Annotated in this window: 45 protein-coding genes (1 of these 45 running past the window's edge); 22 read left to right on the plus strand and 23 right to left on the minus strand. The window is 36.8% G+C overall.

Annotated elements, in window-relative coordinates; all coding sequences use genetic code 11:
• The coding region (locus Q4496_RS07210) for a type II secretion system protein N (RefSeq protein ID WP_303610144.1) at nt 1–545 on the minus strand (545 nt) is incomplete at its 3' end.
• 425 nt (nt 546–970) lie between these two features.
• On the opposite strand from Q4496_RS07210, the gene hslR reads away from it, so the two are divergent.
• From hslR to pckA, 3 genes are all read left to right on the plus strand, one after another.
• On the plus strand, nt 971–1375 hold the full coding sequence (gene hslR, locus Q4496_RS07215; RefSeq protein ID WP_215972962.1) for a ribosome-associated heat shock protein Hsp15: 405 nt from the start codon (nt 971–973) through the stop codon (nt 1373–1375).
• Between the two features lie 20 nt (nt 1376–1395).
• The gene (hslO, locus tag Q4496_RS07220; RefSeq protein ID WP_215973064.1) at nt 1396–2277 is read left to right on the plus strand and encodes an Hsp33 family molecular chaperone HslO; all 882 of its coding nucleotides are present in this window, start codon (nt 1396–1398) and stop codon (nt 2275–2277) included.
• 340 nt (nt 2278–2617) lie between these two features.
• Nucleotides 2618–4228, plus strand: a complete 1611-nt coding sequence (pckA, locus tag Q4496_RS07225) for a phosphoenolpyruvate carboxykinase (ATP) (protein ID WP_215972963.1) — start codon at nt 2618–2620, stop codon at nt 4226–4228.
• 99 nt (nt 4229–4327) lie between these two features.
• Here pckA and Q4496_RS07230 read toward each other — a convergent pair whose 3' ends face one another.
• Together Q4496_RS07230 and Q4496_RS07235 are read right to left on the minus strand one after the other, a co-directional pair.
• Nucleotides 4328–5731 carry a sensor histidine kinase KdpD gene (locus Q4496_RS07230; protein WP_215972964.1) on the minus strand — a complete coding sequence of 468 codons (1404 nt, stop codon included), beginning with the start codon at nt 5729–5731 and terminating at the stop codon, nt 4328–4330.
• Between the two features lie 36 nt (nt 5732–5767).
• A complete protein-coding gene (locus Q4496_RS07235; protein WP_215972965.1) occupies nt 5768–6442 on the minus strand; it encodes a response regulator transcription factor in 675 nt (224 codons plus the stop codon).
• Between the two features lie 198 nt (nt 6443–6640).
• Here Q4496_RS07235 and Q4496_RS07240 point away from each other — a divergent pair, with 198 nt between their 5' ends.
• Together Q4496_RS07240 and Q4496_RS07245 are read left to right on the plus strand one after the other, a co-directional pair.
• Nucleotides 6641–7006, plus strand: a complete 366-nt coding sequence (locus Q4496_RS07240) for a diacylglycerol kinase (protein ID WP_215972966.1) — start codon at nt 6641–6643, stop codon at nt 7004–7006.
• Nucleotides 7007–7106: 100 nt separating this feature from the next.
• Nucleotides 7107–8762: a phosphoethanolamine transferase gene (locus Q4496_RS07245; RefSeq protein ID WP_303610145.1), complete on the plus strand. Its 1656-nt coding sequence runs from the start codon at nt 7107–7109 to the stop codon at nt 8760–8762.
• A 459-nt stretch (nt 8763–9221) separates the two neighbouring features.
• On the opposite strand, the gene Q4496_RS07250 is transcribed toward Q4496_RS07245, so the two are convergent.
• Nucleotides 9222–9854, minus strand: a complete 633-nt coding sequence (locus Q4496_RS07250; protein WP_215972967.1) for a glutathione S-transferase family protein — start codon at nt 9852–9854, stop codon at nt 9222–9224.
• 233 nt (nt 9855–10087) lie between these two features.
• On the opposite strand from Q4496_RS07250, the gene Q4496_RS07255 reads away from it, so the two are divergent.
• The 3 genes from Q4496_RS07255 to Q4496_RS07265 all read left to right on the plus strand — a co-directional run bounded on the left by Q4496_RS07255 (nt 10088) and on the right by Q4496_RS07265 (nt 15687).
• Nucleotides 10088–13006 carry a TonB-dependent receptor gene (locus Q4496_RS07255; RefSeq protein WP_215972968.1) on the plus strand — a complete coding sequence of 973 codons (2919 nt, stop codon included), beginning with the start codon at nt 10088–10090 and terminating at the stop codon, nt 13004–13006.
• Between the two features lie 90 nt (nt 13007–13096).
• Nucleotides 13097–14095 carry a class I SAM-dependent methyltransferase gene (locus Q4496_RS07260; protein WP_303601941.1) on the plus strand — a complete coding sequence of 333 codons (999 nt, stop codon included), beginning with the start codon at nt 13097–13099 and terminating at the stop codon, nt 14093–14095.
• Entirely contained in the window at nt 14092–15687 is a 1596-nt protein-coding gene (locus Q4496_RS07265; RefSeq protein ID WP_215972970.1) for an ABC transporter substrate-binding protein, read from the plus strand. Before Q4496_RS07260 ends, Q4496_RS07265 begins: the two co-directional genes overlap by 4 nt.
• 464 nt (nt 15688–16151) lie before the next feature.
• On the opposite strand, the gene Q4496_RS07270 is transcribed toward Q4496_RS07265, so the two are convergent.
• The 4 genes from Q4496_RS07270 to Q4496_RS07285 are packed head-to-tail and all read right to left on the minus strand — an operon-like array spanning nt 16152 to nt 19943.
• The gene (locus Q4496_RS07270; RefSeq protein WP_215972971.1) at nt 16152–17141 is read right to left on the minus strand and encodes an ABC transporter ATP-binding protein; all 990 of its coding nucleotides are present in this window, start codon (nt 17139–17141) and stop codon (nt 16152–16154) included.
• Nucleotides 17138–18139: an ABC transporter ATP-binding protein gene (locus tag Q4496_RS07275; protein ID WP_303601944.1), complete on the minus strand. Its 1002-nt coding sequence runs from the start codon at nt 18137–18139 to the stop codon at nt 17138–17140. Before Q4496_RS07275 ends, Q4496_RS07270 begins: the two co-directional genes overlap by 4 nt.
• Nucleotides 18136–19005, minus strand: a complete 870-nt coding sequence (locus Q4496_RS07280) for an ABC transporter permease (RefSeq protein ID WP_252727470.1) — start codon at nt 19003–19005, stop codon at nt 18136–18138. Before Q4496_RS07280 ends, Q4496_RS07275 begins: the two co-directional genes overlap by 4 nt.
• On the minus strand, nt 19002–19943 hold the full coding sequence (locus Q4496_RS07285; protein ID WP_215972973.1) for an ABC transporter permease: 942 nt from the start codon (nt 19941–19943) through the stop codon (nt 19002–19004). The genes Q4496_RS07280 and Q4496_RS07285 overlap by 4 nt, the downstream gene beginning before the upstream one ends.
• Before the next feature lie 205 nt (nt 19944–20148).
• Between Q4496_RS07285 and Q4496_RS07290 the strand changes: the two genes are divergently transcribed.
• Nucleotides 20149–20931 (plus strand): class II glutamine amidotransferase, encoded by a 783-nt coding sequence (locus Q4496_RS07290; RefSeq protein ID WP_215972974.1) that lies wholly within the window; start codon nt 20149–20151, stop codon nt 20929–20931.
• A gap of 35 nt (nt 20932–20966) precedes the next feature.
• Nucleotides 20967–23666, plus strand: a complete 2700-nt coding sequence (locus Q4496_RS07295; protein ID WP_215972975.1) for a LuxR C-terminal-related transcriptional regulator — start codon at nt 20967–20969, stop codon at nt 23664–23666.
• Nucleotides 23667–23747: 81 nt separating this feature from the next.
• On the opposite strand, the gene Q4496_RS07300 is transcribed toward Q4496_RS07295, so the two are convergent.
• On the minus strand, nt 23748–24875 hold the full coding sequence (locus tag Q4496_RS07300; protein ID WP_303610146.1) for a PQQ-dependent sugar dehydrogenase: 1128 nt from the start codon (nt 24873–24875) through the stop codon (nt 23748–23750).
• A 288-nt stretch (nt 24876–25163) separates the two neighbouring features.
• On the minus strand, nt 25164–27143 hold the full coding sequence (locus Q4496_RS07305) for a methyl-accepting chemotaxis protein (protein ID WP_303610147.1): 1980 nt from the start codon (nt 27141–27143) through the stop codon (nt 25164–25166).
• Nucleotides 27144–27644: 501 nt separating this feature from the next.
• Here Q4496_RS07305 and ubiE point away from each other — a divergent pair.
• The 3 genes from ubiE to ubiB are packed head-to-tail and all read left to right on the plus strand — an operon-like array spanning nt 27645 to nt 30715.
• On the plus strand, nt 27645–28436 hold the full coding sequence (ubiE, locus tag Q4496_RS07310) for a bifunctional demethylmenaquinone methyltransferase/2-methoxy-6-polyprenyl-1,4-benzoquinol methylase UbiE (protein WP_215972978.1): 792 nt from the start codon (nt 27645–27647) through the stop codon (nt 28434–28436).
• 36 nt (nt 28437–28472) lie between these two features.
• Nucleotides 28473–29081 carry an SCP2 domain-containing protein gene (locus tag Q4496_RS07315; RefSeq protein WP_215972979.1) on the plus strand — a complete coding sequence of 203 codons (609 nt, stop codon included), beginning with the start codon at nt 28473–28475 and terminating at the stop codon, nt 29079–29081.
• Nucleotides 29078–30715: a ubiquinone biosynthesis regulatory protein kinase UbiB gene (ubiB, locus tag Q4496_RS07320; RefSeq protein WP_303610148.1), complete on the plus strand. Its 1638-nt coding sequence runs from the start codon at nt 29078–29080 to the stop codon at nt 30713–30715. The genes Q4496_RS07315 and ubiB overlap by 4 nt, the downstream gene beginning before the upstream one ends.
• A 13-nt stretch (nt 30716–30728) precedes the next feature.
• Here the strand turns inward: ubiB and rep are convergent, their stop codons facing one another.
• A complete protein-coding gene (gene rep / locus Q4496_RS07325) occupies nt 30729–32747 on the minus strand; it encodes a DNA helicase Rep (protein WP_215972981.1) in 2019 nt (672 codons plus the stop codon).
• A gap of 175 nt (nt 32748–32922) precedes the next feature.
• Between rep and Q4496_RS07330 the strand changes: the two genes are divergently transcribed.
• Together Q4496_RS07330 and Q4496_RS07335 are read left to right on the plus strand one after the other, a co-directional pair.
• On the plus strand, nt 32923–33177 hold the full coding sequence (locus Q4496_RS07330) for an accessory factor UbiK family protein (protein WP_215972982.1): 255 nt from the start codon (nt 32923–32925) through the stop codon (nt 33175–33177).
• Between the two features lie 168 nt (nt 33178–33345).
• Nucleotides 33346–34407 (plus strand): alpha/beta fold hydrolase, encoded by a 1062-nt coding sequence (locus Q4496_RS07335; protein WP_303610149.1) that lies wholly within the window; start codon nt 33346–33348, stop codon nt 34405–34407.
• Nucleotides 34408–34661: 254 nt separating this feature from the next.
• Here the strand turns inward: Q4496_RS07335 and Q4496_RS07340 are convergent, their stop codons facing one another.
• On the minus strand, nt 34662–35621 hold the full coding sequence (locus Q4496_RS07340; RefSeq protein ID WP_303610150.1) for a cation diffusion facilitator family transporter: 960 nt from the start codon (nt 35619–35621) through the stop codon (nt 34662–34664).
• A gap of 78 nt (nt 35622–35699) precedes the next feature.
• On the opposite strand from Q4496_RS07340, the gene trmL reads away from it, so the two are divergent.
• The gene (trmL, locus tag Q4496_RS07345) at nt 35700–36164 is read left to right on the plus strand and encodes a tRNA (uridine(34)/cytosine(34)/5-carboxymethylaminomethyluridine(34)-2'-O)-methyltransferase TrmL (protein WP_215972985.1); all 465 of its coding nucleotides are present in this window, start codon (nt 35700–35702) and stop codon (nt 36162–36164) included.
• A 224-nt stretch (nt 36165–36388) separates the two neighbouring features.
• On the opposite strand, the gene gpsA is transcribed toward trmL, so the two are convergent.
• The 4 genes from gpsA to Q4496_RS07365 all read right to left on the minus strand — a co-directional run bounded on the left by gpsA (nt 36389) and on the right by Q4496_RS07365 (nt 38830).
• The gene (gpsA, locus tag Q4496_RS07350) at nt 36389–37393 is read right to left on the minus strand and encodes an NAD(P)H-dependent glycerol-3-phosphate dehydrogenase (protein ID WP_215972986.1); all 1005 of its coding nucleotides are present in this window, start codon (nt 37391–37393) and stop codon (nt 36389–36391) included.
• Nucleotides 37394–37452: 59 nt separating this feature from the next.
• Nucleotides 37453–37956 carry a protein-export chaperone SecB gene (gene secB / locus Q4496_RS07355; protein WP_215972987.1) on the minus strand — a complete coding sequence of 168 codons (504 nt, stop codon included), beginning with the start codon at nt 37954–37956 and terminating at the stop codon, nt 37453–37455.
• A 64-nt stretch (nt 37957–38020) separates the two neighbouring features.
• Entirely contained in the window at nt 38021–38296 is a 276-nt protein-coding gene (gene grxC, locus Q4496_RS07360; protein WP_215972988.1) for a glutaredoxin 3, read from the minus strand.
• 105 nt (nt 38297–38401) lie between these two features.
• Complete coding sequence (locus tag Q4496_RS07365; RefSeq protein WP_215972989.1) at nt 38402–38830, minus strand: rhodanese-like domain-containing protein; 429 nt, start codon at nt 38828–38830, stop codon at nt 38402–38404.
• A gap of 266 nt (nt 38831–39096) precedes the next feature.
• Here Q4496_RS07365 and gpmM point away from each other — a divergent pair, with 266 nt between their 5' ends.
• The 3 genes from gpmM to Q4496_RS07380 all read left to right on the plus strand — a co-directional run bounded on the left by gpmM (nt 39097) and on the right by Q4496_RS07380 (nt 42844).
• The gene (gpmM, locus tag Q4496_RS07370) at nt 39097–40668 is read left to right on the plus strand and encodes a 2,3-bisphosphoglycerate-independent phosphoglycerate mutase (RefSeq protein WP_303610151.1); all 1572 of its coding nucleotides are present in this window, start codon (nt 39097–39099) and stop codon (nt 40666–40668) included.
• Between the two features lie 172 nt (nt 40669–40840).
• A complete protein-coding gene (locus Q4496_RS07375; RefSeq protein WP_303601952.1) occupies nt 40841–41962 on the plus strand; it encodes a murein hydrolase activator EnvC in 1122 nt (373 codons plus the stop codon).
• A 198-nt stretch (nt 41963–42160) separates the two neighbouring features.
• Nucleotides 42161–42844, plus strand: coding sequence for a divergent polysaccharide deacetylase family protein (locus Q4496_RS07380; protein WP_303495406.1), 684 nt, complete (start codon nt 42161–42163; stop codon nt 42842–42844).
• A gap of 16 nt (nt 42845–42860) precedes the next feature.
• Here the strand turns inward: Q4496_RS07380 and Q4496_RS07385 are convergent, their stop codons facing one another.
• Nucleotides 42861–43628 (minus strand): serine protease, encoded by a 768-nt coding sequence (locus Q4496_RS07385; RefSeq protein ID WP_303601953.1) that lies wholly within the window; start codon nt 43626–43628, stop codon nt 42861–42863.
• A gap of 455 nt (nt 43629–44083) precedes the next feature.
• On the opposite strand from Q4496_RS07385, the gene Q4496_RS07390 reads away from it, so the two are divergent.
• Nucleotides 44084–44908, plus strand: coding sequence for a PEP-CTERM/exosortase system-associated acyltransferase (locus Q4496_RS07390; RefSeq protein ID WP_215972993.1), 825 nt, complete (start codon nt 44084–44086; stop codon nt 44906–44908).
• A 90-nt stretch (nt 44909–44998) separates the two neighbouring features.
• Here the strand turns inward: Q4496_RS07390 and prsT (Q4496_RS07395) are convergent, their stop codons facing one another.
• The 3 genes from prsT (Q4496_RS07395) to Q4496_RS07405 form a co-directional block, all read right to left on the minus strand.
• The gene (prsT, locus tag Q4496_RS07395) at nt 44999–47746 is read right to left on the minus strand and encodes an XrtA/PEP-CTERM system TPR-repeat protein PrsT (RefSeq protein ID WP_303610152.1); all 2748 of its coding nucleotides are present in this window, start codon (nt 47744–47746) and stop codon (nt 44999–45001) included.
• Nucleotides 47747–47898: 152 nt separating this feature from the next.
• Complete coding sequence (locus tag Q4496_RS07400; protein WP_303610192.1) at nt 47899–49320, minus strand: phosphomannomutase CpsG; 1422 nt, start codon at nt 49318–49320, stop codon at nt 47899–47901.
• The gene (locus Q4496_RS07405; protein ID WP_303610153.1) at nt 49317–50750 is read right to left on the minus strand and encodes a mannose-1-phosphate guanylyltransferase/mannose-6-phosphate isomerase; all 1434 of its coding nucleotides are present in this window, start codon (nt 50748–50750) and stop codon (nt 49317–49319) included. The genes Q4496_RS07400 and Q4496_RS07405 overlap by 4 nt, the downstream gene beginning before the upstream one ends.
• A 216-nt stretch (nt 50751–50966) precedes the next feature.
• Here Q4496_RS07405 and Q4496_RS07410 point away from each other — a divergent pair, with 216 nt between their 5' ends.
• The gene (locus tag Q4496_RS07410) at nt 50967–51857 is read left to right on the plus strand and encodes a ThiF family adenylyltransferase (protein ID WP_303610154.1); all 891 of its coding nucleotides are present in this window, start codon (nt 50967–50969) and stop codon (nt 51855–51857) included.
• A 150-nt stretch (nt 51858–52007) separates the two neighbouring features.
• On the opposite strand, the gene Q4496_RS07415 is transcribed toward Q4496_RS07410, so the two are convergent.
• Nucleotides 52008–52883, minus strand: coding sequence for a PEP-CTERM sorting domain-containing protein (locus tag Q4496_RS07415; RefSeq protein ID WP_303610155.1), 876 nt, complete (start codon nt 52881–52883; stop codon nt 52008–52010).
• A gap of 203 nt (nt 52884–53086) precedes the next feature.
• A complete protein-coding gene (gene prsT, locus Q4496_RS07420) occupies nt 53087–55750 on the minus strand; it encodes an XrtA/PEP-CTERM system TPR-repeat protein PrsT (protein ID WP_303610156.1) in 2664 nt (887 codons plus the stop codon).
• 438 nt (nt 55751–56188) lie between these two features.
• Between prsT (Q4496_RS07420) and xrt the strand changes: the two genes are divergently transcribed.
• Nucleotides 56189–57547, plus strand: a complete 1359-nt coding sequence (gene xrt, locus Q4496_RS07425) for an exosortase (RefSeq protein WP_303610157.1) — start codon at nt 56189–56191, stop codon at nt 57545–57547.
• Nucleotides 57548–57637: 90 nt separating this feature from the next.
• On the opposite strand, the gene wecB is transcribed toward xrt, so the two are convergent.
• Nucleotides 57638–57671: the 3' portion of a non-hydrolyzing UDP-N-acetylglucosamine 2-epimerase gene (wecB, locus tag Q4496_RS07430; protein WP_303610158.1), read on the minus strand. The gene runs 2240 nt beyond the window's last position; 34 of the gene's 2274 nt are visible here — the last part of the coding sequence; the start codon falls outside the window, past its right edge; its stop codon occupies nt 57638–57640.

Below are 57671 nucleotides of genomic sequence, written 5' to 3' on the forward strand. Positions count from 1 at the left end.
GGTTGATTATAGTCTGCACCATCAAGCATCAAGGTTTCTAAACGCCCCGACTGTTTAATAATAACCCGGTCGATTAATACTTTTTCAAGTGTAGCTCGGGTGCCTTCAATAATGTCATCAATACCATAAGTTGCTTGTTTTTTCTTATGCTCAATAACCGCAGCCGCAATCGCCATATCATCACTAGCGACTAACCCTGATAACGTTAACTGTAAACGGGTTTCAGGTGCTGAAGCTATTTCTTCTATCGTTTCTGTTTTGGCTGCTTGATTATATTCACCAAACAAATGTAACGATTGTAGCTGTGATAAATCAACCTGACCACCTTGTAATTGGCTTTGTGCTTGTCGTTGAGCTGCCGTTAGGTTGCCCGCATTTTTATTACCAATGTTTTGTCCCGCCGTTGGCATGACCAGCCACGTGATCTTGGCCAAGATAAAAGCGATATAAATTAATAACAACACACTTATTGCTTGTGCAATAGTTCGTTGTGGTAATTTTGCTAACGCAGTCGAGAGTGATGTAAAATTATTAGTTAAAGTCATTGATATTTTAAACTTCTTTTTTACTTCATCATTTAAAGTGATTTATCACTTTAAATGTAAAATATGTGCAATTACAATATAAGGCTACCGATAATACTTGACCATTAGCCCACCAACAAGCGATGACCGTCGTTTTTAACTAATATTTACAAAAAAACACAAAAGAGTGCGCAGTTTATACTGGAATATGCTATTTTTCTGCTAAATAAATCTCTAAAATTAAATACATGCATTTTATAGTAACAACATCAATAAAACAGTCTCTATATGGCAACAACGCTTAAAGTTAGTTCAATATTATCGTGATTAACAAAAGTTAATATAGATCTCTGAATACTTATCATTGATAACTCTGCCAAAGCCCATATTATAATCAAAAGCTAATAGTTATTTAAGCACTGTTAACGTGATGGATTTTTAATTATATGACAATCATAAAGAACGCTGAACTTACCTCAGCTAGATTAGATAAATGGCTCTGGGCTGCACGTTTCTACAAAACTCGTGCTATAGCAAAGCAAATGATAGATGGCGGCAAAGTCTTTTATAATGGGCAACGAGCCAAATCAAGTAAAGCTGTTGCTATTGGTGATTTTATCAAGGTGCGACAAGGTTTCGACGAAAAAGAAGTAGAAGTCATTGCGTTAGCCGATAAACGCCGAGACGCAACTTTTGCTCAAACCTTATTTAACGAAACGGCAAAAAGTATTGAGATAAGAGAGAAGAATAGCTTAGCTCGCAAACAAGGCATTTTACTCAGCCCTGCAAGTGATACTAAACCCGATAAGAAACAACGCCGAAAATTACGAGAATTCAAAGAAAGGATATAATCGCTATGTCTACAACCGACATCAGTAAAACCGACGTACTAAACCGCTACTTATTTAACGATAGACATGTACGTGGCGAATTAGTGCAATTAAGTCAAAGTTATCAATCTATTATTAATAACCATAACTACCCTCTTGGTGTACGTTTATTATTAGGTGAATTGCTTGCTGCTACTTGCTTGCTTACAGCTACCTTAAAATTTGAAGGAGAAATCACCGTTCAATTACAAGGAGATGGTCCGGTAGGTTACATGTCTGTTAATGGTGATAATAATCAAAAATTACGTGGTATTGCTAAAGTTGTAGAAGTAGAAACTGCTAATAAAGCACATTCCCTAAAAGAGCTTATGGGTAAAGGTAATATGATCATTACTGTTAAGCCTGAGAAAGGTGAAGCCTATCAAGGCGTAGTCGCGCTAGATCAGCCGACTCTTGCCCAATGCTTTTCCCAATATTTTGAAATATCAGCACAAATTCCAACACAAGTATGGTTATTTAGTGATGATGAGAAGCAGCAAGTTGCTGGTAGTTTAGTTCAATTATTGCCTGACGGTGATGGCAGTAATGAAAATAAAGCCCAACAACAAGATGATTTTCAGCATTTAGCACAATTAACAAATACCATCAAAGCCGATGAAATTTTTTCGCTCGAAGCTGAAGCACTACTTTACCGCTTATATCACCAAGAAAAAGTTAGTTTGTTTGAGCCTCAAGCAGTGAGTTATCAATGCGGTTGTTCAAATGAAAAATGTCTTAGCGCTATTGCGCAAATAGAAGGCGATGAAATTGAAAAAATACTGGCTGAACAAGGAAAGATTTCAATGACCTGTGACTATTGTTTGACTACATATGACTTTTTTAATGAACAATTAAAAAGTTTCATTTCGAAAGATAGCCATTAGTTACTAACTTTCAATTGTAACGCTAATTTTCTTTATCGATGCCATTTTGGTTAATTATTACTTAAATGGTGTCGTTCTTCACCCTTCTACAGCCCTTATCAGTATTAATGTTGTAAACTTACAAACAATATTAGCACCGCTAATTTAACCATTCATGTCGCTTATACTGAAAACTTTCATCTTAGGTTATTTTTTACTTTCGTTTTGAGTATTTATCAAATAGAATGTCGGATTATTAGCTAGATGAAAACTTTTATACCCTATTACACAGTAATAAATACTAACCAGATCGAACTAAACCACAACTTAAAATTCGTCATACCTTAGGAGTAAAGTCGCTATGACCGCCCAAAAAAACTCAATTGATTTGTCGCAATACGGCATTAGTAATGTTGCAGAAATTGTTTACAATCCATCTTATGAGTTGCTTTTTAGTGAAGAAACCAAAGCAGGCCTCGAAGGCTTTGATAAAGGCGTAGTCACAGAGCTTGGCGCTGTCAATGTTGATACAGGTATTTTTACTGGTCGTTCACCTAAAGATAAGTACATTGTTCGTGATGATGTAACGCGAGATACTGTTTGGTGGTCTGATCAAGGTAAAAATGACAACAAAGCTATGAGCCAAGAAACATGGTCTGAGCTTAAAAGTTTAGTTACTACTCAGCTTTCTGGCAAACGCTTATTTGTTGTTGACACTTATTGTGGCGCAAACGATAACACTCGTTTAAAAGTACGTTTTATCACAGAAGTAGCTTGGCAAGCACACTTTGTAAAAAATATGTTTATTCGCCCAAGTGACGAAGAACTTAAAAGCTATGAACCTGATTTTGTTGTAATGAATGGTGCTAAAGCCACTAACCCTAATTGGGAAGCACAAGGTTTAAACTCTGAAAATTTTGTGGCCTTCAATTTGACTGAAAAAGTACAGTTAATTGGCGGTACATGGTACGGCGGCGAAATGAAAAAAGGTATGTTCTCAATGATGAACTATTACCTTCCATTGCAAGGTATTGCCTCAATGCACTGTAGTGCTAATGTTGGTAAAGATGGTGATACGGCAATTTTCTTTGGCTTATCAGGTACAGGAAAAACAACACTTTCAACAGATCCTAAGCGCCAATTAATTGGTGATGATGAACATGGCTGGGATGATAATGGTGTGTTTAACTTTGAAGGTGGCTGTTATGCGAAAACAATCAATCTAAGTAAAGAAAATGAACCTGATATTTATAATGCTATTCGTCGTGATGCGTTATTAGAAAATGTAACTGTTAATGACGAAGGTAAGATTGATTTTGATGATAACTCAAAAACTGAGAACACTCGTGTATCTTACCCAATTCATCACATTGATAACATTGTAAAACCGGTATCACGTGCTGGTCACGCTAAGAAAGTAATTTTCTTAACAGCTGATGCTTTCGGTGTATTACCACCAGTAGCTAAATTAACACCAGAGCAAACTGAATATTACTTCTTGTCTGGTTTTACTGCTAAGTTAGCAGGTACAGAACGAGGTATTACTGAGCCAACACCTACTTTCTCTAGCTGTTTTGGCGCAGCTTTTTTAAGTTTACATCCTACACAATATGCTGAAGTATTACATAAACGTATGGAAGCTGTTGGCGCAGAAGCTTATCTAGTCAATACCGGCTGGAACGGCACAGGTAAACGTATTTCAATTAAAGCGACTCGTGCGATTATTGACGCTATTTTAGACGGTTCAATTGATGAAGCTGAAACAACAGTAATACCAATGTTCAACTTAGAAGTACCTAACGTTGTTGCAGGTGTAGAAGGTGATATTCTTGATCCAAGAAATACTTATCACGATACTGCTGAATGGCAAAACAAAGCAACTGACTTAGCAGAACGTTTTGTAAATAACTTCAATAAATTTACTGATACAGATAATGGCAAAGCGCTTGTTGCTGCAGGACCTCAACTGTAATAACAGTATAAAGTGATAAAATAAAAAGTCGCTAACAAGTCATTGTTAGCGACTTTTTTTACAAAAATATTCAGCTAAATATTCTTATAACTGACTAAGTTAATAATCAAAAACCACACCAAAAGTAATTAAATCTGCGCCTTTTAATTCAACTGATATTTTTATATTAGCTCGTTCAGCTAAAGTTTTAACAATAGCTAAACCTAAGCCAAAATGGGTTTCAGATGTTCTGGCATTATCTTTTTGCCACAGCGGTTCGAACATATTATTTATATCTGCTGCCGTTAATTGCTGCAGTGGTATGTTAGATATGGTTAGTTTTGGCTTGTCATTAATAATATTCAGTTCAATTGTTACTATACTTGCTTCTGGGCTGTAATGGATCGCATTGTTAATAAGATTTGTTAGTATTGCTTCTAAGGAAAACACATCATTCGTAATAACAATGTTATTGGTAAGCTTGGTGCTAATTCTTTGTTCAAAATTAGGTATTGTTATTGCTAGCCTTTCTAAAATACAGAACACTTTATCTGATAAATCTATATCAACCATGGTTAAGTTAAATTGCTCAGTACTCACTTTATTTAATAGCAATAATGACTCTACAATATTTTTCATACGTGTAGATATAGATAAAACATCATCTTTATAGTTTTCGATAACCTCTTCATTTTCTGGATATTTAATTGCTATTTCACTCACACTCATTAATTCAGTAATAGGTGTTTTTAACTCATGTGCAATATCAGAAGTTAATCGTTTTTCATTTTTAAGTAATGCCCTGTTTTCAATTAAAAATTGATTTAATTCATCAATAATTGTTTTAATTTCACTCGGAGGATGATCAATGAAAAATTTTTCTGATTCATTATTAATGTCAATTTCTCTGATCTGTTTATTAAGTAAGGTGATTGGCTCTACCCCCTTAGAAACAATTTTATTCACTAAATAGCGAACAAAAAATGCAGTACCGATAGCAGTAATTAAAAAAACAATATCAATTAATATTAAAATTTGTTCAAGCGTTGCACTTGACCGAGCAAAAACTAGGTATATAGGAGACTGAATATCTGTGGCGTCATTGTCATTCGTCGGTATAAATTTAAATAAAAAAACACGCCCACTTTCACCATTGGGTAAATCAGCTTGCGTAATCATATGTCCGCCAAGTGACAATGCTACGCGATTAAAGTCAAATTCAGGTGTTTGATTTAATGTCGGTGAATATTTTAATATTTTATCATTTGACCAAATTTGAAAATATTCAGCATGTTCTGTGCGGCTAAACTCCGTCATCACATCAATTAGCATGGTTAATTGTAATGAATTTTCTTTATAACTAATTAAATTAACGAGACTCTTACCTTTCTGTTCTAAAGCATCATCAAATTGTTTATCTACATACGTATCGACACTAATGTCTAAAAATAAGAGAACAATAAATAAAATAAAGGTAATAAGTGTGGTTAGTTGCTTAACTAAAGACTGCTTTATTGACTTCATGTTGAACCTTACAGTTTATTGTTAATAATGTATTGCTCAAGCATTAGTAGCAACATAGCCAAATCCACGTTTATTTTTTACAGGGAATACAGCTGAAAACTTTTTCAATTTTTTACGAATAGATGAGATATGAGCTTCTAATGAGTTTTTATTAATGGCATCGTATTTACCAACAATATACTCCCCCATCTTTTCAGCGCTCACTACTTTCTCTTTATTAATAAATAAACATTCTGTAATTTTATATTCTGTTGGGGTTAAGTCTATCGCTTTACCTGAAAAGCTAAGCACTTTTGCTTGTAAATCGACAACAAAATCATTAATAGTGATTGTGTTTGATGTTCTTAATAACTCACCTCGCCTTGTTAACGCGATAATTCGAGCATGCAACTCATCAAATGAAAAAGGCTTAGTCATATAATCATCGGCACCGGTAAACAAACCATCAATGCGATCTGACAGTTGATCTTTAGCAGAAAGAATAAGTACCTTACTTTGTTTTTTATGCTTTCTTAGCGATTTTAATATTGATAAGCCATCAACACTGGGTAACATTAAATCTAAAATAATAATGTCATAATCATCTGATAATGCCATCGCCAAAGCATCGGCTCCGTCACCTGCTTCATCAACAGCAAATCCTAAGGCAACTAAGCCTATACGCAAACTACGCCTTAATTTATCAGAATCTTCAACAAGTAAAATATTCATATTAATCATCAATAGCATTTTTCTTTAATTTATCACGCTAAACTTAAGATTGGCTGAATTTTATAAAAACCGCGAATAAAAGAGACCTTTTATAATATAAACATCGGTATATTCAGTAAATCTTAAGCTCCCCTTCAGGTGCACTTAAGTTCACTTTGCTAAATTAATGATGAAAGATTATTTATTATTGAGTTAACAATGACAATACAAAAACATAAAGGTGCTAAACGCATTTTTCTAGCCTTAATTAATTCATTACAAGGCTTTAAATGGTTAATAAAAAATGAAACAGCTTTCCAACAAGAGTTAATTATAATCCTTGTATTATCAAGTGCTAGCTGCTTTCTCAATATCAGCTTATTACTGCATTTATTACTAATTGTGTCACTGCTGTTTGTTTTATTAGTTGAAGTTATTAACACCGCAGTAGAAGCCACGATTGATCGCATCGGGTTAGAGCATCATTCATTATCTGGTTTAGCAAAAGACTTAGGATCTCTTGCTGTATTGATTAGTTTAGCAATCGCTATTGCTACCTGGGGAGTAGTTTTATGGGAGCTATAATTTATCCGTAAACAAGAAAATTCAGCAAAAATTCAGTTTACGCTCAGTTTTAATTAAGGTTGAAAAGGCACACTATTATTTTTACTAAAGAGATAAGATTGTGCAAAAAATATTTTCTAAAACGCTATCATTAAATTCAGCAACAATATTGTTAAGCCTTTATTTTTCGCTTGTTTTTAACTTTCCGTTTTTACAAAAAACGTATTATGATTTAATTAAGTTAGATAGCTTTGATTTTGCCTACTTTATATCTCTCCCCTTATTTTTAAGCACTATTTTTGTTCTGCTATTTAGCCTATTGCCGAGAAGGTATGTTTATAAAACAGCGATGACTGTTCTGATCATATTATCAGCCGTATTCTGCTATGCAATGAGTAGTTATGGCATTATTTTTGACTACGGTATGGTTGAAAACATGGCTGAAACATCTACGTCTGAGGCTTTTACCTACCTTAATTTATCAGCTATTTTTTATATAGCATTATTAACAATTACGCCTTTAGTGATATTAAGAAAAATTAATTATCGGTCAAATTCGCTGGGCTTAAGCGTAAAACACCGTTTAAAGCTAATTGTTTCTGCCCTAATCATCTTTATCATTATTTTTTTTAGTCTGTATTCTAGTTACGCATCTGTTAACCGAAATAATAGAGATTTAGCAAAATATATTGTGCCAATACCAACATTAATTGCGAGCTATAAATACATTAAACGAAACCATTTCGCTGAGCCAATAGTATTTAAAGAGTTAGATTCTCATCCTAAAATGCAAACATCACTTAAAGCAGATAAAAATGTCGTGGTAATGATTGTAGGAGAAACAGCAAGAGCAAAAAACTTCTCGTTAAATGGTTATGCTAAACTAACCAACGAATATACAGAGAAGTTTAATATACAGTCTTTTAAGCAAATGTATTCCTGTGGTACAGCAACGGCCGTTTCTGTTCCTTGTATGTTTTCATTATTAAACAAAGACCAGTTTAATAAGCAATCAGCGTCTTCACAACAAAATCTATTAGATATTGCGCAATTAGCAGGTGTCGATGTGTTGTGGGTTGATAATAATGAAGGTTGTAAAGGTGTCTGTAAGCGAGTAAAAACTATTAATATTGACAAAAATAAAAGTAATTCATTATGCGATGGTGACTATTGTTTTGATGAAATATTATTAACGCAATTAGATAATAAACTAACCACGTTAAGCGCTCAAACCACATTAATTGTTCTGCATTTAATGGGTTCACATGGGCCAACATATTATCGTCGTTACCCACAAGAATTTGCTACTTTTCTACCTGACTGTCAGCAAAGTGATATACAAAACTGTACATCAGAGCAACTAGTAAACACTTACGATAATACAATACATTATTCAGATTATGTGATTTCTGAAGTAATAAATAAATTAGCTAAATTTACCAAAAACAATACTCAGACGATAAATGCAAAAATGATTTATGTATCCGACCATGGGGAATCATTAGGTGAAAATGGTCTCTATTTGCATGGTTTTCCATACGCCATTGCGCCTATCGAACAAACCCATATCCCGCTATTATTTTGGTCAAATAACACTCAGGAATACTTCCAAAATAATTGCTTAGAACAGAGTACGCAAACGATATATAATCATGACAATATATTTCATTCCATGCTTGGTGTATTAAATGTAGCGTCATCAACATATCAACCAAAGCTTGATGTTTTTAAACCATGTCGAGATAACACCAACATAATGCGTATCGCTCAAAATTAAATGAACAAAAATCGATAAGCAGTTTAGCCAACGTCGAGCTGATATATAGTAGTAATTTAGATGCCGAAAATGAAGAACCTATAATAACATTAGTTTCTTATTATTATTCTACAAACTATGCCAGCCAAACATATCCCGCGACAGGTTTAGAATATATAGATGGATTAAGCTTTAAGATGGGTTTAGATTTAACGTTGTTTTCTGGTGCGCTTAAATTTCAGCTCCCGTTAAATGATTCAACTATAGGAACATGAGATCTTACCGGTAGCTCAATAGAACAAAAATATAATGTAGATTTCAACTTTACAGAGTTAAACTCGACTAAATCATCAAGCAAACTCTAGCGTGAATTTTACAAACAACAATTCTTATTCTAGTAATTGACAATCAATATATTGTTATAAAAAATCACTAATTCTCGTTAGAACTAAGAATTAGTGATAAGGCTAAGTCTATTATTTAGTCTAGAGATATACCGGTTGGTAAGCTCATACCACGTTGAACAGCAGGACGTGAGCCAACATGCTGGTACCATCTTAAGAGATTTGGATAATCTTCAATATTAAGCGTTGTCCATTCGCTAACGCTAATCCAAGGATAAGCAGCCATATCGGCAATCGAATACTCTCCGGCTAAATATTCATTATCTGCGAGGCGATCATCTAATAGACGATAAACACGTGCGGTAAAATTGGCATGGTAGTCTAATGCTTGAGGTAACTTTTCTACGGCTAAATCAGACCAATAATGTGCAGACGCACTATGTGGCCCTAATCCAGTTAATGCCACCATTAGCCACGACAGTGTTTCGCCACGCTCTTTACTGTCGACAGGAAGAAATTGTTTACCCGCTTCAGCAAATTGTATTAGAATTGCGCCTGATTCAAATAAAAGACGTTGCTCTTCACGCTCTTGCCAAACAACAATTGGCACTTTTCCAAATGGATTCAGATCAGTAATTTCAGTAGCAAATTGTTCTTTTGCTCTGATATTAACAGGGTGAACATCAAAATTAAGACCCAATTCTTCAAAAAGAATTGATATCCGTCGCGAATTGGGCGTTGCCCACATATATAGTTTAATATTATTCATTTGTATAGTATGACTTAATGATATAACAAACAGCACTACCCGAAAGAGTGGATATCAATAAACTACCCCTTTGGGTGGTATAGCGGTTGTTGCTAAGGAGTATCTTAATTTGAGTAAAATAAACTGTTCAACGTATCGACTTTGAATAGTTTAAAGCAAGGCCATCAAACAATAACAATAATTATAAAAAGATCACTATAACAAAAATATATTTAAGGCGAGGTAATTACCCCATGTTCAAATTTAGAATGAAAAACTCATTATCATCTGCGATCACCGCAGCTTTAGCTTTATCATCTTTAGCCCCCGTTTATGCATCTGCACAGTCTACAGCACCTTTACAAGAAGAGGTACCTGCGCAATCAGACATCGAGACTGAAGAAATTGAAAAAATATCTGTTACTGGTTCACGTATCCGTAGTGGTCGACAAGCGGCCTCAATTCCAGTTGATGTCGTTTCGTCAGAACAAATAAAATTATCAGGCTTTCAAAACGTTGAAGAAATTCTAAATAACATGCCACAATTTGTGCCATCTGGTACAGCCTCAACAAACTCTACAGCAAATCCAACAGCCACAGGTGCTGCAACCCTAGATTTACGCGGACTAGGCTCTACTCGTAGCCTAGTATTAGTTAATGGTCGACGATACACTTTTTTCGATTCTAGCCAAACAACCGATATTAATACTATTCCAGCTTCACTAATTGAACGTGTAGAAGTGGTTACCGGTGGCGCGTCAGCGGTTTATGGCTCAGATGCGGTAGCTGGTGTTGTTAACTTTATAATGAAGGATGATTTCGAAGGTGTTGAATTACGTACTCAATTCAACCAAACCGCGGAAGGTGATGGCAATACTAAAGACTTTACCCTAACTATGGGTGGCAATTTTGCTGATGGAAGAGGTAATGCTGTTATTGCCTTAAATTATTTAGATCGCGATGCAATTTATACAACAGATCGTGATTTTTCTTCTTCTGTTTTAACTGATGGTACTGATGCCAACGGCAATAGAGTTTTAGTACCTGGTGGTAGTAGCTTTGTACCAAATGGTCGTTTTACCGGACTACCAAGTTCAGCTGAAGGTATTGCTGCTATTCCTGGCTTAGATAGCGCACTCGCAGCAGCAGGGCTTACCGGTATCGGTGGTGACGGATTCATTCCAGATGCAGATGGTAATGTTCGCCCTTTTTCTCGCCCTGATGATCTATATAACTACACCTTAGATAATTTTCTACGTATACCGCAAGAGCGACACAGCTTAACGCTGTTCGCTGATTATGAGATCAATGATGATTCTAAGTTATATATTGAAGGTGCTTATACTCACAACGAAACCTCTACAGGTTTTGCCCCTTCTTTTATCAGCACATCATTACCTATTGACGTTACCAACCCTTATATCAGCTCAGAATTAAGTGATGTATTACAACTTGTAGATGCTAATGAAGCAGGTGTTGCTCAAAATGATGGTTTAGTTAATCTTGGTGTTAATCGTCGTTTAGTTGAAACTGGCGCTCGCCGTAATAACGATAGCCGTCACTCATTCAGAGCATTAATTGGTGTAGAAGGCGTTATCGATGATTACAACTATGATCTGTATTATTCTTATGCCCGCTCTGACAATACACAAACTCAAATAGGTAATGTATCTAGTTCTGCTTTTGCTGCTGGAATTTTATCCGTTGATGGTGCTGCACCGATAGTGAACCCATTTGGTCCGAATATTTCAGCTGAAGGAGTAGATTATATCAGTATTGATACTATCAATACTGAAGTCACTGAACTCAACGTGTTTGGTGCCAGTATCAGTGGCGATTTATTAGAAGTACCTCATGGCTTTCTATCGGCTTCATTCGGCGTAGAATGGCGCTCAAATAAAGTTGTCTTTGCTGTTGATCAGGCTTTACTTACAGGTGATGTTGCCGGATTTAATGCCGTACAACCAACCGCTGGAGAAATTGAAGTTTGGGAAGTATTTGGTGAAGTCTTTATGCCTATATTAGCAGACGTAGCAGGCATTAAGTCTTTAGATGCTACCGCAGCATACCGTTATTCAGAGTATGATCTTGAACAAACAGATGGCGTAAGTACTTTTCTTGTTGGCTTAGATTGGATGGTGAATGATTCTCTTGCCTTCGGTGCTCAATTCCAAAAAGCAATTCGTGCTCCTAGTCTTGGAGAAGCATTTGGGGGTCAACAGCTGTTCCCAGTTGCCGCAACAGATCCTTGTGCCCTGCCTAGTGCTGCAACGGATGCAACTATTCGCAGCCTTTGTGAAGCAACAGGTGTACCTGCCAGTCTTGTTGGCAGCGCAAACCTTCAGCCAAACAACGAAATACCAGGTGTTTTTGGTGGTAACCCCAACTTAAGCGAAGAAGAATCAGATACTATTACTGTTAGTGCAATTATTACACCTACCAGCATACCTAACCTACGTGTTTTAGTAGATTATTTCGATATTGAAGTTGATAACGCAATTGGCGCGTTTGGTGGTTCAGTAAATAACATACTCGATATTTGTTATAGCCAAGTACAAGATATCAATAGTACTGCATGTCAGGCTGTTAGTCGTAATTCTACTAGCGGAGTTATTGATACTCTTAATCCAGTTACTGCAACCAATGTTAACGTTGGCGGTTTAGCAACATCTGGGGTTGATTTCCAAGTAGACTATAAAGTTGAATTGGATGCTAGCGAGATTAATATTTTATTTAATGCAACCTTACTTAATGACTATGACCTAACCCCTATTGCCGATTTAAATACAGTGAATGACTGTGCTGGCGCATTTGGCACAACCTGTGGCGAGCCTAAATCAGAACTGAAAATGAACACTTCAGTTACATGGACAGATGGTGATTTAACTCTTGGTTTGAGACATCGTTGGTCTGAGGATACTACCCTTGACCAAGTACAATTTGGCGCTGATCCATCAACGTCTGCGGTTCCTGAACTTTCAGGCTACAGCTATCTTGATATTTCTGTTAACTATAATCTTAGTGATAACTCAACTATATGGGGTGGTGTAAATAACGTGTTAGATAAAAACCCTCCGCTATTAGGTTCACGTCAAAGTAGAGCAAATACTAGACCTGATACCTATAATGCAACAGGTGCTGAATTATTTATAGGTGGATCTTACCGATTCTAAGTTAAGGTAGAAGAAAGGAAGGTTTATTAGCCTTACTGGCATTAAACCTTCCTTCCTATAAACATACACCATACTTTAATAGGTAACTTAATGGACAATCAGAATGATAGTCTTTGGGAATGGAGTGTTTTCTGGCACTCTAACCAGTTGCATTCTTGCATGCCAGTTAACAATGAATCTGACGCATTAGCACCGATATGGCGCAATTTTTTTAGTGAGTTACCCTCAGGCGCCAAGATTTTAGATTTAGGAACAGGAAATGGAAGTTTAGCTGTACAAGCCGTTGCAGTTTCCCATAAAAAGCATCCTCCTTTTTCAATTCATGGGGTAGATCTCGCAGATATAGCACCTGCTAAGTATGTTGCCAATGCCAAAGAACAGTTATCAGATGTAATTTTTCACCCCCGAACTCCTATGGAAAAATTACCTTTTGAAGCCGATACATTCGATGCTATTGGCAGTCAATTCGCTATCGAATATTCCACAATTAATGAGAGTTTACGGGAAGCGTGTCGTGTATTAAAACCTGGAGGACGATTACGATTTTTGTTACATGCGAATGACGGCATTTTAAAAGAGCGTTGTCGTCAGCAATATGAACAAGCCCAGGTAATTTTAGCTAGCGAATTATTTTCAATCACGACTCAATTACTTATAGCACTAAATGAAGCTGAAACTTGCAATACACCACAAGCCATACAAACAGCAGAAAATTTAATATTATCCGTTAAGCAGGTATTTGATGAATTAGAAAAACGCTTTGCTGGAATCGAAGAACGAAGTCTTATCGATAACTTGTTTGCTGCTGTTCGCAACCTTCTAGGATTACGCAAGTCTTACGAAATTCAAGTTATCATAAAAATGAATGAAGATATAAAACTATTATTATTAGCACAATCAAAGCGCCTGCAATCCATGCAAAACGCAGCTTTAGATGACACCACGGTGACTGAAATGGCTGAACAATTGCACCAGCTTAACATTGATAACGTGTCATTAGAATTAGCTACAACAAATACAGGAAACCGTAGCATCGGCTATTGGTTATCCGGAGAAAAGCCCCAGCGAGTGGGTGAGGAAATATTATGAAAAGACGTGAATTTTTAGTAGCTGCTGCTGCGTCGGCTACGGGTATTATGCTCTCTGGTTGTACGCCGCCAGACAGATCAAACGTGTTACGAGCAGTTATGCACGCCGATTTACAATCTTTAGATCCTATTGTGACAACCATTGGTATTGTACAGCGACACGCATTAATGGTTTATGATTTTTTATTCGGTCGTGACACCAATGGCGTTCCACAACCTCAAATGGTTGGGCACTGGAATGTAAGTGAAGACCAACTCAATTGGGAATTCACCTTACGTAATGGACTGTTATTTCACGATGGCAGCCCAGTAACAACAACAGATGTTATTGCTTCACTGAAACGCTGGGGACAACGCGATGTTTACGGCCGACAAATATTTGCTGTAACAGAGCAGCTAGAAGCCATTGATGCGCAAAAATTTGTTTGGAAACTTAATCAGCCATACAGCTTATTATTGCATGCATTATCTAAAACTGGTGGACCGGTTGCTGCCATCATGCCTGCAAGTATTGCAGCAACAGATCCATCAACGTCTATTCAAAGTAGTATCGGCTCAGGTCCTTATGTTTTTGACACCGCAGCCTGGGTTCCAGGTGCAAAAGTTGTTTACCGAAAAAACCAGCATTATATACCACGTAATGAAACCCCAAATGGTACCTCAGGTGGCAAACATGTTTATATAGATACAGTAGAATGGCTGAATATTCGAGACCCTCAGTCTGCAGTCTTAGCCCTTGCTAACGGTGAGATAGACTTTTTTGAAAACCCATCACCTGAATTTTTACCGCTTTTGCGTGATTCAGGTGTTGTTATTCAACGTGCTGATCCACTTGGATTTCAAGGCATGTTACGCATGAATCATTTACACCCTCCATTTGATGATCCACGCGCGCGTCAGGCCTTGTTATACCTAATCGATCAAGATCGCTACTTGCAAGCCATGTTTGGTGATCCTGAAGTCACCAATAACTGTAGCGCATTTTTTGTTTGTGGCTCGCCACATGAAAGCTTAGCAGGTGTACCTAAAGGTCTTGGTAAAAACCGTGAAAAAGCAAAAGCATTAATGGCTGCCTCAGGTTATGATGGCCGTCCAGTCGTCATTTTACACCCCACAGATATTCAGTTTATGAATCTTGCTACCTTAGTGCTTGCTGACGACTTAAGATCAATTGGTGTTAATGTTGACTTACAAGCAATGGATTTTGGTGCTATGGGGTCACGACGTATCAATCGCTCTAGTCCACAAAATGGCGGTTGGGATCTTGGCTTAACTTATTGGCCAGGCGGTAACATTACTGACCCTATTGGTAATGTACCTATGCATGCAAACTGTGAAGATGCTTGGCCTGGCTGGCCATGCGATGCTAAACATCAAGCTTTAATTGAGCAGTACCCTTATGCGCCTAATGAACTTGAACGTAAGAAATTAGCTGACAAAATCCAAACCAGCGCTTATGAATTAGTACCTTATGTGCCAATTGGACAATGGTTTGCTCCCGTTGCTTATAGCCCACGTATAACGGGGATGCTTGAAGTGCCTGGCAGCACTGTTTTTTGGAATATTAAGAAAAAACCTTACCAACCAGCTTAGTTCACCCAGACTCAGTTTAAAGTGTTTTTAATCAGTTGAAATAAAACTATTTCAACTGATTATACTAACTTACCTGAACTCGGTTTAAGATATTTTTAATCCATTGAAATAATTACTAATAAAATTTAATTTATACTCTAGCTTGATAGTTTTTCTTTCTTCAAGGCAAATTTCGCGTTAATAGCTAGTCTATTGAAAGTAAATTTAACGATGAAGCAAGTAAAAGTAGCTGTTAGAGAAGAATATATTAAGCGAGCTCAGGTTAACTTGATAATTGCTCTACTTTGGCAATAACAAATAGCTAAATTTCACCTCAATCACGAGTCTCTGACCAATAAATTAAGGATGAAATCAGCAAAAGCAATCACTAGATAAGCATATGCCCCATCAGACATGCTTTGTGCTTACTCGGTTAGCTAACAAGTATGACTTAACCGATATTCTAGGCTAAGTCATCCTCTTTTCTAAGCTTCTTCTTTCGCGAAATGACAAGCTGTTTTGTGCCCTGGGCCTTGTACTTCTAAGGCTGGCTCTTCACTTGTACAAATAGGTTGAGCGATTGGACAACGAGTACGGAAACGACAACCTGAAGGCGGGTTTGTTGGACTCGGAATATCACCTTTCAAGACAATACGATTATTGATAGCATCTGGGTCACTATTTGGTACTGCGGATAACAATGCTTTGGTATAAGGGTGCTTAGGCGAATTAAAAATACTCTTTTTATCAGCAATCTCAACAACTTTCCCTAAATACATTACAGCAACATGTGTCGATATATGCTCAACAACAGCTAAATCATGGGCAATAAAAAGATATGCAATCCCGAGCTCTTTTTGCAAGTCCACTAGTAGGTTAATCACTTGAGCTTGTACTGAAACATCAAGCGCTGATACTGGTTCATCAAGAATAATCAACTTAGGGTTTGTTGCCAACGCACGAGCAATCCCAATACGTTGTCGTTGACCGCCTGAAAATTCATGCGGAAATCGATCGACCTGATCCGCACGTAAACCAACACGTTCAAATAAGTCTTGTACTCTATTCTTCAATTCGTCGCCGCTTTTTAAACCATAATTCCCAATAGGCTCTGCAACCGTTTGGCCAACAGTACGACGTGGGTTTAATGATGCAAACGGGTCTTGAAACACTACTTGCAAATGCTTCCTTAATGGGCGTAATACCTGTTCAGAAACATGTGAAATATCCTGCCCGGCTAATTCAATTGTACCTTTTGTTGGTTCAACTAGACGCAAAATAGAGCGTCCTACGGTTGATTTACCACAACCACTTTCCCCAACAAGCCCCAAAGTTTCACCTTCAGCAATACTAAAACTAACGCCATCAACTGAACGTACAACACTCGCTTTTTGACCAAGCATTCGGTCAATAATACCTGTGCCACCAATCTCATAATGTTTAACCAGATCTTTGACAACTAATATATCGCTCATCGTGGTACTCCAACTTTTTCGCTATGCCAGCACGAAGCCAAATGGCCCGTGTTACCAACAGGTTGTAATTCAGGTGCATCTGTTCGGCATTTATCTGTCGCCAATGAACAACGCGGAGCAAAAGCGCAACCTATGATTGGCTCAAGTAATGAAGGAACTGTTCCTGGTATTTCTGTTAGCCGAGCCTGAGAGTTTGTGTCACCTAATCGTGGCATTGCACCAAGCAAACCTAAGGTATAAGGGTGCTTAGGGGTTCGCAATAAATCACGCACAGGTGCTTCTTCAATTTTTCTTCCGGCATAAACCACAATAACGCGATCAGCCATTTCAGCAACAACCCCCAAATCATGCGTGATTAAAAGAATTGCGGTACCTAAACGGTTTTTTAAATCTCGCATTAAATCTAAAATCTGCGCTTGTATTGTTACATCAAGCGCTGTAGTGGGTTCATCCGCGATAAGTATTGAAGGAGTGCAAGCTAACGCCATTGCGATCATTACACGCTGACACATTCCTCCTGACAGTTCATAAGGATATTGATCTAAGCGCTTTTCAGGTTCGGTAAGCTGTACAAATTGCAACATTTCCAACGCACGGGCACGAGCAGCCTTTTTGTCAAGATGCTGATGTAGCTGCACCGCCTCACAAATTTGCTCAGCTATTGTCAGTACAGGGTTAAGACTAGTCATTGGCTCCTGAAATATCATCGCGATTTCATTACCGCGAATTTTTTGCATTTCACTCTCAGTCATACTGAGAATCTCTCTATCGTTGAACTTAATAGAGCCACTATCAATTTTACCCGGCGGATTAGGAATCAAACGCATCAATGCCAACGCACCAACGCTTTTTCCTGAGCCAGATTCACCAACAATCGCCAAGGTTTCACCTTCATTTAAGGAATATGAAAAGTTTTGCACTGCTGGAACATTACCTCGCTCGGTACGAAAAGTAACCGAGAGGTCTTCTACTGTGAGTAAAGGATTTAATTTTTTCATGTGCGACTCACAAAACGAGGGTCAAAGATATCACGTAAGCCATCACCTAGTAGATTTACACCCAGTACAGTAAACGATAACGCTATACCTGGGAACATTACAATGTGCGGCGCGATTGAGAATACGGTGCGACCTTCCGCAATAATATTACCCCAACTCGGTGTTGATGGCGGTGTGCCAGCACCAATAAAGCTCAATATAGCTTCAGTCAATACCGCTGAGGCAAATATATAGGTCGCCTGCACAAGTAAAGGGGCCAAGGTATTAGGCAGTATATGTCGCCATAAAATCAGAATAAAAGGTGTTCCTGCTGTAATAGCCGCCTCAACATAAGGTCGTTCTTTCAATTGCAATACAACACTACGAACTAACCTAGCAACCCTAGGAACTTCCGCAATTGAAATAGCAATAATGACATTTTTCAAACTGGCGCCAGTCAAAGAGATTAATGCCACAGCAAGTAAAATAGAAGGGATTGCCATTAAGCCATCCATTACTCGCATAAGTATCTGGTCAACCCAGCTGACAAAACCACTCAGAATACCAATGAGTAAACCGAAGAAAATACCGATAACGACAACACCAAGCCCTACAGCAAGAGAGATACGTGCTCCGTAAATTGTTCGGCTATATACATCACGGCCAACTAAATCACCACCGAACCAAAATTCAGTACCCGGGACTTCCAGTCGATTAAAAGGCGCAATCGTTTGTGGGTCAATAGTACCTAACCATGGGGCGGCAATAGCAGCGAAAACTGCAATGGCCAACATAGCACCACCAATAATAATATTAGGATATCGCTTCCAAATTCGCATAAGACCGGTGGGCGAAGATGGGGTCTGTGTTATTGCTGAAATACTCAATATTTAATCCTCGGATCAAATAAACTATAACTGAGATCTATAAGTAAATTAACCACAACATAGGTTGCAGAAAATACCAATATAACTCCCTGTATCACGGGATAATCTCGACGAAGAATGGCATCAACCGTTAAACGACCTAGCCCTGGTATATTGAATACAGTTTCTGTCACAACAACACCACTAATCAACAGAGCAAAGCTAATGCCTATAACGGTAACAATAGGAATCGCAGCATTCTTTAATGCATGTCGAATCAACACTCTACGTACCGAAAGACCTTTCGCTCTAGCAGCTCGAATATAATCTTGATTTAGTATTTCAAGCATTGTAGTACGTGTAATTCGGGCAATAAGCGCAGCGTTAATTATACCGAGTGATAACGCAGGTAAAATAAGATGTTCCAAGAAAGGGCCAATACCATAAGCAATGGGTACATAGCCTTGAACGGGCAATAGCTTCAAGTCAACCGAAACGACAGCGATTAGGATATAAGATAAGACAAAGACTGGTATTGAAAAACCAAGTACCGCGAAACTCATCGCCATACGGTCAATCAAGCCACCTGCACGCCACGCAGCAATAACACCAAGAGGTACAGCAATTGTTACCGCAATAAATAACGAAGCGATTGTCAACGCTATTGTTGGCTCTAGTCTTTGAACTATTAATTCCATCACCGGCCGTTGAGAGAAAATAGAGATACCGAGATCCCCTTGAAACACACCACCGATCCATTGACTAAAGCGAACCAGAAAAGGCTGATCCAGACCAAGTGTGCTACGTAAGCGATTAATATCTTCTATAGAAGCTTGTTCCCCTGCTAGTACGGCAGCTGGGTCACCGGGCGTTAAATAAAGCAGTGAAAATACGATAATGGCGACAACTGCCATGACCGGAATTGTTGCTAATATTCGCCTAATTGCAAGCGCTAGCATTTACAGACTCCTAGGCGCAGAACGTTTGTTTTAAAGTAATTTAACATGCGACTCTCGAACAGTAATTTTCAGCTATTATGTCCTTATACTCGATAACTGTACAACTACCCCTTAGGGTGGTTTGCTGTGATACCCTAAAGACTATCCTTTTAATAGGCGCTATGCAGACTTACATCGCGCACCAATAATAGGATAAACAAAACTAATGTGTCGTTGGTTGGCTTATATCGGAGAACCCAGACTTATAGAACAATTTCTATATGATGGTCCACATTCCCTGTGTGAACAGGCTCTACATTCACATAAAGCAAAACTCGGTGTACATGGCGATGGTGGAGGCTTAGGCTGGTATGGTAAACCAAGCGCTCCTGGCTTGTATCGAGATGCTGGCCCTGCATGGGCTGATACGAATTTGCGGGAATTAACCCGTGTCATTGAAAGTGATGTTTTTTTTGCACATGTGCGCGCTTCAACTGGCGCAGGTAACTTATTGGTAAATTGCCATCCATTTCGCGCTGGTCGATTGTTATTTATGCACAATGGCCAAATAGGTGGCTTTCATCTTTTACGGCGACAGCTGTTATCAATGCTATCAGATAAGAGTTTTGACTGTATTGAAGGTGGTACCGATAGTGAATTGTTATTTCAACTCATGATCACTTTTGGCCTTAGAGAAGACCCAGATAACGCGATTAGAAAAACCATTAGCGTGGTCGATGAATTACGACAGAAAGAAAACATTCAAGAAGCTTTTCGCGCAACATTTGCAATAACCGATGGAAAAACTTTACGGGTCGTAAGGTGGGCTTCAGATACATACGCACCGTCTTTATATATAAACCAGACACAAAGCGGTACACTCGTCGTATCAGAGCCATTAGATGAAGATATTTCAAAATGGGTATCCGTATTGCCGAACACTTTAGTACGCCTTGAGTTACAAAACAATAATGAAGTTAAGGTACATAGCGAGTTGTTTTTAATATAACATGATAAATAGTTTACAAAAAAGTTGTCATTGGTATGAAAACTAAATTTATTACCCCTATTAGCCGTTCAAAAATGATGAATCGGCATAAGCTATTAAAATCAAGCAAAAATAAACGAGAACCAAAACTGACATTAGTTGCTGCGCCCGCCGGTTTTGGTAAAACGACATTGCTAACTCAATCACGAGAAAGTTTACTGTCTGATGGTTATTTAGTTCCTTGGATATCTCTCGGTGCCGACGATTGCAGTGTTTCTAATTTGCTAAGAAATATTGTCGAAGCTATTCAATATGCAATCCCAACCTTTGGTGCTCGAACAGCACGAATTATTAGTGCTTGCGCTCGCCTTGATGTCACTCGTACACTGAGCGATTTGGTTGAAGACATACGTGATACAGAAGCTCCATTAATTTTGATTCTTGATGATTATCATTGTGTTAGTGGTGGCGAAACGGATGAGTTGATCGAATTATTGCTAAACCTTGCCCCTGAAAATTTTCAGATGATTGTTGCCTCAAGAACACGACCACAGTTTGGTTTAGCCGCACTGCGTGTGAGAGATGAGCTACGAGAAATAACGCCTACTCAATTACGATTCGACTTATCTGAAGCGTCAGAATTTCTCCTGGAAATTCGTAATTTAGGCTTAAACGACGATCAAATTGAAAAAATTCACCAGCATAGTGAAGGCTGGGTTGCAGGTCTGCAACTTGCTTCCTTATCCCTACGAGATCCTGAACGACGAGACGGATTTATCGAGTCTTTTTCCGGTAGCTTACAGGATATTGCCGAATATTTGGCAAGTGACGTACTAAACCAACAACCCAAAGCAGTACAAGAATTTCTATTGCGAACATCGGTGTCCAATCGTATTAACGGTGAGCTTGCCGCCTACCTAACAGGTAATGATAATGCTCCTACAATGTTGGAAGAGATCGAACGTGATGGATTATTTGTATCGCCGTTAGATCAAAACCGAACATGGTATCGCTACCACCAGCTTTTTCATGAATTCTTGCTTGCTGAGTTACGTCGACGTCACCCTGGCGAACTAGTTTGTTTGTATCGTAAAACAGCTATATGGTTTCAAAAACAAAACTTATCACGTGAAGCTGTTGAGTACGCATTACTCGCCGGCGATTTTAACATTGTAACCACATTAGTAGAGCAGCAATCATGGATAGAGTTAATGGCAGGACGCATGCCGCAAGTTATCACTTCGATTCGTAGAATTCCAGATGACGTGCGTAACGAAAACCCTAAAATACTCTACTTGTTAGGTACAGCACTTTACCATGCGAATAGCGCCGATGAGAGCGACGACGTACTGTCAAAAATGATTTCGCTTGTTGATAAGCAAGAAGCCTCTGCAGCATCAGACGAAAGTAAATACTTAAGTGAGCAAACACGTTTATTGTCGGCTGGCATAGCTATTGCCAGGGACGATCCTCATAAAATAATTGAACTACTCTCAGATGAATTTTATTACTTAAGTGACTTTGAACGTGGGCTTGCCTGTAATTTTCTAGGTTATGCACTATCGGAATTAGGTGAATTCGGGCCAGCAGCAAAAACCTTATCTGATGGTAGACACTATCATTTATTAGCTGGTTCAGAGTTTGGTGCTATTTACTCAGAGTGCTTCTTAGCGTTAACGGACTTTTCTAATGGTAACTTGGATCATTGTTTTGCACGCTTTTCTCCCGAAAGTAGAAGTTTTTCGAAAGAGAAGTACGTGGCACCGATACCGCAAGTAATTCAGGGTATTGTCTTATACCAATGGAATAGAATCGATGAAGCCCTAGAATGTTTACAGCCTAACCTGCCTTTAATTGGCGAAGTTGGTTTTACCAAATTACTCGTGTTTGGCTATACCGCACTGGCTCGAATAAGTGGCTTACACGGTGATCATCGTGCGGCAATGCGTTGTTATGATTTAATTGCCGCTGTAGGCGCTCGCTGGGGTGCTCCTTATGAACGCCATCAAGCACTAGTTGTCGGTGCTCGCATTGCTTACCTTTTACAAGCAGAACGCCTAAATGAAGCCTTAGATCATGCACTAATTAATGACATAGATGTAGACGCCGATACTTTATCACTACCGGCAGAATGGGCTCGTAAGCCTTGTCGAAACGCACTCACTTGGGCAAGGCTACAAATAGCCACGGGCCGACCTGAAGTGACACTTCCTGTGTTGGCTGAGTTACGCAAACTTGCCACTGAATCACGTTGGGGAATGCGTGTCCTTGAATGTTATATTCTTGAAGCTCGCGCTCGATTTTTACAAGACAAAATTAAAGCGCGTAGTCTAGTTGACGAGGCACTTGCAATTGCCGCGCCCAACCATTCCGTGCGTTGTTTTGTTGATGAAGGTAGTGAAATTGACTCATTACTACTCGATTTACGACAAAGTGAAATCAAAGGTTGGTCGTCTTCTAAAAGAAGTTTTTTGGAGGATGTTACTCTATCAATCGTAACCGAAGAATCTGAAGAAGCTGAGGTTACTAATAATATAAGCCCTGTTGCTGGTTTAATTGAACCGCTCAGTGATAGGGAGTGCCAAATATTAGGGCTTATTTCCGCCGGTTGTACAAACAATACAATTTCCACAACCTTGTTTATTAGCTTAAATACCGTTAAATGGCATTTGAAAAATATTTTTGGCAAACTTGGCGTGAATAATAGAACTTCTGCAGTAGCTGTCGCTCGACAGCTAGACTTGATACCTATGTAAAAATCGATAATAGCTACTTAAACCTTGAAGTGCCCTATATATAACCTATAGTGCACTTCAAGGCGCTACTTTGGGGTTAACTTAATTACTGACACTCATCGGCAGCAAACGGGAAATACCTTCGCCATCCACGCCTAAATAAATATAACCATCACTCCCTTGAATCACATTTCGATATCTACCACCAGTTTCAGTTACTACCTTGGTTTGTTTTACTACTTTGCTATCTTTCACCTCTAATAATACTAGGTGATTAAATTTCAAGGATCCAAGCAATATTTTCCCTTGCCATTGTGGATATTTATCACTAGTAATAACTGCCATACCAGACGGTGCAATAGAAGGATCCCAAAAAAGTTTAGGCTGTTCCATCCCGGCTTTTTCAGTCAAGTCCGTAAATGCTGAGCCACTATAATTAACACCGTAACTTATTATCGGCCAACCATAGTTTTTCCCTGCTTCAATTAAATTAACTTCGTCTCCACCCTTTGGTCCATGTTCATGTGACCATATGACTCCTGTATCACCTAATTTAACTAATCCTTGAGGATTACGATGTCCATAAGAAAAAATAGCTTTTTTCGCACTATTACTCTGAACAAATGGATTATCATCCGGAATAGAGCCATCTAAATTTAAGCGATATATTTTACCGCCATCACGCGATAAATCTTGTGGATTTAAATCACGTGCTCCTCTGTCGCCTATTGAAAAATAAATATAATCATCATCTACCACTATTCGGCTACCATAATGTGAGCCTTTGGTGGTATTTCCTTCACCTTTATAAAGAACTTTTTGCTGTGTAAGGCGATTATTTTTTATGTCTAACTTAGCTTGCATTAATGCCGTATGACTGCCTTTACCCTCACCTTCAGGGCTAGCATACGAGAATAATATCAAGTGATTTTTTTCATAATATGGATGCAGAGCAATATCAAGTAAACCACCTTGATTATTTACATGTATTTTCGGTAAACCTTGAATTTCAATGGCGGGTTCATTCTCTGTTAATAAAAACAAGGTACCCGAACGTTCAGTCGCTAGCATTTCTCCACCGGGGAGTTGTACCATACCCCAAGGAATCGATACCTCTGGCCACATTAACTCAGTTTTATAAGTACCTTTATTCTTTTCTAAGTAAATAGAATGCTTTGCGTGTGCTGTTGATGATAAAAAAATCAACACAGTTACTATCAAATATCTCATAGTGTTCCTTATAATTTAACTCGGATTATTTGGCTATGGTGCAAAATATATAAACCTTACATAAGAAACAGTAGACTTTTATCGTGTTGAAATCAATAAAGCCAATTGACTCATATTTATCGATAACACTACCTGATTTTTTATAAACCAATAATAAAACAAAAGCTTAGCTCAATAGTTTAAATAAAAAAGCATCGTTAAAAACGATGCTTGACACTATTTGACACAATTTTAATCACTGCTAAGCTGACGAAGCTATATCAAAAAAGCTTCAGCCAATCGCGACATTTACACCTTAAATGTACTTGCTATATCTTGTAACGAAGCAGCTAGCCTTGCCTGCTCTTGCGCTGTCAGTAATATTTGGTTTGCACCGGCCGTTGTTTCTATTGATTTTTCTTCAACAGAAACAACATTTTTTGCAACATCTTGAGTGACAATGGCTTGCTCTTCTATAGCCGTTGCAATTTGATCTGTCATAGCAAAAATATCACCTACTGATACAGTGATTTCTTCTAACATGTGTTCAACATCTTTCGAATTACTCACCGCATCAACCGCTTTTTTCTGACTAGTTTCAATAACATTAAAAGCAGAGTTGGCATCATTTTGTAAGGAGCCAATAAAGCTCTCAATTTCAGCTGTCGACTCTTGAGTACGTTGAGCTAAGGTTCGCACTTCGTCAGCAACAACCGCAAAGCCACGCCCTTGCTCTCCTGCTCTTGCTGCTTCAATTGCAGCATTTAAGGCCAATAAATTTGTTTGTTCCGCAACCGCTTTAATTACATCAACAACACTGGTAATTTTTTGACTACTTTCATGCAACTTATGAATTCGTAGGGCTAAACTATCAATTTCATCTGCTAGTGCTTCAATTGAATGGTAAGCTTTTTGTACTATGCATAAGCCATCTTTCACCTTCTCGTCAGCATTTTTGGCTGAATTAGCAGTGTTTTGCGTATTTTCTGCCACTTCATTTACCGTAGCAGAAAGTTCTTCAATAGCGGCCGCAATTAAGCCAATACCGTTTTGCTGCTCAAATAACGATTGAGAATTATATTCACAAGTTTGTGCCGTCTCTTCTGCTGCTGACGCCAAAGTTAAGCTTGAAGATGATATATCAGTAACAACATGAGAAAAACTATCGATAGTTGCGTTTAACGCAATTGATATCTGTCCTAATTCACTACTACCACCGTAAGGACTATGCACAGTTAAGTCATTTTCAGCTCGTACTTTCGATAAAACATTCGTTAAACTTCTCACCCTGCCGGTAAGCTCATTGATAACATAAATACTAATAACTAACGCCAAAATAATCAAAATAACGCTAGCAATACTATTCACTAGCATGCTGATAAAAGCATCATGCTGCTTTGTTCTAACTAATGCTAATATTCTCTTATCCAACTGATTTTCTATTTTTTTTAGTTGTCCAATACGTTTGGTAGCTTGTTCAAACCAGTATTCAGCATCAACACTAAAATCAACTTGCTTGTCGCGAGCAATGTTTCGCATTTTATTTACGGCTGTTGACGAACTATGCGCTAATTGTTGATCAAAATAGGCCTTGTTATCCGAGTTACTAAAATATTTAAAGTTATCAAAATAGGTATTTTGTTCACTAACTAGCGTAATAAACTTAACAAACATACCTGGGCCAAATTGATTTTGGGCAAAGGTATTACTTAATACTGCACGCTCAATTCCCGCACGTTCTTTACCTTGTAAAAAGCTAAAATATGCGATGGTTTCTTTAGTAATAAGAGCATCCGAACTGATTTCAACGTTTAAAATAGCAACACTTAATAACTTTTTATTCAATTGAGTATAATAAGAAATAGCTGCGGTATTGGATATTAACTGGTTATCAACTTGTTGACGTATAGTGCTTAGCTGTTGAATTAGTTCAGTTATCGAAGAGTTCAACTGTACTATACTAGGTAAGGTAAAATCATGATCTAGCCAAAAACTCTCATATTTAGCACGTTGTTGGTCGGTACTTCGGCGTTGGGCGTTCAAGCTATTAACAAACTTAGCCCCTTTAGAGCCTAAGAAACCAGCTGTCATGCCTCTCTCTTTCTGTAGTTCATGCACTAAATCACTATAAACAACTGATAGTTCAGTTAAAGGTGCAATAGTTTGCATCTCGCTTTCAATTTTTATCGTGTCAAATATAGTGCTAATACTTAACCAAAGAAATCCTAAAGCAGGTAAAGCCAATAAAGTAAAAATTTTATTCTTAAAAGAGAGATCAGAAATATTCATCCATGTTCCAAAGGTTTGTATTAAATTAAAAACCTAATCATTGTATGTTGTAATAAAATGATAATTAAGCTCTAAATTAGACTTTATCTTGATATAAAACAATTAAATAGTAATTGACACACAAGAAAATTAATGCTTTATAATCAATATGTTACACAATTTTAAGGTAAAAAAAAGCCGATAGCAAAGCTATCGGCATATTAGCTATGGGGGAGAGCTAAAATATAAAATTATTACAAAAAGAGTTCATATAAGGAGAACAAAAAGAATTATAGAGTATATACTCTAAAAAGACAAGTTGAATATGTAATTAAATTACAATTATGTTATTTTTATTCTTTATCTACATGTAGGTTTTAACTACAGCGCATTATCGTGATAATTTTTAACTGATATTCAGCACTAACGAGTGTTTTAAATCAATAAAAGACACTTCGATATTTGGTTATCCTACTGACATAAAGTAAACTATTACCAATTTTCGTTATTAGTGAATAAAAGATGCCTGCTCAACAACAAAATCAATCACCAAAGCAACCCGAACCGTCGTCAGATAACACCACTCACTTTGGTTACAAAACCATTGATAAAGAGGATAAAGTGCCTATGGTGGCAGGTGTATTCCATTCGGTTGCAAAGCAATATGACGTAATGAATGATTTAATGTCATTTGGTATTCATCGCCTTTGGAAACGCTTTACGATTGATGCAAGTGGTGTACGACCTGGTAATAGCGTTTTAGATTTAGCTGGTGGTACCGGTGATTTAACGGCAAAGTTTTCTCAATTAGTAGGTAAAGACGGTAAGGTTGTACTAGCTGATATTAACAGTTCAATGCTTAATGTTGGCCGCGATAAGTTACGCGATAAAGGTTTAGTACAGAATATAAAGTATGTGCAAGCGAATGCCCAATACTTACCTTTTGAAGATAACACTTTTGATATAGTCACTATCGCTTTTGGTTTACGTAATGTTACTGATCAAGATATGGCTCTGCGCTCTATTTACCGTGTATTAAAGCCAGGTGGTCGTCTATTAATACTAGAGTTTTCTAAACCTGAACATGAATTACTTAATAAAGCTTACGACTTCTACTCATTCAATATCTTACCAAAAATGGGGGAATTAGTAGCAAAAGATGGCGACAGTTATCAATACCTTGCTGAGTCAATTCGCATGCACCCTAATCAAGAAACATTAAAAAGTATGATGGATAACGCTGGTTTTGAGCAAACGAGTTTTAAAAACTTAACCGGTGGTGTAGTCGCTTTACACAAGGGTTATAAATTTTAATCAGGTATTATTAACCGTAAATACAGGGTTATTATCATGTTACAGCAAGTCTTCACTGCGTCAATAGAGTTATTAATTAATAAAGTATTAGCATTAAATACTGAGAAGATTGATCTAAAAAAGTTAGAACAAAAAACCCTCTCAATTTTTTTGTCTGAATTAAAGTTTCCAATTAGTTTAACAATTAATGCTAATAAAATATTGGTCTCTGGACTAACAGAAAATGTTGATTGTACGGTAAAAACAAGCATCAAGACCTTACAAGTATTAAAAGCCGAACAACAGTTAACAGAACTAATTAAACAAAATAAACTTGATTTAACTGGAGATATAAAAGTTGCTCAACAATTCATGCAGCTGGCAGAAAGCCTAAATATTGATTGGCAAAGCGAGTTAGCTAGCCATATTGGTGATGTACCAACACACAAGTTAATGCAACTAGGTAAGCGTGTTGCAGGAAAATTACAATTTGCGAGTAAACAAATTAAAGCAGATGCTAGCGAGTACCTAGTGCATGAACAACGCTTAGTAGTTACTCGCAGCGAACTTGAAGCGTTTAATCAACAAGTCAGCCAAGTGAGTAAACACGTTGATAACATATCAACGCGACTCGATGCATTAACCAAAGGATATTCAAACACGTGAGTAACAAACGACTATATCGCATTGTTAAAACATTTTTAGATTATGGTTTGGACGAGCTGGTACCCAAGAAAATGTTACCGTGGTACGCAAAACTTGGACGTTTATCTTTATTTTGGTTACAAAACAAACACAAAAATAAAACTGTTGCTCAACGTTTCCGCCTAGCAATTGAAGAGCTAGGCCCTGTCTTTATTAAATTTGGACAAATGCTCTCAACCCGTCGTGACTTATTACCACCTGACTTCGCTGATGAATTAGCCTTATTACAAGATCAAGTTACCCCCTTCGATGGTGAGCTGGCAAAAGCAATAATTATTGAAGCCATGGGTACTGAAATATTTGAGCAACATTTTAGTGCTTTTGACGTTAACCCCCTTGCTTCGGCTTCTATTGCCCAAGTTCATACTGCAACCTTAATTGATAATGATAAAGAGCAGAATATCGTTATTAAAGTACTGCGTCCAAATATAGGTGAGACGATTCTAGCCGATATAAAAGTGATGTCACGTATTGCTGCTGTAGTGGCTCGATGGCTACCAGACGGTAAGCGCTTACGACCCGTTGAAGTCGTTGCCGAATATAAGAAAACTATTTTAGATGAACTAGATCTTAATCGAGAAGCGGCAAATGCTATCCAGTTAAGACATAATTTTGAACAGGGACGAAACTATGACAATGTTCTTTATGTCCCTGAAATATACAGTGAATATAGTTACAAAAACATTCTAGTAATGGAACGTATTTACGGGATTGGGGTCGGTGAAATCAACCAATTAAACGACCTAAATGTTGACATGAAATTACTCGCTGAACGTGGTGTAGAAGTATTTTTTACACAAGTTTTTAGAGATAGTTTCTTCCACGCAGATATGCACCCAGGTAATGTTTTTGTTAATGCGACCAACCCAACAGATCCTACTTGGATTGCTATAGATTGCGGTATTGTAGGTACATTAAACCGAGAAGATAAACGTTACTTAGCAGAGAATTTCGTTGCCTTTTTCAATAGAGATTATCGTAAAGTAGCACAACTGCATGTTGATTCTGGCTGGGTACCGGCTAACACGAGTGTTGATGAATTTGAATTTGCAATTCGCGCAGTGTGTGAACCTATCTTCAATAAACCTTTATCTGAAATTTCTTTTGGTCAAGTACTCGTCAATTTATTTAACACCGCACGTCGCTTCAATATGGAAGTGCAACCTCAGCTCGTTTTATTACAAAAAACCTTACTTTATATTGAAGGACTAGGCAGGCAGCTGTATCCACAATTAGATTTATGGCAAACAGCTAAACCGTTTTTAGAAAATTGGGTAAAAGAGCAGATGGGTGTTAAAGCTGTCTTTACAAAAATAAAAGACAACATACCTTTTTGGAATGAAAAACTACCCGAAATGCCTGATCTTATTTATGATTATTTAAAAGCAGGCAAAGAAAGCCAACTTCAACATATGCAATTAATAGAGCAAATAACCCAACAACAACAAACAAACAATCAGCGTTTAATTTTCAGTGTGTTAACGGCAGGTTTATGTATCACTTCAGCCCTGCTATTAGACCAAAGTAACAACATATTTGCGGCTATAAGTGCTGGCGCAGCGGCCATTAGTTTTATTTATTGCATTAAAAAATAAAACACGCTCTCAATTACTTACCTTTAGCTAATTGCGCTCTTAAACTTGCCATTCCTTGTTTATTGGCCTGTTCTTTATGGACTTGTGTTTTCTTCACTTGTCCTAATTCCCAGTTTAAATCATCTTGTGGTAGCTCATGCAAAAAGCGACTGGCTTCAGTGCGTGATACTTCACCAAACTGACGACGTTCACGCGCGTAAGTAAATATTAACTCACGTTGTGCACGCGTTATACCTACGTAAGCTAAGCGACGTTCTTCTTCAACACTGCCCTCATCAATACTAGTTTGATGAGGTAGTAACCCTTCTTCCATACCTATTAAAAATACATAAGGAAACTCTAAACCTTTTGATGCATGCAAAGTCATTAATTGTACTTGATCACTATCATCTTCATCTTCATTACGCTCCATCATATCGCGCAACGTTAAACGAGTGACAATTTGCGGTAAAGTCATTGGCTCTTCATCATCAGAGCCTTCAAGCATTTGCGTAACCCAGCTAAATAGCTCGGTAACATTCTTCATCCGCATTTCAGCTGCTTTCGCACTAGGCGAAGTGTCATAGAGAAAATCTTCATAATTGATTTCTCGAATCATTGAGCGTAATACTGCCGCTGTATCGCCACGCTCTGCTTGATCTGCAACATCAACTAACCATTGTGTGAAAGCTTGCATTTTCATTAATGCACGCCCTGTTAATGTTTGCTCCAACCCCAATTCAAAACTCGCGGCAAACATACTTATTTGACGCATATTAGCGTAATTACCTAACTTTTCTAATGTAGCAGGACCAAGCTCTCGCTTCGGTACATTAACAATACGTAAGAAAGCATTATCATCATCAGGGTTAACCAATACACGTAAATACGCCATAACATCTTTAATTTCAGCACGAGAGAAAAACGATGTGCCGCCACTAATTTTATAAGGGATACGGTTTTGCATTAATGCTTTTTCTAATAATCGAGATTGATGATTACCACGATATAAAATAGCATAATCTTTATGGCGGCTTCGATTCATAAAGCGATGACCAATCAGCTCACCAATAATGCGCGAAACTTCATCTTCTTCATTTTTAGTTTGTACTACACGCAGTTCTGGCCCATACGCTAATTCACTAAATAATGCTTTATCGTAAACATGCGGATTATTCGCAATTAATATATTGGCACATTTTAAAATACGGCCACTTGAACGATAATTTTGCTCCAGTTTAATCAGCTTAAGTTGAGGAAAGTCTTTACCCAACAAGACTAAGTTTTCAGGTTTAGCACCACGCCAAGAATAAATAGATTGATCATCATCCCCTACCACCGTTAAGCGCCCACGTTCACCTGCAATGAGTTTTACTAATTCATATTGACTCGCATTAGTATCTTGATATTCATCGACCAACAGATAACGGATTTTACTGCGCCAGCGTTCACGCACCTCAGGATAGTTTTTCAATAACAGTGTAGGAATAAGAATTAAATCATCAAAATCAAGCGCATTGTACGCCTTCATATGCTGATGATACCGCTGATAAAACTCAGCGAATTCTTGAGAGCTGGCATCATTTGCTATTTTTAAAGCTGCATCGGGTAGTAATAAATCATTTTTCCAGTTAGATATTTTACTTTGTAATTGACTCAATAAATCTTTATCACCATCAAGCTCATCTAAGGTTAATTCTTTTAATAATGAAAGACTATCTTGATCGTCAAACAGTGTAAATCCTGGCTTATAGCCTAGTGTTTTAATTTCTCGACGAACTATATCGAGCCCAAGCGAATGGAAAGTAGAAACCGTTAAGCCACGCGTTGACTCCTTACCGAGCATTTTGATAATACGCTCTTTCATTTCTCGCGCAGCTTTATTGGTGAAGGTTACAGCGGCAATATTACGTGCTTTGTAATCACACTTTTGAATTAAGTAAGCAATTTTTTGACAAATAACTCCCGTTTTACCTGAGCCAGCGCCAGCCAATACAAGGCAAGGACCACTAACATATTTTACGGCTTCGTTTTGTCCGGGGTTAAGTTTCATAATTGCAGAAATGATTAATTTTAAGGACAGTAATTTTACCTGTTTTTACTCGTTAGCAAAACAGTTACAATGTGTTCAAGTGAAATTTTGTGTAATTATTTGGATCGTTATTTTATATAAATAGTAGATAAGAAATTCAAATAAATAATTCGAACCGATAATTTGGACCTATAGTATGATTAATGCAAAAAAAATTGAAGAAATAGCCAAACAAGTAACTGACGCCATACCTCCTGGTTTAAAGAGCATGGCTAATGATTTTGAAGACAAAACCAAAACCGTATTACAACGTAAATTATCACAACTTGACGTAGTAACTCGTGAAGAGTTTGATATACAAACACAAGTATTGATTAAAACACGTACTAAGTTAGCAGAGCTTGAAGCACGATTAACTGAGCTAGAAGCGAGTAATAACAATATCGAATAAAAATGTCGAACAAAAAAATTATAAAATAAGAATAGTCACGCTTACGAACATTACAAATCACCGATTTTATTTATCCGTAAGCATTGTGGTTCATAGGTAGTAAATTAACAGTCGGAACAAATGATTATGTTTAAATATACGCTTATTATCTTAATACTCGTTGGATTTATGACAAAAATTAACGCGAATAACTTTACTACTGAAGCACAACTTGGCAACCGTTATAGCAATGAAATTGCGCAATTTTGGCTTCAAGGTGAGTTTTCAAGTTTTAATGGTGTCAATGATAAGCGCATTGATTATGCAATATTCAATCATAATAAAACTGATCTAAAGACGGCTAATCCCGCCAATAGAAAATGCTTAATTATTTCCTCAGGACGCACTGAAGGTTATTTAAAATATAAAGAGCTAAGCTTCGATTTATTCAATCTGGGTTTCAATGTTTTTCTCGTTGATCACCGTGGCCAAGGTATATCGGCACGTTTATTAGATAACCCACATAAAGGCTATGTAGAAGACTTCCAATATTATGTTGATGACTTTGCTAGTTTTATTGAAAAAGCCGTTAAACCTTATTGTGATGTTAATGGAGAGAGCCAAAAGCCCTATTTATTAGCGCATTCAATGGGGGGGGCCATTGCTGCCAGATACTTACAAGATTATCCTAACAATATACAGGCGGCGGTATTATCTTCACCTATGTTTGGCTTTAATAGCGGCCCTATTCCCCGTGTTATCGCTGAATCATTAGTTAAAGTGACCAACCAAATTAATCAAATAGTGTCTGATACACCTTGGTATTTTTTAGGACAAAAAGATTACACGCCAAAAGCAGATGATCCAACTTCATTCACCAATAACCCGCTAATGCATTCAGAATTACGTTTTCAACAATTTATTCAACTTTATCAAACAGAGCCTCAACTACAACTTGGCGGCATTACGGTAAAATGGTTATCTGAATCAATTACCGCACTTGCAACACTATTTAATAATATAGATAAAATAACGACACCGACATTAGTTATTCAAGCAGGTGCAGATACCATAGTATCAAATGAAGCACAGCATGATTTTTGTCAGCAATTACATCAACACTACCCATACTCATGTCCTGGGGGAAAACCCTTAGTAATAGAAGGTGCGTATCATGAACTATTTTTTGAAAGTGATGTTCATCGTGACAAGGCATTAACTGCAGCTGTTGAGTGGTTTAAGCAGCATTAAAACTAAATTTTTCTGATAATAACTAACATTACTTAGTAGCAGAGATTCTGTATTAAATGACCCACGGAATAACGGCAATAAAGCTAGAGATTCTGTATTAAATGACCTACGGAATAACAGCAATAAAGCTAGAGATTCCATATTAAGTCCCCTACGGTATAGTGACGTGTGTAACTAACGCTAACCTAGTAACCCCTTAACTATCAAGCTTGATCATTCTATCAGACTCGTCATCCTGAACTTGATTGAGAATATCAATCACTTGACTCAACTTTAAGCTCTTCAGGCACAACTGAACTAGGATCATGGTGAATAAAAACCTCACATGGTGCAAGCGCTTGGCAGATTTCTGCTTCAATTTCGTTACCAATACTATGGGCTTCTAATAACGATAAATTATCTTCTAACTCTAGGTGAAATTGAATAAAACGCTGTGCACCTGACTGTCTTGTTCGTAATTCGTGTAACCCTAAAGCATGCTCATGTGACAAAATAATACTTTTAATTTGTGCTAAATCTTCAGCATTTAACTCATGATCCATCAATTGATAAACACTTTGATAAATAATCTGTCCTGCACCAAAAATTAAATATAAGCCAACAGCAATAGTAAATACACCGTCAGCTTGCAACCAAATGCCCTGACTTAAAAAGATAGCAGCCAAGACACCTAAATTTAATAATAAGTCTGATTGATAGTGCAGTGCATCGGCACTAATCACTATAGATCCTGTACGCTTGATAACATAACGCTGAAAAGCGACTAAAAATAATGTCAGTAATATCGCAATAATAGACACCCAAATAGCAATATCACTATGTACAATAGGGCGTGGATTCATCACTCGCTCAACACCATTAAAGATTAATAATATAGCTGAGCCTAAAACAAAAGCGGCTTGTACCAAGCCCGCTAAACTTTCAGCTTTACCATGACCAAATTTGTGTTCTTCATCAGCTGGAGCCAAAGCAAAACGAAGAATAACAATATTCATTACCGAAGCAAATAAATCTAAAATGGAATCTGTAGTTGATGCTAACATTGCACTAGAATCACTTATTATCCAAGCATATAACTTGATAAGCACTAAGAGCAAAGCAACCGAGGATGCGGTTATAGCGGCCAATCGGACCCAATAAGCATAATCAGTACTATGAGTTAAGTTACTTTGTACGTTACTGTGCGAGTTGTGTGGTGATTTTTGTTCTGACATGAAAAAACAGACTTTATCGAAAGATTGTCGCTATAATAGCAAGAATTATTAAACTTATACCAATTTGATTAAATCATTATGTTAGATGTAGTTCTTTTTCAACCACAAATTCCACCTAATACTGGCAATATAATTCGCTTATGTGCCAACTCAGGATTCCGCTTACACTTAATTGAACCATTAGGATTTGATTTAGAAGATAAGAAGCTTCGCCGTGCAGGGCTTGATTATCATGAATTTGCGGCACTGCAACGACATAAAGATTTTAATGCTTTTGTTGAACATGAAAAACCAAAACGTATACTTGCGATTACCACTAAAACTGATAATTTTTATGGTGATGTTACTTTTACCGAAGGTGATTATTTACTGTTTGGATCTGAAACTGCAGGCTTACCTGAAGAAGTACGTGTACAAATTCCTGATGAGCACAAAATTAGAATTCCGATGTTAAAAGAAAGCCGAAGTATGAATTTATCAAACGCTGCAGCCGTAATCGTTTACGATGCATGGCGACAGCTAGGCTTTATAAATGCTGTGTAGTTATAGTCAATATTTACGACGTCTTCTTAGCAAATCACCATACAATAGCTAAGCTTTGTATGCTATCAAGCGTCGTCATCCTACCAAATCTTGTCATCCTATAAAGCCTCGTCATCCTGAACTTGATTCAGGAACTTAAACAATTTAGTGCATAACTCTCAAGATTCCGTGCCAAAACACCAACGAAATAATGGCAGTAAAAAGAATGTTTATAAAAAGTAGGGCTATTCTTGTTTTTGATCACGAGAGAGTAAATCAGCTGCAGCAAGTTTTGCTTCTTTACCTTGATACAACACTTCATATACTTGCTCTACGATAGGCATTTCAACATTCATTCGCTGAGCTAAAGTGTATACTTCTTTGGTATTGCGATAACCTTCAACCACTTGCCCAATATCAGCTATAGCTTGTTCAACACAAGCACCTTGCCCTAAGGCTAAACCAAAACGACGATTTCGTGATTGATTATCAGTACAAGTTAAGACTAAGTCGCCTAAACCAGCCATACCCATGAACGTTGCAGGATCAGCACCTAATGCAGCACCTAAACGTGTCATTTCAGCTAATCCACGAGTAATCAAGGCAGTACGAGCATTCGCACCAAAGCCAATACCATCAGCGATACCTGCGCCAATAGCAACAACATTTTTCACGGCCCCACCTAGCTGAATACCAATAAAATCTTTATTTGGATAAACACGGAAGCATTTTTCACAATGTAATAAATCTGAAAGTTCTAAAGCGAAATTTTCATCCGTAGAAGATAAAGAAATAGCCGTTGGCAGCCCTATTGCCATTTCTTTGGCAAATGTAGGTCCAGACAATACTGCTAAAGCAACGTCGTCACCTAAAATCCTATTCGCTACAGTTTGCAGTAGATCTCCCGACTGAGGATCTAAGCCTTTGGTTGCCCAAGCGATTTTTGCACCTGGTTTCAACATTGGCTGAATGCTTTTAAGCATATCGCCAAACGCATGACTAGGTACCACTACTAGAATATTATCACTTGCACTAACAGCGGCGGCCAAATCACTAATAGGTTCTAAGCTATCAGGAAATGGGCAACCCGCTAAATATTTAGTATTTTCTCGCGCACTAATCATGTCGTTCACTTGATTAGCATCACGGCCCCATAATAATGTCTTATGTCCGTTCCTAGCCAAACAAATAGCCAATGCCGTGCCATAAGAGCCAGCACCTAACACTGTGATTTTAGCTGAAATTGTCATAATTACCTTGTTATAGAAGGGAGATAAATAACTTTGTAGTACTAAAGCTTAATCTAGGATTAATGCGTTTCTACACTTTCTGGTGCGTTAACTTTTGCTTCAGCTGCACGTTGTTGTACATAAGATGCAAATAATGCTTCAAAGTTCACTGGCGATAAGTTGAATTGTGGGAATGAACCGCGGTTAACTAAACTTGCTACTGTTTCACGTGCATATGGGAATAACGTTGTTGGGCAAAATGCACCAATCGTATGTGCCAATTGTGCTTCTGGTAAGTTACCAATAGTAAAAATACCCGCTTGCTGTACTTCAGCTAAAAATGCAGTTTGGCCTTCAACTGTTGCCGTTACTGTTACTGCTAAAACAACTTCATACGTATCATCAGCTAATTTATTAGAACGGGTGTCTAAATCTAACTTAATTTCAGGTTTCCATTCTTTTTGAAAGATAGCAGGAGAGTTTGGTGTTTCAAATGAAACATCTTTAGTGTAAACACGTTGAATAGCAAATTGTGGTTGTGCTGGTGCTGCTTCGCCTGCTGGGCTTTGATTTTCATCACTCATGAGTATTTTCCTGTATTTTTATAAATGTAATATTTGTGTATTTTTAAGCGTTAAAAAGTTTTTACTAGTTACTAGCAAGTAACTCATCAAGCTCATTATTTCTGTCTAAAGCGACTAGTTGATCACAACCACCAACATGAACATCATCAATAAATATTTGTGGTACGGTATAACCACCTTTACTGCGTGCAATCATTTTTTCACGTAATGCCATATCACCATCAATACTGATTTCTTCTACTTGTAACGATGGGTAAGTCGTTAATTTTTTCTCAAGCAATGCGAGCGCATGAGAACAAAAAGGACAGTACGCTTTAGTGTAAATTTCTACTTTTGCCATAGTTTTTCCATTATTTTTATTAATGCTAATTCATAAAGCACAGTCGGTATAATGTCACAACTGTATAGCTCAATTATTTACAAGCTACTTTAAGATAGTTCTAGCCTATTTTTTAGTAACAGGTAAGCCTGCGCCTATCCAAGCTCCCATGCCGCCTTTTAATATACTAACGCGAGCAAAACCCGCTTTATGTAAATCGCTCGCCACTTTTGAGGCAACAAGACCAGCACTGCATACAACTATGATGGGATTTTCTTTGTGTTTTTCAAGGCTAGCAAAGCCATTTTTAGTGATTTTATCGTTTGATAAATTGATCGCATCTAAAATATGACTCGTGTTAAATTCTTTTTCTTTACGAATATCAAGTGCAACACCTTGCTCTCTATTCATTAAAAAGGTTAATTCTTGTGTACTGATTTGTTTAATCGGTGATAACTGAATTCTAATTGTTATTACGATAATCATAACAACAAGCGCAACCCAAACCGCACTTAACAAGCCGTTATTGCTGGCAAAAGTAATAAATTGTTCCATAAATGGGGACTCTATTAGTAAATAGTGAAAGTAATGACTTTATTTAATAAATAAAAAAATCGTGACATTATACCCAAGCTGATTGGAATTGCGAGTTTAGTTCTTAGCTTTAGTAACCGCGAATGGATCATTTCTTACTTAATTAAATTGAAATGAATGTGTACAATGCGGATAACTAAATTTGAATACCAATTCTATTAAATTTATTCTCTCTTCAGAGTTAACTTAATATAGTTTGTATAAGCACTAATACAAGGCCAGTAATTATGTCTAATAGAGAAGCATCGACAAAAAAAACAACTGTGTTAATTATTTTAGATGGTTGGGGATATCGTGAAAACAGTGACTCAAATGCTATACAAGCAGCTAATACTCCCATATTAGATAAACTGAAAGTTGATTATCCAAACATGCTCATACAAACCTCGGGCATGGCTGTTGGGCTGCCTGATGGCCAAATGGGTAACTCTGAAGTTGGTCATGTAAATTTAGGCGCTGGACGCATTGTATATCAAGATTTTACTCGCATTACAAAATCAATAGCAGACGGTGAATTTTCACAAACACCAGCATTGTGCCAAGCGGTTGATAAAGCAGTTACGCAAGATAAAGCTGTACATATATTTGGTTTATTATCCCCTGGTGGTGTTCATAGCCATGAAGATCATATTTTTGCCATGATGGAACTGGCCAAAGAGCGCGGTGCAACAAAGGTTTATTTACATGCATTCTTAGATGGTCGAGATACACCACCACGCAGTGCAAAAAGTTCGCTAGAAAAAGCGCAACAAAAATTTGAGCAGCTTTATGCTGATTCGGCTGGCGAAGGACGAATAGCATCTGTTATTGGTCGTTACTATGCAATGGACAGAGATCAGCGCTGGGACCGTGTAGAGGCTGCATACGATGTTATGGTTTCAGGTATTGGTAAGTATCAATATCCAGATGCATTGTCGGCACTAGAAGCTGCATACCAACGTGATGAGAATGATGAATTTGTTAGTGCCAGCGCTATCGTAAACGAACAAGGTGAAGCCGTTGAAATTAATGATGGCGACGCATTAATCTTTATGAATTTCAGAGCTGATCGCGCACGTCAATTTAGTCGCTGCTTTACAGAAAGCGATTTTGATGGTTTTGCCCGCAAAAAAGTGCCTGCTATTAGTGATTTTGTTATGTTAACGCAATATTCGGCTGATATTAAAGCCAGTTGTGCTTTTGGCCCGACACCATTAAATAACGTGATGGGGGAGTGGCTTGCTAAACACAACAAAACTCAACTACGTATTTCTGAAACTGAAAAATATGCTCATGTCACCTTCTTTTTTAGTGGTGGTCAAGAAAAAGAATTCGACGGTGAAAAACGCATATTAGTGCCTTCTCCTGATGTTGCCACCTACGATTTACAACCTGAAATGAATTCAACTTTACTGACAGATAAATTAGTCGCAGCAATTGAAGGCGGTGAATATGACTTTATTGTTTGTAACTACCCTAATGGTGACATGGTTGGTCACACAGGTGATTTTGATGCTGCAGTTAAGGCTTGTGAAGCTGTTGATACCTGTATAGGCCGTGTGGTTACTGCATTACAAAATACTGGCGGTGAATGTTTAATTACAGCTGACCATGGTAATGCAGAACAAATGTTAGATGAAGAATCTGGCCAAGCTCACACCGCACATACGTGTGAGCCTGTACCGCTTATTTATGTTGGCAGAAAAGCGACACCGGCAAACACTGGTGCATTAAGTGATATTTCACCAACCCTATTACACTTAATGGCGATGGAGCAACCTGAAGAAATGACAGGTTCGGTATTGATGCAATTAGATTAATGGGGCAAACTGTAGGCTAATTTCAGCCGTCAATTAAGTTGATAATGCAGAATAAGATTATTTCTGCCATTTTCATTTAACATGTCGGGCTAAAGCCCAACCTACAGAAGATAATAACTTATTGATGCACATAATCACTACATACTTCCCAAAGATAATAAGCAACTTAATATTGATAAGTTGCTTATTAATATCTGTTCATTGTGCAGCTAATGACGAAAGTGACAATGAAAAAGCAAAACAGCGCAACAGCGCTCGACTCAACAATGTTCAGCAAGAAATTGCCAAACAAGAATCAAATATTTTTAACACCAACAAAGCAAGAGCGACTTTAGAGAGACAATTAAAAAATGACGATCTAGCAATTGCTAAAGTAGCCAAAGCAATAAATGATACTGAGCAATCATTAAAAAGTACTCAAGAGAAAATAACGTCATTAAGTGAAGAAAAACAACAATTAACCTCACAAAAAATAACACAAGAAAAATTACTCGCCAAACAGCTTCGCTCGGCTTATACCACAGGCCAACATGATTATTTAAAGCTATTATTAAACCAACAACAAAGTGAAAAAATCCAACGTACTATTACTTATTATCAATATATGAATAAAGCTCGGATTAATGAAATTGAAAAGTTTCAAACGACCATCGAGCAGTTAGTACAGGTTACTTCACAACACCAAACACAAGTAGAAAATTTAAAAACACTCAAAATGAACCAGCAAAAACAACGTGCTATATTAAATGATAATAAAAGCAATCGTAGTAAAACGCTGGAATCTTTAAGCAAAGAACTACTATCAAGTAAACAACAATTGGCCAAATTAAAAACTGATGAAGCTAATTTGGCCGCCGCCCTACAAAAACTCACAGAAATTATTCGTGCCGAAATTGATTTAAACGGATTAAGTAAACTTAAACATAAATTGTCATGGCCGGTTAAAGGCCGATTATTACGTAGTTTTGGTAGTAAAAAACAAGGTTATTTAAAATGGAAAGGTGTTTTACTCGGCGCTTCTATTGGTAGCCAAGTACAAGCGATATATAACGGCACGGTAATCTTTTCTGATTGGTTAAAAGGTTATGGTTTATTAACGGTTATAGATCACGGGAATGGCTATATGAGCCTATACGCCCATAATCAAACATTGTTAAAATCAGTTGGAGACCGAGTAGAAACCGGTGAGCCTATAGCACTTGTAGGGCAAAGTGGTGGGCAAGATCGCCCAGGGCTCTATTTTGAAATTCGTCATCAGGGCAAGGCGGTTAATCCTAAATTATGGTGCCGCTAAACCATACTTCAACTTATATATTACAAAGAACCATAAAAGTTACTACTAAAAAACACAGTCAAATGTTACTCTTTTAAAACCCCTACTATTATAAAAACTTATTAAATGATTTCAGCTGTTTCGAAATTCGCACTACTTATTATTCTATTTATTATCAGTGTATTACACAGCACATCTATACAAGCTCAAGCTATACGCGTGGCGATTGTTATCGATGACATTGGTTATCGTTATACCGACAAAGATGTTTTATCATTACCTGGCGCTATTACTTTCTCTATTTTACCTCATACCCCTTACGGTAAAAAAATAGCGATTATAGCCAACGAAAAGAATAATGATGTAATGCTGCATATCCCAATGGAAGCTGAAAATGGTAAAAAATTAGGTCCTGGTGGGCTCACTAGCACCATGAATGAAGAAGAAATCTTAGCAAGTTTAGGCAATTCTTTAGCTGATATACCTTTTGCTATTGGTATCAACAATCATATGGGTAGTCATTTAACACAATTAAATAAACCCATGACTTGGACGATGAACTTTTTAAAACAACATCACTTACTTTTTTTAGACAGTAAGACAAGTCCAGATTCAAAAGCAGGAGATATCGCAAAGTTAATTGGAGTGCCTATACGAAACAGACATGTTTTTCTCGATAATCATTTAACCGACAGTTATATTACTCAGCAATTTCAATCTTTAGTGCGTTTTGCTAAGTCACAAAAAACAGCTATTGCTATAGCACACCCGCACCCCGAAACAATTCAAACACTAAAGCGTTTAATTCCAACACTAGCACAAGAAAATATTGAACTAGTACCTTTATCTGCTTTATATAAAACCATAGAAAACGTATCAACAGAAGTAGCAAGCAATGAATAATAATTCACTATTTTTCTTATAATTTAATATTATTTTCTCTTAATATTTGATGTAAGTACTTAACAGGAATGGCATAAGTAATACCACTAGGATTACTAATAACAGCTTCTTTTGTTGCTTGTACAAACACCTTATTGATAACACCCAAGACTTCACCAGTTTTCATGTCGTACATAGCGCTACCACTATTACCAGGGTAAGCCGTTGCATCAAGTTGATACGCCAAATAAGGGTTTCGCATACGTTTAAGCATTTTTAAATTAATTTGTTCTGCTGCTTGTGCTGGCACAACTGTCGGTGTGGTACTAGCGATTATGCCTCGATGAGTCACTGGATATAAACCGAGAACAGTGCCAATAGGAAAGCCTGTAAACGCTACATAAGTACCGTCTCCACGAAATTTTTCATCAGCTAATGTCAATGCTGGTAAAGCCGATCCTGATAGTTTTAAAATGGCTAAATCATATAACTCAGAAGTAACAACAATTTCAGCTTGCCTAACTTTCGCTTTTTTACCTGAGCCAATGAAAACTGCCATTTTTTGCAATAAACTTTCATCTAATTCAGTTGGTAAAACATGAGCATTGGTTACCACATAATGTCCATCACCAATAACAAATCCTGTTCCACGTAAAATATTTTGTGGTCGACTCGTCGGTGTATGAATACCAATACCAACGACTGAGGGTTTGACCTTGGCAACTACATCCACAAATTCTGCTTGTGCTTCCTTTAATGGTGTAAAAGCAACTATCAGCAATACTATAAAAAACATTTTAAACATAACGAGCTCTATCTGAATTAATTTCATCACACTACTCTACGCAATTTTTTATTTAACAACCATAATTAATCATAAGCTAATTTTAATCATTCCCTTTATTGGCAGTTGTACTTCATCTAGAGTAGATAAATGAACGTACAATTATTAAATTATTAGCCAAGTGATAAGCACCATTTTATTATATTAGTCTATACTCTACTGATAGCCTAAAACATTAGCATATGGTGTTCATTTGCTATGGTATTATTTTGCTCTATAGTAAGGTTTATATAGGCTATAATAATAAATTAATATTTATTTAGTTAACATTCACTAAATATTTGTTTATATTGGTTAAAGTATAATGATTCAAGTGCCTCTATACAAAATGGTGTTTTAGTATGATATGGAATTCAAAATGGCTCATGAAAACATTAATGTTAACATTTGTATTAACATGAAAACTTGGAAATTAAATGAACTGGAATAAACGCCTACTAAATACACCTATTATTGGTGATATCACCAAAAAAATAGCCTCAATCAAGGTTAGTCGTGATGCTTATAATATTGCTGAGCATTTCACTCAGTTTTTAGAACCCCAAGTTGCCATTAACAATGAATTAAAAGAAGAAGCTTTTAAAATACGTCACAATGTTTACTGTGAAGAATTAGCTTTTGAAGATATAAAAGAAGGTGGACTAGAAAAAGATGAGTTCGACGATCAATCAATTTTTTCTTTAATCAAGCACAAGCCTTCAAATACATATACCAGCTGCGTTCGTATTGTTAATATTCAGCAATCGGATCAGCTTTTGCCAATAGAAAAATTCTGCCTCGACTCCATTACAAACGAAGAACTGCACCCCAAAAACTTTAATCGCTCTGAAATTGCTGAAATTTCACGATTAGCAGTAAAATCTGATTTCAGGCGTCGTAAAACGGATCAATTTAAGGGCTCGGCTACCGGTGCTATTCAAGAAACTACATACTCTGAAGTAGAGTTACGTTGCTTCCCATTTATCGCTATTGGTTTATACATGGCAGCAGCAACCATGGCGATTGATACCGGTGTGAAACATGTTTATGTCATGATGGAGCCAAGGCTTGCTCGAAGCATGAAGTTTGTTGGCATAAAGTTTCAACAGTTAGGCGACCCTATTGAATACCACGGATTAAGAGCACCCTATTATATTAGCCCGGATATCTTTCTTGAAAATTTATCGCCTGGCTTCCAACATTTATATCAATCGATAGAGCATGATATTAGCGGGCAATTAAACAGCATTAGCTTAGCTTAATAAACATTCATACTAACCAAATAAGCGTATAAAAATAAAGGAGCAATATAATGCTCCTTTATTTAGTTGAAGTTATCAGTAAGTTATTTATTATTTTGATAGCTTCTGTTTTTTCTCTTTTTGTGCAGGTGTTATCGCTGTAACTTCCGCTAAAATAAGCTTAGCTTCTTCATTATCATTATTCGCTAATAATGCTTCGGCAAGGTTCAATGCTATATCAATATCCTTACCTTTCGCTAATTCATAAGCTTCTTTTGCTTTCGTTAACGCCTCGGCCTTATTACCTGACTTTAATAAAACTTGAGCATAAGTATCAACCACATTCGGTATTTCGCTCGTAATACCATAAGCTTGCTCTGCGTATTTTAATGCTTGAGTAAACTCTCCTTTGTCCATATAAAGCCATGACAAGTTGTTTAATACCACCACATTATTGGGTGAAACGGTAATAAGACGCTCATACTCACTAATCGCTTTATCTTGATTTTCAGCTAAATACATATTCGCTAAATGTAAACTCACATTAGGATTAACTTTATTGTCTAAAGCTTCCTTCGCGACATGCTGCTCAAGCAACGCTATTGCTTCTGGTTTTTGATTATTTCCTTCAAACGCAAAGGCAAGATGATTAGCGTTATTACCACTAGGCTTTATTTGGTAAAACTGTTGTAATTTAGGTATTGCTAAGGCGAATTTTTTCTCAAGTAAGAGGATTCGTCCTTCGATACCTGCACGTAAATCTTTATTAAGATCAAATTGCTCCAAGCTTTCAAGGAATGATTTAGCCTCATCCACACGCTTGTTATCTAGCAAGACCTGCATTTTAACCAGGTGAAGAATTAAATTTTGAGGATGCTTTTTAAAGGCGTCTTGTAATACACTTAACGCTCTATCAGGCGATCTTTTTTTAATCCAGTAATCAGACAGTAACAAGACAGGTTCAATATGATAAGTATTCGTTTTACGCCACTTTTCTAATATTAAGAAAACATCTTTGCCTTCAGCTTGTCTCGCATTCGAAGCAAGTAATAACTGCCAATAACGCTTAGGCGTTTTAGCCGTTAGCTCGTAGCCGTCTAAAATAGCGCTAGCCTGCTTGAATTTTTCGACTCGCATTAATGCTTCTGATAAAAGTATGCCATATTGAATATCATCAGTATTACGCTCTTGCACTTGTGTAATAACATTTAAGCCTTCCTCACCCTGATGAAATGCTAAATATTGGCGTAGTATTTCAATATTATTTGGATGGGCTTTTAGTGCTTGCTCTGTCAACAATGTTGCTTGTTTTATATCTTTTTGATGGCTAGCAAGCTGTACCATTTGTGTCAGTGCGAAGACATTATTCGGTTCCACTTCTAAACTTTTCGCTAATGCCGCTTTACCTTGCTCTAATTCATTTTTCTTAAAAAAGATGTTTGCTTGTAGATTATAGCCACTCGCCCTATCTGGGTATTCTTTTAGCCATTTATCAGCTATTTTACTCGCTCTTGGCAAATCTCCTAACTTAATGGATGCAAACGCTAAGGCAAGCTCTGCTGATACTAATTCAGGACTTTGCTGTAAAGCTAATTCTAATGTCTCAACACCTGATGGATCGTTCATCATTAATTTCAATATACCCGATCTTGCTGTTTGCTCTGCAGTCATGTCATTAGCACTAGCAGCTTGTTCCGCTAGTTTTTGTGCTTCATCAACAGCACCTACTTCTAATAATTCATAACTTAATGTTGATAAAAATTGAGCATTGTCTTTCGATGATGGATCATAACCTGTTAATGTTTCACTAATATCATCAATAAAGCCCAGCTGTAGTTGGCTTACGGCAAGCATTCTTCTAGCTGGATTATCGATAGGAAGATACTCCACAATATCTTTTAAGTGAAAATTACTTTGTTCATAGTTTTGCAAATAGAACGCACTAGCACCTGCGACCAACTTCAATCTAAAAGTATTAAAGCCTGAACTTAAAGACTGATTAGCATACTCGCTTGCCGTTTTATAATCTTTATTTTCAAAGCGTGTCACTGCTTTAATGTACTGTAAAAACGGCTGTGTCGGTACGGTAGCCAATATTGCATCAGCAATCTCTTCCGCTTCTTTAAGCTGACCATTTTTCAATAACGCATCAGCAATAAATAATTGCACTTTTCCTGAACTAGGCTGCAGTTGAAAATACTGCTTAAAACTATCTACCGCTAAAGCAAAGTTTTGGTCTGCTATCGCTATTTGCCCTTGTAACATCAAAGCATCCACATTATTAGGTGTTGCTGTAAGAATACGCTGAACTAATGTACTGGCATGAGGAATATCTTGCTCAGAAAATGCTAAATATGCACTTGCTAACATACTGTAACTATCACTTTCTGAAAACGCTAATGCGGCCTCAACTGTTGCTTGTGCTAGCGCTTTATCATTTGTACGTAAAGCTGCCATAGTTTTATATGCAAGGTATTGCGCACTAGGAGCCGAAAGCAGTTTTTCTTGTTCGGTTAATGATAAAATATCTTCATCATATTCCATCAACATATAAGCACGAGCTAGCAAAGGAAGCACTTTATCTATAGTAAATTTTAGCTGGTTAGCACGATTTAATTCTTTAGCTGCATTTTCAGCATCGCCATCATTTAAATAAAGTTGCCCCAACAAGAATCGTGCTTTAGCATTTTTTGCATCAATTTTAATGGCATTCTTTAATGAAATAATCGCTGTATTGTTTTGTTTTTCTGCAATTAAACTTTCTGCTTTACTGATATACGTTTGTGCCGTTTCATTATCGCCACACGCTGATAGTGCAATAACAATACTTGCACAAACCATTGATTTTAAAAATTTCATTTAACTTTCCTTTTTCGAGATATGAAATAATCCCTAATAAAAACTCACTGACACAATTAAATATACCCTAGATGAAATCAATTCACCATGTAGGAGGTAATTCAACAAAATATATGCTTCACTCCCCTTAATATCTCACACTGATATGACATTTATTGTCGTAACAACATCAACACTTCTTGAGTTTTCTCATTCATTAATTCTATATTACCTTTCGATTCAACATTTAGCCTAACGACTGGCTCAGTATTACTGCTACGTAAATTAAAACGCCAATAACTAAACTCCATACTAATACCATCTGTATTATCTATCAACTGAGCATCATTTTGATAAAAGTTAAGTACACGAGTAATCGCTTTTTGAGCATCGATAACGCGGCTATTAATTTCACCTGAAGAGGGATAGGCTTTAATACGTGCTTGAACTAAATTGGATAAGGGCTCTTGACGTAAGCACATTAATTCAGCAATTAATAGCCAAGGAATCATACCGCTATCGCAATAGAAAAAGTCTCTAAAATAGTGGTGAGCACTCATCTCTCCTCCATAAATAGCATCTTCACTACGCATACGCTCTTTTATAAATGCATGTCCTGTTTTATTTTGAATAGCTTGACCGCCAGCTCGTGCAACGATATCAATGGTATTCCATGTTAAACGAGGATCATGAATTATTTTCTGTGGTGATGAATTTACCTGACTATTATTATTTTTAGCGGTTTTCGCTAAAAAATATTCCGCTAACAAACCAACAATATAATATCCCTCAATAAACCGCCCTTGCTCGTCAAAGAAAAAGCAACGATCAAAGTCACCGTCCCAAGCAATGCCCATATCAGCACTGTGCTCTACTACCGCCTTTTGAGTCACCAATCTATTTTCTACTAATAAAGGATTTGGAATACCATTTGGAAAGTTACCATCAGGCTGATGATGCACTTTAATAAACTCAACAGGTATGCTTAACTGTTCAAAGACGATCTCAAGTGCATCTATTGTCGGGCCTGCTGTGCCATTACCAGCATTAACCACTAATTTTAATGGCTTAATTGATTTTGAATGTAATAAAGAAAGATTTTTAACATTAATATAAGTTAACAAATGCTCAGTATAGGACTGACTGATGTCATAAGTTGCATACCTTCCTTTTCGCGCAACGTTAGTAAACTCATTTTGCTCAGCCAACGCCTTAATATCAAAAAGGCCAGTATCACCACTGATAGCTTTAGAGCTTTCTCGTACTAGCTTCATACCATTGTAGTCAATCGGATTATGGCTGGCAGTAACAGCAATGCCCCCTTCGGCCCCGAGGTAACTCGTCGCAAAGTAAATATGTTCAGTGCCACACAAACCTAAATCAATAACGTCACTACCTCCGTCCATCAAACCGTTAGCAAGTGCCAACTTCAATGACTCACTCGTTAAACGTATATCAGCACCTATAACCACTTTATTTGCTCTAGTAAATTGAGCAAAAGCACGTCCAATACGATAGGCAATTTCTGTATTTAATTCTTCGCCAATTTTGCCACGAATATCATAAGCTTTAAAACACGTAAGGTTGGTCACTATTTTATGCGCCCATATTTGTCTTCAAAACGAACAATATCGTCTTCTCCTAAATAGCTTCCCGATTGTACCTCTATCATTTCTAAAGGAAGTAATCCTGGATTTTCTAGCGCATGAACAGCGCCAATAGGAATATAAGTAGATTGGTTTTCTTTTAAAATAATAATTTCATCATTAAGTGTCACTTTAGCTATGCCTGAGACAATAATCCAGTGCTCAGCCCTATGCTGATGAACTTGTAGAGATAATTTAGCGCCAGAGTTTACCGTAATACGCTTTACTTGAAAGCGTTCACCTTGATCAACCAAGTCATACTTCCCCCATGGTCGATATACTGCTCGGTGCAACTGTGTTTCCGGTCGTTGTAATGCTTTGAGTTCATTTACTATAACGTCGACATTTTGTACTTTATTTTTATCCGCAACCAGAACAGCGTCAGGCGTATCAATAACAACTAAATTATCTACACCTAACGTAGCAATAAGTTTATTTTGGCTATGTAAATAACTATTGTGAGTGTCGTGAGCAATGACATCGCCTTTTAGGACATTATGTTGTGAATCTTGCTGACCTACTTCCCAAAGCGCAGAATATGAGCCAATATCACTCCAGCCTGCGTCTAAAGGCACAACCACAGCATCGTCAGTTTTTTCCATAACCGCATAATCAATTGACACATTGGCACATTGTAAAAAAGCATCACGATCGGGACGAATAAAGTCTAAATCTGTTGCAACATTAGCCATTGCTTCTTGGCATGCTGTTAAAATATCCGGTCTACACTTTGCTAACTCTTCTAAATAGCGACTTGCTTTAAATAAAAACATGCCGCTATTCCATAAATAATCACCAGACTCTACATAACTTTGTGCTTTATCAATTGTTGGTTTTTCAACAAATCGAGCTACTTGATAAATACCAGCATCTTTTTTGATGCCTTGCTTAATATAGCCATACCCTGTTTCAGCATGTGTAGGCACAATACCAAAAGCAACCAATGCTCCTTGCTCAGCCGTAATGCACGCAATATCAATGGCTTGATGAAATTTTTTTATATCGTTAATTACATGATCTGCAGCTAAAACAAGCAATAGCGCATCATCACCTTTTGCCAACGCATTTAAAGCCGCAATAGCAACGGCAGGTGCTGTATTCCTTCCTTGTGGCTCAAGCAAAATACTCGCCCCAGAACAATTCACTTGTTTAACTTGCTCTGCCACTAGAAAACGATGATCTTCATTGCAAATAAAGACCGGTGCTTGGTACTGCGTTGCTAAACGGGCCAAAGTCTCTTGCAACATACTATTATCATTAATCAGTGCTAAAAATTGTTTAGGAAATTGTGCACGTGAAAGAGGCCATAAGCGAGTCCCACTACCGCCACACATAATGATAGGTGATACAGATAACTTAGTTGCATTTACTTTGGGCATTTATCTTCCATTTAATTTAGAGTGAGATATTATTAAGGTAGTAATAGAGCATGATAATAGTTTCAAAAAAAACATATAAGCGTTTTAATATTTTATTTGATATAACAGCTATAAATTTAAATTCCATATTGATTTCTATATGAATTATTTTCTATTAAGCACTATACTTTTTCATCTATTTCAAATAACTAGTTTTGTTTTATAAAGGAGTATTAAATGTTCAATTACGACGAGGCATTTTCTCGAAATATCGGTTGGGTTACTAAAGAAGAACAGCAAAAATTAAGAAAGACAAAAGTAGCCATTGGTGGTTTGGGAGGTGTTGGAGGGGACCATACGACTGTATTGTCTCGGTTAGGTGTTGGTAACTTCCATATTTCAGATCTTGATGACTATGATGTTGCTAATTTCAACCGACAAGCAGGCGCTAACATGTCTACATTAGGTAAAGCCAAAGCTGCGGTAATGGAAGAAACAATAAAAGGTATTAACCCTGAAGCTCATGTAAAAAACTTTGACAATGGCATTGATGAAAACAATTTAGAAGAATTTCTAGATGGCGTGGATATCTACGTTGATAGTCTCGATATTTTTTGCTTAGAGATTCGCCGTAAAGTATTTAGACGTTGTTATGAGAAAGGCATACCAACAATAACTGCTGCACCAATGGGCATGGGCACAGCCTTTCTAGTTTTTATGCCTGGAAAAATGTCTTTTGATGAATACTTCGCCATTGTAGATCCAAAGCAAAATGCAAGCGAGCACGAAAAAGAGCTTATATTTAATGATAATATTATTCGATTTGTTATTGGTGTTTCTCCCTCTGTACAACAAAGACATTACCTAGTTGAACGTTCTTCTGTAAACTTTCTTAAGAAAAAAGTGCCTTCTACTTGCATGGGAATTTCATTAGCGGCTGGTACTTTATGTACTAACGTTTTGAAAATAATTCTAAACCGTGGTGAAGTTATACATGCCCCACACGGATTGCATTTCGATGCTTATAGAAACAAACTAATAAAAACATGGCGACCTTGGGGTAATAAAAATCCAATTCAAAAATATATGTTCTGGCGAGTGAAACAATTATTAAAGGATAGCACTTAATCATAAGCGAAGTTACCTCAAATAATTCAACAACACTCATTCTACTTAATAATACATAATAGTTTAGAATATTATTTGCGAACCAATAAATAGAAATAAAAAAACCGCCAATAGGCGGTTTTTTTTATTTTAGCCAAAGCTAATGTTTAATTAAGATTTACGACGACGCGCGCCAGCTAAACCTAATAAACCTAAACCTAAAATTGCAATTGAAGCAGGCTCTGGAACATTAAAAGTAATAGAACCATCATGTTGCCCTTCAACCATAAATACGTTATTACCTTCTGCATCTGTACCAAGGAAGTCAGCACTAGTTACATCTTCAGTATTATAATCAAGTAAAGAATTAACCGCAAAATCAGGAGATACTTGATCTTCTGAATATTCTTTAAAGCCACCAAGTAGGCTATTGAATACATCACCAGCCACAACACCATTTACAAGATCAGTACCGTAGTTACTAACATTACCACCTACAAAAGAACCTGAAGCAGTCAACCCTGAGTTTGTTACATTAATAGTAAATAACTCAATAAAATCAGCAGTTGAAGTCATACCTGCTTGGTAATAATAAATGCTAATAGCACCTGAAGTATAATCAAGATATTGATTAGTACCACCAGCAACAGTACCCATTAGGTTGTTGATTTGGAATGTTAAACCCCAATCACCACCATAGCCATTATCACTAGGGCCACCAAACGTTGTTTGTTGTGGGTTAAGTCCTGTTATTAAGTTGCTACTAAGGCTGCTTAAATCGCCATTAATAAAACCACCGTTAGTTACAATGCTATCACCGTCAGTAAGTAAACTTGCAGCAGTACCACTAAAGCTACCATCTACATCAACCACTGTAGTTTCAGATTGGTAAATATATGTTAACTGATCAATCCAACCAGTACTACTTGAAGTAGTTGCAACGTTACCATTTCCACCAAAATCCTGTCCTACATCTAAAAAGATAGGGTCTGCTACTGCAACAGTAGTTGTTAACGCTAAAGCCGAAGCTAAAAGTAATTTTTTCATTTTTAATTCCTTGTCTTGTATGTGAAATAGTGAAGTTCAATTTTATACTTAGTATATAAGCACCAAACATGCCAACATTTCAAGGTCATGTTTTAAAACAACTTTTTTAAATGCCATCATTTACATATCCTTTAGTTGTAAAATTAACTGACACTTAAATTCACCTTGCTATTAACCTCATCTTGCCATATTGAAACAGCACACTAATTAGAAATAGCTTCAAGCTTAGCTTTTATCTTTAAATTATCTACATCTATTAATAAAGCTTTGTTCAAATACTCTTTAGCTACTTCTTTTTTATTTAATTTAAGATTTATGTCTGCTGCTGTATCTAACACACTGACACTATTAGAATTCAGCTCAAGAGCCTTTTCTATATTTCCTTTTGCTTTCTCGTATTCACCTTTGGTTAATTGTAACCAAGCAAGGTTATTTAACACTGTTGCTGAAACGACATTATTATTTACTAAATAGAGATAATGGTTTATAGCTTTATCACGCGAAGTCTCCATATAGTTATCAGCTAAAATAAGGCGTGTTGCTATATCTTTAGGAAAACGTACTAAATGTTGCTCTAAAAACTCATGTGCTTGCGTTGCTTGATTGAGTTTTTGTAAGATAAAATAAATTAAATGCGCTGTTTTAGCTCTATTACTTGCTTTATAACTAGCATTTAAAGTATTTAAAGCTTCTTGATAGCTTCCTTCTATCGCTAAAAAGTTACCCTGTAAATACAAACCTAAAGGTAGAGCTTTCGCCTCTACTATTAAACTATTAAACGCCTCTTTTGCTTTCTCTATTTGTTTACTATGCAATAAAAAGTAGCTATAGAGTACTTTTAACCGTGCACTTTGCGGGTGTATTAACAACGCTGATTCAGTTTTAGTAAGTGCCTCGGCTAATTTTTGCTGGTTATCTAGTAAATCTATAGCATACAGCCAAGACAACTGCTCTTCTGGTTTTATTAACGACCATTTATTAGCAACATCAATGGCTTTTTCTATTTCATTTGTTAATTGATAGCTTCGGATCAAATAAACCCAAACTTGATTATTAGTATTTTCATCTAGTGCAACATCAGCATCATTTAATAGTGGAATAATCTCGTTAAATTCTTGAAGTTTAAATAGAGAATCCACTAACAATAAGCGATACGGCATATCAGGTTGCGCTTTATAAGCATTTTTAATTTTAGTTAGACTTTCGTTAACCTCATTATTTGCTATATCAATGCTTAAATTCATTTTTAATGCGAAGATATGCATAGGCCGCTCTTTAAGAATACGCTCAACATAGCCTTTAGCTAAATTCAAATCACCACTCTTCCATGCTTGGCTCGCAAAAAAAACTAATGAATTAACGTTGTTTTCATCAATATCTAAAGCACCTGTATAGTTATCTGTAGCTTTTTCGATTTCATTTTTTTTAATATGTACAAGAGCTGCTAAATTAAAGCCAATAAGTTGACTTTTAATATCTTTTTTTAACAATTCAGCAATAGCTAAAGCTTTAGCAAAATCATTCGCTTCAAGGTAAGCAGTAAAAAGTACTACCTTAGGATTTAAATCTTCAGGTGAAGAGGCAACAACTTTTTCTATATCAATAAGACCTTCCACATCATTAAGATATAGCTTTAGTGCCCCTAGTTTTAAAATACTGTCTGGATCATGCATAGCAACACTATCAAGTTGACTAATAGAGTTTTTAGCTGCTTGACGATCACCTCGACTAGATAAGACCAAACTAGCTTCAGTCAGCAGCTTTTCATCTTCTGCTGTCATTATTTCTAATTCTGATAAGGTCTGTCCTGCATTAGTATTATAACCCAGCGCCAACTCTGTAATAGCAAGAATTTTTTTAGCTGAATGGCCATTTTCTATAGTATCCCTTATTGCATTGAGGTAATAGTATGCTTGCTCATAATTTTTCTCTCTAAAATAAATTACACCTGCAATTAATTGATTAGAGCGATTTCTCATACCATTTTGTATCGCTTTTTCTATATGATATTTAGCAAGTGATATCTCTTCTTTAGCATAAAGTGATACTCCTTTAATCTGATGTAAAAGCGCATTTTCTGGGGCTATATTAAATAAAGCATCCGCTATTTTTTCAGCTTCATCAAAATTACCATCTTGCACATAGGCCTTAGCTAATTTAATTTGAACCTGATAATTTATCGGGATGTAATTTAAATAACGCTTGTAAGCGGAAATAGCTTCTTCGTTATCCTTTGTAAATAGAGATAAATTACCTTTTAGATCTATTGCTTCAATAGATTCTGGTTGTTCAAGCAATACTTGATTAACAATAGACAGAGCACTTGAGATATTATTTGTTGCTGCTTGGTAATATGCATTACTTACTTGCACTATGGCCTCATTAGGTAACATAGAATTCACTTTATCTAACATACGCTTAGCTTCTGATAATTCCTCTTGCCCAATCAGAGCAATCACTTCGTATGCCCAAACAATTCCTTGAACTTCTTTATCAGTGATATCCCACTCTTTTGCAAACAAGACTATATCTTCATACTTTTGTTGTGCTAGCAGTGATTTAAAAACAAGAGGAGCAACTAAATTAACATCAAAACCTAAATCAAGTGATAATAACAACTCTTTTTCAGCTGAAACAACACTGCCTATTTGTAAATAACTACTACCTAATAAAAAGCGAGGTAGCGCTGCTTTAGGAGATTGTACAATCGATTTTTTAAGTAGTATTACCGCAGATTTAGGCTTGTCTTGTTGTAAATATGATTGTGCTTCAGCAATTTGTTCTTCTGGTGTACTGTTTGGCGAGCAAGCGCCTAAAGTTATCAGTAGAGAAATTGCTAGGGTCATTTTTTGAATTTTAAATTTCATTAGTACTCCATCACTCTTTATTAGGTAAATCAGCTAAAGTATTTTTTATTGTAAAACACCATATAAATTTATAATCTTTTTTTTATATAATTTAATGTGAATTATTTATTTTTGAACTAAACGAATAAAGTATACGCTTGGGTATGCCGACCTAATCACAATTTTAGGGCTACCGAACACTTACGATAATTTCGAATATTGCACTCAATAATTGCTCTTTAAAAAATTGTCTCATAAATACATAAATTCATAAAGATTGAATTGAGTCTCAGGCTTCACAATCAAAATAAAATTATTGGTAAGTTATATTAACTATTGATAAAGTAACCTCAACTATATCAGGGCATCATTAAATAAACACGACAAAATGGATTACCTTTATAATAAAGTCGTAAATTATTATTTTAATGAACTAAGGACGTTACAATAAATAATTCAATGAAAGATTCAATTAACAATAATACGAGCTCACAAAATAAATCACTGCTCCCTTTTTTGAGCATTCTAGTGTTATTCACAGTATTAAGCCTGCTAAATTATCCTATTATGGCAACACTTTGGCGTTACAGTTTTGATGATGGCACATACTCGCATGCATATTTAGTCCCGTTCATTGTACTTTATTTGTACTTCACCCTATATGAAAATCATGAATTACAATTTAGAGAGAAATTTTCTTGGCTTGCATTAGCTCTGCTAGTTTTTTCTGCTTACAGTCTTTTTATTGCCTCTACCGCACAAATCACATTAGCTTATTGGCTCGCAACATTAATATTACTTTGCGCGGCCATCAACTTTGTATTTAAGTTTAGTATAAAACTGCTTTTTCCAGCTCTTTACTTTATTTTTCTTATTCCTTTATGGGGGATTCTCACAATTCCTCTACAAAACCTCTCTATCTTTGCTGTCAATGCCTTAATGAGCTTAACGAATATTCCTGTGTTTGTTGAAGATGAGTTTGTACACATACCTTCAGGGGTTTTTGAAATTGCCGGAGGGTGTAGTGGTTTACGTTATTTACTGACCTCTTTAGCTATTAGTTCTTTATATATTTTTCTTTACCTTAGAAATATAAAAAACATAGCCATTTTTGCTTCGGTCGCTATTTTAGGCGCTCTCCTAACCAATTGGATACGTATAGTTCTTTTAATTATTATTGGTCATGAAACTGAAATGACCAGCGACTTAATGACTGATCACAACATGTTCGGCTGGTATCTATACGTACCATTCATGTTATTATTATTTAAATTAGGTAGTTATATTACTGAAAAAGAGAATAATAATGTAGTAGAAAAAGATAATTCAGCACAACAACAGCCACATAAACCAAACGGATTAATACTCTTAGTATTATGTACCCTACTAATAATTTCCTCTACAGGTTTAAAGCAAACATACATCTTAAATTCATCAGATAATAGTCAACATGATATTGAACAAAGTTTAAAAATAAAACCTCTTATATATCACTACTCATCTATTGATATCAAAATAGCAGAACCTGATAATATCAATTTAGTTTATCATTTTGATGGAAATAAGTTGGAAGGCAAACCAACCTTTTACGATAATAACTTAATACCTAAAAATTGGCATATTTTAAATACAAAAGTAATTAACCAAGAACAAGTAATTAGTATTCAGAAAGGAATTGAAAAAGCTCAACTTACAATAAGCTACGCCATTAATGGCAAACAAATTGCGACGACAGGGCAATTTAAAAAAGAGCGACTCAAAAAAGCGTTAACTGGAGAAGGTTCAACATCTCTTCAATGGAGTTTTGAGCGATTATAAAAAATAATAAGCTCGAAATATGTTATTTTGAGGACAAGCACTAACAAAGTGTCAGTGCTTGTTTAATCCAGTAAAAACACCAGTTTTGATTTACGTCAAAACACCACAAGCATCAATAATATTA

The sequence above is a fragment of the Colwellia sp. 5_MG-2023 genome (assembly GCF_030547795.1).
Lineage (GTDB): Bacteria > Pseudomonadota > Gammaproteobacteria > Enterobacterales > Alteromonadaceae > Colwellia.

What these genes read in the sequence shown, in the direction of transcription:
- hslR (WP_215972962.1), top strand. Translation starts at nt 971, where the DNA reads ATGACAATCATAAAGAACGCTGAACTTACCTCAGCTAGATTAGATAAA.
- pckA (WP_215972963.1), top strand. Translation starts at nt 2,618, where the DNA reads ATGACCGCCCAAAAAAACTCAATTGATTTGTCGCAATACGGCATTAGT.
- Q4496_RS07230 (WP_215972964.1), bottom strand. Translation starts at nt 5,731, where the DNA reads ATGAAGTCAATAAAGCAGTCTTTAGTTAAGCAACTAACCACACTTATT.
- Q4496_RS07235 (WP_215972965.1), bottom strand. Translation starts at nt 6,442, where the DNA reads ATGAATATTTTACTTGTTGAAGATTCTGATAAATTAAGGCGTAGTTTG.
- Q4496_RS07240 (WP_215972966.1), top strand. Translation starts at nt 6,641, where the DNA reads ATGACAATACAAAAACATAAAGGTGCTAAACGCATTTTTCTAGCCTTA.
- Q4496_RS07250 (WP_215972967.1), bottom strand. Translation starts at nt 9,854, where the DNA reads ATGAATAATATTAAACTATATATGTGGGCAACGCCCAATTCGCGACGG.
- Q4496_RS07255 (WP_215972968.1), top strand. Translation starts at nt 10,088, where the DNA reads ATGTTCAAATTTAGAATGAAAAACTCATTATCATCTGCGATCACCGCA.
- Q4496_RS07260 (WP_303601941.1), top strand. Translation starts at nt 13,097, where the DNA reads ATGGACAATCAGAATGATAGTCTTTGGGAATGGAGTGTTTTCTGGCAC.
- Q4496_RS07265 (WP_215972970.1), top strand. Translation starts at nt 14,092, where the DNA reads ATGAAAAGACGTGAATTTTTAGTAGCTGCTGCTGCGTCGGCTACGGGT.
- Q4496_RS07270 (WP_215972971.1), bottom strand. Translation starts at nt 17,141, where the DNA reads ATGAGCGATATATTAGTTGTCAAAGATCTGGTTAAACATTATGAGATT.
- Q4496_RS07275 (WP_303601944.1), bottom strand. Translation starts at nt 18,139, where the DNA reads ATGAAAAAATTAAATCCTTTACTCACAGTAGAAGACCTCTCGGTTACT.
- Q4496_RS07285 (WP_215972973.1), bottom strand. Translation starts at nt 19,943, where the DNA reads ATGCTAGCGCTTGCAATTAGGCGAATATTAGCAACAATTCCGGTCATG.
- Q4496_RS07290 (WP_215972974.1), top strand. Translation starts at nt 20,149, where the DNA reads ATGTGTCGTTGGTTGGCTTATATCGGAGAACCCAGACTTATAGAACAA.
- Q4496_RS07295 (WP_215972975.1), top strand. Translation starts at nt 20,967, where the DNA reads ATGAAAACTAAATTTATTACCCCTATTAGCCGTTCAAAAATGATGAAT.
- Q4496_RS07300 (WP_303610146.1), bottom strand. Translation starts at nt 24,875, where the DNA reads ATGAGATATTTGATAGTAACTGTGTTGATTTTTTTATCATCAACAGCA.
- Q4496_RS07305 (WP_303610147.1), bottom strand. Translation starts at nt 27,143, where the DNA reads ATGAATATTTCTGATCTCTCTTTTAAGAATAAAATTTTTACTTTATTG.
- ubiE (WP_215972978.1), top strand. Translation starts at nt 27,645, where the DNA reads ATGCCTGCTCAACAACAAAATCAATCACCAAAGCAACCCGAACCGTCG.
- Q4496_RS07315 (WP_215972979.1), top strand. Translation starts at nt 28,473, where the DNA reads ATGTTACAGCAAGTCTTCACTGCGTCAATAGAGTTATTAATTAATAAA.
- rep (WP_215972981.1), bottom strand. Translation starts at nt 32,747, where the DNA reads ATGAAACTTAACCCCGGACAAAACGAAGCCGTAAAATATGTTAGTGGT.
- Q4496_RS07330 (WP_215972982.1), top strand. Translation starts at nt 32,923, where the DNA reads ATGATTAATGCAAAAAAAATTGAAGAAATAGCCAAACAAGTAACTGAC.
- Q4496_RS07335 (WP_303610149.1), top strand. Translation starts at nt 33,346, where the DNA reads ATGACAAAAATTAACGCGAATAACTTTACTACTGAAGCACAACTTGGC.
- Q4496_RS07340 (WP_303610150.1), bottom strand. Translation starts at nt 35,621, where the DNA reads ATGTCAGAACAAAAATCACCACACAACTCGCACAGTAACGTACAAAGT.
- trmL (WP_215972985.1), top strand. Translation starts at nt 35,700, where the DNA reads ATGTTAGATGTAGTTCTTTTTCAACCACAAATTCCACCTAATACTGGC.
- gpsA (WP_215972986.1), bottom strand. Translation starts at nt 37,393, where the DNA reads ATGACAATTTCAGCTAAAATCACAGTGTTAGGTGCTGGCTCTTATGGC.
- secB (WP_215972987.1), bottom strand. Translation starts at nt 37,956, where the DNA reads ATGAGTGATGAAAATCAAAGCCCAGCAGGCGAAGCAGCACCAGCACAA.
- grxC (WP_215972988.1), bottom strand. Translation starts at nt 38,296, where the DNA reads ATGGCAAAAGTAGAAATTTACACTAAAGCGTACTGTCCTTTTTGTTCT.
- Q4496_RS07365 (WP_215972989.1), bottom strand. Translation starts at nt 38,830, where the DNA reads ATGGAACAATTTATTACTTTTGCCAGCAATAACGGCTTGTTAAGTGCG.
- gpmM (WP_303610151.1), top strand. Translation starts at nt 39,097, where the DNA reads ATGTCTAATAGAGAAGCATCGACAAAAAAAACAACTGTGTTAATTATT.
- Q4496_RS07385 (WP_303601953.1), bottom strand. Translation starts at nt 43,628, where the DNA reads ATGTTTAAAATGTTTTTTATAGTATTGCTGATAGTTGCTTTTACACCA.
- Q4496_RS07390 (WP_215972993.1), top strand. Translation starts at nt 44,084, where the DNA reads ATGAACTGGAATAAACGCCTACTAAATACACCTATTATTGGTGATATC.
- prsT (WP_303610152.1), bottom strand. Translation starts at nt 47,746, where the DNA reads ATGAAATTTTTAAAATCAATGGTTTGTGCAAGTATTGTTATTGCACTA.
- Q4496_RS07405 (WP_303610153.1), bottom strand. Translation starts at nt 50,750, where the DNA reads ATGCCCAAAGTAAATGCAACTAAGTTATCTGTATCACCTATCATTATG.
- Q4496_RS07410 (WP_303610154.1), top strand. Translation starts at nt 50,967, where the DNA reads ATGTTCAATTACGACGAGGCATTTTCTCGAAATATCGGTTGGGTTACT.
- Q4496_RS07415 (WP_303610155.1), bottom strand. Translation starts at nt 52,883, where the DNA reads ATGAAAAAATTACTTTTAGCTTCGGCTTTAGCGTTAACAACTACTGTT.
- prsT (WP_303610156.1), bottom strand. Translation starts at nt 55,750, where the DNA reads ATGAAATTTAAAATTCAAAAAATGACCCTAGCAATTTCTCTACTGATA.
- xrt (WP_303610157.1), top strand. Translation starts at nt 56,189, where the DNA reads ATGAAAGATTCAATTAACAATAATACGAGCTCACAAAATAAATCACTG.